40 protein-coding genes and 3 tRNA genes are annotated in these 43,203 nt (G+C 67.3%); 24 read left to right on the plus strand and 19 right to left on the minus strand.

Translation table 11 applies throughout. The annotated features are described in order from the left end of the window. Positions 1–462 precede the first annotated feature (462 nt). Together PV766_RS22255 and PV766_RS22260 are read left to right on the plus strand one after the other, a co-directional pair. Complete coding sequence (locus PV766_RS22255; protein ID WP_129975874.1) at positions 463–1,608, plus strand: DNA cytosine methyltransferase; 1,146 nt, start codon at positions 463–465, stop codon at positions 1,606–1,608. A 23-nt stretch (positions 1,609–1,631) separates the two neighbouring features. Beyond that, on the plus strand, positions 1,632–2,081 hold the full coding sequence (locus PV766_RS22260; RefSeq protein WP_129974828.1) for a very short patch repair endonuclease: 450 nt from the start codon (positions 1,632–1,634) through the stop codon (positions 2,079–2,081). 283 nt (positions 2,082–2,364) lie between these two features. Here the strand turns inward: PV766_RS22260 and PV766_RS22265 are convergent. After that, a tRNA-Arg gene (locus PV766_RS22265) sits at positions 2,365–2,437 on the minus strand. 37 nt (positions 2,438–2,474) lie between these two features. Continuing rightward, positions 2,475–2,566: transfer RNA gene (locus tag PV766_RS22270), tRNA-Ser, on the minus strand. Positions 2,567–2,714: 148 nt separating this feature from the next. Between PV766_RS22270 and hisC the strand changes: the two genes are divergently transcribed. Beyond that, entirely contained in the window at positions 2,715–3,794 is a 1,080-nt protein-coding gene (hisC, locus tag PV766_RS22275; RefSeq protein WP_129974830.1) for a histidinol-phosphate transaminase, read from the plus strand. A gap of 99 nt (positions 3,795–3,893) precedes the next feature. Further along, entirely contained in the window at positions 3,894–5,591 is a 1,698-nt protein-coding gene (locus tag PV766_RS22280; protein ID WP_129974832.1) for a bifunctional metallophosphatase/5'-nucleotidase, read from the plus strand. A gap of 29 nt (positions 5,592–5,620) precedes the next feature. Here the strand turns inward: PV766_RS22280 and PV766_RS22285 are convergent, their stop codons facing one another. Then, positions 5,621–6,589 (minus strand): alpha/beta hydrolase, encoded by a 969-nt coding sequence (locus tag PV766_RS22285; RefSeq protein WP_255162050.1) that lies wholly within the window; start codon positions 6,587–6,589, stop codon positions 5,621–5,623. A gap of 173 nt (positions 6,590–6,762) precedes the next feature. Further along, positions 6,763–8,604, minus strand: coding sequence for an NAD(P)-binding domain-containing protein (locus tag PV766_RS22290; RefSeq protein WP_421097920.1), 1,842 nt, complete (start codon positions 8,602–8,604; stop codon positions 6,763–6,765). A gap of 146 nt (positions 8,605–8,750) precedes the next feature. On the opposite strand from PV766_RS22290, the gene PV766_RS22295 reads away from it, so the two are divergent. From PV766_RS22295 to PV766_RS22305, 3 genes are all read left to right on the plus strand, one after another. Beyond that, entirely contained in the window at positions 8,751–10,013 is a 1,263-nt protein-coding gene (locus PV766_RS22295; RefSeq protein ID WP_421097921.1) for a GAF domain-containing protein, read from the plus strand. Positions 10,014–10,093: 80 nt separating this feature from the next. Then, a complete protein-coding gene (locus PV766_RS22300) occupies positions 10,094–10,492 on the plus strand; it encodes a flavodoxin domain-containing protein (RefSeq protein ID WP_421097922.1) in 399 nt (132 codons plus the stop codon). Between the two features lie 32 nt (positions 10,493–10,524). Then, positions 10,525–11,268 carry an MBL fold metallo-hydrolase gene (locus PV766_RS22305; protein ID WP_016932880.1) on the plus strand — a complete coding sequence of 248 codons (744 nt, stop codon included), beginning with the start codon at positions 10,525–10,527 and terminating at the stop codon, positions 11,266–11,268. A gap of 63 nt (positions 11,269–11,331) precedes the next feature. Here the strand turns inward: PV766_RS22305 and PV766_RS22310 are convergent. Continuing rightward, positions 11,332–11,416 (minus strand) — tRNA-Ser (locus tag PV766_RS22310). A gap of 27 nt (positions 11,417–11,443) precedes the next feature. Continuing rightward, on the minus strand, positions 11,444–11,914 hold the full coding sequence (locus PV766_RS22315) for a MarR family winged helix-turn-helix transcriptional regulator (RefSeq protein WP_016932881.1): 471 nt from the start codon (positions 11,912–11,914) through the stop codon (positions 11,444–11,446). 117 nt (positions 11,915–12,031) lie between these two features. On the opposite strand from PV766_RS22315, the gene PV766_RS22320 reads away from it, so the two are divergent. Further along, complete coding sequence (locus tag PV766_RS22320; RefSeq protein WP_129974842.1) at positions 12,032–13,018, plus strand: NAD(P)H-quinone oxidoreductase; 987 nt, start codon at positions 12,032–12,034, stop codon at positions 13,016–13,018. On the opposite strand, the gene PV766_RS22325 is transcribed toward PV766_RS22320, so the two are convergent. Continuing rightward, positions 13,015–14,214: a cysteine desulfurase-like protein gene (locus tag PV766_RS22325; RefSeq protein WP_129974844.1), complete on the minus strand. Its 1,200-nt coding sequence runs from the start codon at positions 14,212–14,214 to the stop codon at positions 13,015–13,017. The genes PV766_RS22320 and PV766_RS22325 overlap by 4 nt on opposite strands. A gap of 121 nt (positions 14,215–14,335) precedes the next feature. Here PV766_RS22325 and PV766_RS22330 point away from each other — a divergent pair, with 121 nt between their 5' ends. The 3 genes from PV766_RS22330 (at position 14,336) to PV766_RS22340 (ending at position 16,732) form a co-directional block, all read left to right on the plus strand. After that, positions 14,336–14,920, plus strand: coding sequence for a bacterial proteasome activator family protein (locus tag PV766_RS22330; protein WP_129974846.1), 585 nt, complete (start codon positions 14,336–14,338; stop codon positions 14,918–14,920). Positions 14,921–15,000: 80 nt separating this feature from the next. Continuing rightward, positions 15,001–15,849, plus strand: a complete 849-nt coding sequence (locus PV766_RS22335; RefSeq protein WP_026002728.1) for an ABC transporter ATP-binding protein — start codon at positions 15,001–15,003, stop codon at positions 15,847–15,849. Beyond that, positions 15,842–16,732 carry a glycosyltransferase gene (locus tag PV766_RS22340; RefSeq protein WP_016931486.1) on the plus strand — a complete coding sequence of 297 codons (891 nt, stop codon included), beginning with the start codon at positions 15,842–15,844 and terminating at the stop codon, positions 16,730–16,732. Before PV766_RS22335 ends, PV766_RS22340 begins: the two co-directional genes overlap by 8 nt. Here PV766_RS22340 and PV766_RS22345 read toward each other — a convergent pair. After that, entirely contained in the window at positions 16,650–16,982 is a 333-nt protein-coding gene (locus PV766_RS22345) for a hypothetical protein (RefSeq protein ID WP_371053395.1), read from the minus strand. The two genes, PV766_RS22340 and PV766_RS22345, sit on opposite strands and share 83 nt — an antisense overlap. Positions 16,983–17,114: 132 nt before the next feature. Between PV766_RS22345 and PV766_RS22350 the strand changes: the two genes are divergently transcribed. Then, a complete protein-coding gene (locus PV766_RS22350) occupies positions 17,115–18,896 on the plus strand; it encodes an AMP-dependent synthetase/ligase (protein WP_421097923.1) in 1,782 nt (593 codons plus the stop codon). Between the two features lie 102 nt (positions 18,897–18,998). Here PV766_RS22350 and PV766_RS22355 read toward each other — a convergent pair whose 3' ends face one another. Continuing rightward, complete coding sequence (locus PV766_RS22355; RefSeq protein WP_421097924.1) at positions 18,999–21,482, minus strand: response regulator; 2,484 nt, start codon at positions 21,480–21,482, stop codon at positions 18,999–19,001. A 178-nt stretch (positions 21,483–21,660) separates the two neighbouring features. Between PV766_RS22355 and PV766_RS22360 the strand changes: the two genes are divergently transcribed. Further along, entirely contained in the window at positions 21,661–22,005 is a 345-nt protein-coding gene (locus tag PV766_RS22360; RefSeq protein ID WP_129974850.1) for a spore germination protein GerW family protein, read from the plus strand. A 4-nt stretch (positions 22,006–22,009) separates the two neighbouring features. On the opposite strand, the gene PV766_RS22365 is transcribed toward PV766_RS22360, so the two are convergent. After that, positions 22,010–23,299: a TerD family protein gene (locus tag PV766_RS22365; RefSeq protein ID WP_421097925.1), complete on the minus strand. Its 1,290-nt coding sequence runs from the start codon at positions 23,297–23,299 to the stop codon at positions 22,010–22,012. A gap of 104 nt (positions 23,300–23,403) precedes the next feature. Between PV766_RS22365 and PV766_RS22370 the strand changes: the two genes are divergently transcribed. Next, positions 23,404–24,957, plus strand: coding sequence for a hypothetical protein (locus PV766_RS22370; RefSeq protein ID WP_421097926.1), 1,554 nt, complete (start codon positions 23,404–23,406; stop codon positions 24,955–24,957). A 116-nt stretch (positions 24,958–25,073) separates the two neighbouring features. On the opposite strand, the gene PV766_RS22375 is transcribed toward PV766_RS22370, so the two are convergent. Further along, on the minus strand, positions 25,074–25,721 hold the full coding sequence (locus tag PV766_RS22375; protein WP_421097941.1) for a trimeric intracellular cation channel family protein: 648 nt from the start codon (positions 25,719–25,721) through the stop codon (positions 25,074–25,076). A gap of 22 nt (positions 25,722–25,743) precedes the next feature. Further along, complete coding sequence (locus tag PV766_RS22380) at positions 25,744–26,991, minus strand: amidohydrolase (RefSeq protein ID WP_421097927.1); 1,248 nt, start codon at positions 26,989–26,991, stop codon at positions 25,744–25,746. 188 nt (positions 26,992–27,179) lie between these two features. On the opposite strand from PV766_RS22380, the gene PV766_RS22385 reads away from it, so the two are divergent. Next, the gene (locus tag PV766_RS22385; protein ID WP_016931471.1) at positions 27,180–28,028 is read left to right on the plus strand and encodes an ABC transporter permease; all 849 of its coding nucleotides are present in this window, start codon (positions 27,180–27,182) and stop codon (positions 28,026–28,028) included. Here the strand turns inward: PV766_RS22385 and PV766_RS22390 are convergent. The 3 genes from PV766_RS22390 to rfbB all read right to left on the minus strand — a co-directional run bounded on the left by PV766_RS22390 (position 28,016) and on the right by rfbB (position 32,580). After that, positions 28,016–29,521 (minus strand): glycosyltransferase family 39 protein, encoded by a 1,506-nt coding sequence (locus PV766_RS22390; protein WP_421097928.1) that lies wholly within the window; start codon positions 29,519–29,521, stop codon positions 28,016–28,018. The genes PV766_RS22385 and PV766_RS22390 overlap by 13 nt on opposite strands. Before the next feature lie 3 nt (positions 29,522–29,524). Beyond that, positions 29,525–31,429, minus strand: a complete 1,905-nt coding sequence (locus PV766_RS22395) for a glycosyltransferase (protein WP_421097929.1) — start codon at positions 31,427–31,429, stop codon at positions 29,525–29,527. Between the two features lie 143 nt (positions 31,430–31,572). Next, a complete protein-coding gene (gene rfbB / locus PV766_RS22400) occupies positions 31,573–32,580 on the minus strand; it encodes a dTDP-glucose 4,6-dehydratase (RefSeq protein ID WP_064064531.1) in 1,008 nt (335 codons plus the stop codon). Between the two features lie 33 nt (positions 32,581–32,613). On the opposite strand from rfbB, the gene rfbA reads away from it, so the two are divergent. From rfbA to PV766_RS22415, 3 genes are all read left to right on the plus strand, one after another. Next, positions 32,614–33,489 carry a glucose-1-phosphate thymidylyltransferase RfbA gene (gene rfbA / locus PV766_RS22405; protein ID WP_421097930.1) on the plus strand — a complete coding sequence of 292 codons (876 nt, stop codon included), beginning with the start codon at positions 32,614–32,616 and terminating at the stop codon, positions 33,487–33,489. Beyond that, positions 33,490–34,092: a dTDP-4-dehydrorhamnose 3,5-epimerase gene (gene rfbC, locus PV766_RS22410; protein ID WP_421097931.1), complete on the plus strand. Its 603-nt coding sequence runs from the start codon at positions 33,490–33,492 to the stop codon at positions 34,090–34,092. 71 nt (positions 34,093–34,163) lie between these two features. Continuing rightward, the gene (locus PV766_RS22415) at positions 34,164–34,607 is read left to right on the plus strand and encodes a hypothetical protein (RefSeq protein ID WP_421097932.1); all 444 of its coding nucleotides are present in this window, start codon (positions 34,164–34,166) and stop codon (positions 34,605–34,607) included. 49 nt (positions 34,608–34,656) lie between these two features. Here PV766_RS22415 and PV766_RS22420 read toward each other — a convergent pair whose 3' ends face one another. Together PV766_RS22420 and PV766_RS22425 are read right to left on the minus strand one after the other, a co-directional pair. Beyond that, positions 34,657–35,526 carry a DUF559 domain-containing protein gene (locus PV766_RS22420; protein ID WP_421097933.1) on the minus strand — a complete coding sequence of 290 codons (870 nt, stop codon included), beginning with the start codon at positions 35,524–35,526 and terminating at the stop codon, positions 34,657–34,659. Positions 35,527–35,616: 90 nt separating this feature from the next. Then, entirely contained in the window at positions 35,617–36,150 is a 534-nt protein-coding gene (locus tag PV766_RS22425; RefSeq protein WP_006553463.1) for a GtrA family protein, read from the minus strand. A gap of 19 nt (positions 36,151–36,169) precedes the next feature. Between PV766_RS22425 and PV766_RS22430 the strand changes: the two genes are divergently transcribed. Together PV766_RS22430 and PV766_RS22435 are read left to right on the plus strand one after the other, a co-directional pair. Further along, complete coding sequence (locus tag PV766_RS22430; protein WP_421097934.1) at positions 36,170–37,594, plus strand: FAD-binding protein; 1,425 nt, start codon at positions 36,170–36,172, stop codon at positions 37,592–37,594. Further along, positions 37,594–38,355, plus strand: coding sequence for a decaprenylphospho-beta-D-erythro-pentofuranosid-2-ulose 2-reductase (locus PV766_RS22435; protein ID WP_421097935.1), 762 nt, complete (start codon positions 37,594–37,596; stop codon positions 38,353–38,355). Before PV766_RS22430 ends, PV766_RS22435 begins: the two co-directional genes overlap by 1 nt. Before the next feature lie 60 nt (positions 38,356–38,415). Here the strand turns inward: PV766_RS22435 and PV766_RS22440 are convergent, their stop codons facing one another. Continuing rightward, entirely contained in the window at positions 38,416–38,736 is a 321-nt protein-coding gene (locus PV766_RS22440; RefSeq protein ID WP_421097936.1) for a hypothetical protein, read from the minus strand. Between the two features lie 156 nt (positions 38,737–38,892). On the opposite strand from PV766_RS22440, the gene PV766_RS22445 reads away from it, so the two are divergent. Beyond that, positions 38,893–40,839, plus strand: coding sequence for a galactan 5-O-arabinofuranosyltransferase (locus tag PV766_RS22445; RefSeq protein ID WP_421097937.1), 1,947 nt, complete (start codon positions 38,893–38,895; stop codon positions 40,837–40,839). Here PV766_RS22445 and PV766_RS22450 read toward each other — a convergent pair. Then, positions 40,814–41,254, minus strand: coding sequence for a DoxX family protein (locus PV766_RS22450; protein ID WP_006553458.1), 441 nt, complete (start codon positions 41,252–41,254; stop codon positions 40,814–40,816). The two genes, PV766_RS22445 and PV766_RS22450, sit on opposite strands and share 26 nt — an antisense overlap. Positions 41,255–41,382: 128 nt before the next feature. Between PV766_RS22450 and PV766_RS22455 the strand changes: the two genes are divergently transcribed. From PV766_RS22455 to PV766_RS22465, 3 genes are read left to right on the plus strand one after another with little or no spacing between them, the layout of a single operon-like run. Continuing rightward, a complete protein-coding gene (locus PV766_RS22455) occupies positions 41,383–41,685 on the plus strand; it encodes an SAV_915 family protein (RefSeq protein ID WP_421097938.1) in 303 nt (100 codons plus the stop codon). Then, positions 41,682–41,957, plus strand: coding sequence for a hypothetical protein (locus PV766_RS22460; RefSeq protein WP_421097939.1), 276 nt, complete (start codon positions 41,682–41,684; stop codon positions 41,955–41,957). Before PV766_RS22455 ends, PV766_RS22460 begins: the two co-directional genes overlap by 4 nt. Then, positions 41,954–43,114 (plus strand): hypothetical protein, encoded by a 1,161-nt coding sequence (locus tag PV766_RS22465; RefSeq protein ID WP_421097940.1) that lies wholly within the window; start codon positions 41,954–41,956, stop codon positions 43,112–43,114. Before PV766_RS22460 ends, PV766_RS22465 begins: the two co-directional genes overlap by 4 nt. Positions 43,115–43,203: the final 89 nt, after the last annotated feature.

Here is a 43,203-nt window from a genome sequence, read left to right on the forward strand (position 1 = left end):
ACATTCATCGGCACACTGTTGAGTTCTCAAAGAACACGCGCACATCGTCACGTTCCGGACTGTCGTCCGACCCGCTCTGAGGCAACTGTTCCAGCCTACTTCCTCGTGCTCACGGACGCAAGTCCGTGTTGCTTTCGGAACCAGGGGCGACTCGAAACCTTACCAGAAGGTTTCGAACCAGTGAAATCTGCAGGCGCCTTCGTCCAACCTCGTTGTCCCGTTCCTTTCGGCCCGGGTCGGTGTCCGTGTCGCTCTGACCTGGAATAAGTTACGCGAACATCTCCGAGAACACCAAATCGCCTGCTCAAAGCATGTTTCTACCTCCCGTAGTTCCCCACCCGAGCAACAGGACGACCCCTCGACCGTGGTGCTCGTCGCGTCCGCTCACGGATCGTCCTACTTCTCGAGTAACGTTCACCGTTGAGCTGAGCGAGGAAGGGTGCCGTGACGTCGACGGGGAACATGGTGGGGTTGTTCGCCGGTATCGGCGGGCTGGAGCTCGGACTCGGGCGACACGGGTGGAACACCGAACTTCTCTGCGAGATCGAGCCGGGCGCTCAGGCAGTACTGCGCACGCGCTTTCCCGACGTTCCCCTTCATCCGGACGTCACGCGTCTCCGCTCTCTCCCCCGCGATACCGAACTCGTCGCCGCCGGCTTCCCGTGCCAGGACCTCTCCCAGGCGGGCCGTACGGCCGGCATCACGGGATCGAAGTCCGGACTCGTCGACGAAGTGTTCCGTCTCGTCAAGCGTAAGAACGGCCCGCGCTGGCTCGTCGTGGAGAACGTTCCCTTCATGCTGCAGCTCGGTCGCGGTGCAGCGATGCGCCACATCACCGATGCGTTCGAGGAACTCGGTTACATGTGGGCCTATCGCGTGGTCGACGCCCGCGCATTCGGCCTTCCCCAGCGCCGGCACCGCGTCCTGATGGTCGCCTCGCGCACGGACGACCCCCGCACGGTCTTGTTCGGCGAGGACGCCGGGATGCCCCTCGAAGGCAACCCCGATCTGTTCCCGTGCGGTTTCTACTGGACCGAGGGTGTGCGCGGACTCGGATGGGCGGTCAATGCCGTGCCCACGCTCAAGGGTGGCTCGACCCTCGGCATCGCCAGTCCGCCGGCCGTGCGACTGCCGTCCGGCGAGATCGTCACCCCCGGACTGACCGACGCGGAGCGACTCCAGGGGTTCGACGCCGACTGGACCGCCCCCGCCGTCGACGCTCCCGGCGTTCGGTCCGGGCATCGGTGGCGTCTGGTCGGCAATGCGGTCAGCGTCCGGATGGCGTCGTGGGTGGGCCACCGACTGAACAACCCGATCGAGTACAGCTCCGATCACGAGACACCGTTGCGTCCGGGCGACACCTGGCCGACCGCCGCGTGGGGTACGCGTGGACAGGCGTTCCGCGTGCACGAGTCGCAGTGGCCGGTCCAGGCGCCCTATGAGGATCTCGGGGGTTTCCTCCTCGATGCTCGTCTGCTGTCGGCGCGGGCGACGGCAGGTTTCCTCCGCCGCGCACGCTCCGGCAACCTGCGTTTCCTACCGGGATTCCTCGAGGACGTGGAGAACCACCTCGAACGTATGGGTGGCTTCCCGCGAGTGGCAGCCTGAGACACGGAGATGGAGCCGCGGTGATGGCGTCGTCCGATCGGCCCGGGACGGATCCGCGTACCAGTGCGCGGATGAGCCGGCAGCGGCGGCGCGACACCGTTCCCGAAGTGGCGTTGCGCAGAGAACTGCATCGGCGTGGCCGGCGGTTCTTCGTCGACCGTGCTCCACTGCCCGGCCTGCGGCGACGTGCCGACCTGGTCTTTCCTCGTCGTCGGGTGGCGGTCTATGTGGACGGCTGCTTCTGGCACAGTTGCCCGCACCACGCGACCTACCCGAAGAACAACGCCGAATGGTGGGCCGCCAAGCTGGCCGCCAACGTACAGCGCGACCGGGACACCGACGCGCGCCTGCAGGCCGCGGGGTGGACGGTGGTGCGGGTGTGGGAGCACGAAGACCCCGTTGCCGCCGCGACTCGCGTGGAGGACGCTCTGTCGTCGCCCCCGGACACGGATACAGGGCCGGCGCAGGGATGACCTCCCCGCACCGGACCCGAGACCTGTGCGATCAACCCTTCGTGAGCTGCGTGTACCGCGCGACGTGCTGCTCGGCGGTGCCGAGATGAACAGCGGCCAGGACGGCTCGGCGACGAGTGCGTGCCCGAGTGAGTCACATGGCTCCCCTCGCGGAGTGACGACAGGCGCCAGAGGGCGATGAACCCGGTCGGCGAGCCGTGTCGATTCCGTGTCGTGGCGACCCCGTAACCACAGATACGAGGAAGCCCCCACCAAAGTTTTCCTCTGGTGGGGGCTTCGTGTGTGCGCCCGAAGGGATTCGAACCCCTAACCTTCTGATCCGTAGTCAGATGCTCTATCCGTTGAGCTACGGGCGCATGTGTATTCAATTGTCGTCGGTGACGCTACACCAACTGGCGGAGGCGAGAGGATTTGAACCTCCGGTCCCCGGTAAGGGGGACAACTCATTAGCAGTGAGTCCCATTCGGCCGCTCTGGCACGCCTCCTCGGGGATTCGATGCTCTCGAACCGCCGGATCGAAACATTACACATGCCCCGCGGGGAAACGCAAAACGCCTGGTCAGAGAGGCGCAGACCGGCGTTACTCGCCATCCTGCCGACACGGCGCCGAACGTCGGGGCGCATAATCACCACGTGACTCCACGGACCCGCCCCGACCTCGAATCGATCCCCGCCTACGTTCCGGGCCGCTCGTTCCCCGGTGCGGTGAAGCTCGCCAGCAACGAGACGACGATCGGCCCGCTCCCCAGCGTCCGGGAGGCGATCGCAGAAGCCGCCGCCGGCCTCAACCGCTACCCCGACAACGGCGCGACCGAGCTCGTCGCGGCACTGGCGGAGCGGCTCGGTGTCCCGACCGAGCGGATCGCCGTGGGCTGCGGGTCGGTGAGCCTGTGCCAGGAGCTCGTGCAGATCACGTGCGCCGCGGGCGACGAGGTGATCTTCGCGTGGCGCTCGTTCGAGGCGTACCCCATCATCGCGGCCGTGGCCGGCGCGACCGCCGTGCGCGTTCCGAACACCGCGGATCACGGGCACGATCTGAAGGCCATGCTCGCCGCGATCACCGACCGAACGCGCCTGATCTTCGTGTGCAACCCGAACAACCCCACCGGATCGCTGCTGGGCAAGGCGGAGCTCGAGCAGTTCCTCGACGCCGTGCCCGAGCACATCGTCGTCGCCCTGGACGAGGCATACTTCGAGTACGTCCGCCCCGAGCCGGGTGAAGATCTGCCGGACGGCCTCGAACTCGCAGAGAGTCGCAGCAACGTCGTCGTGCTCCGCACCTTCTCCAAGGCCTACGGCCTCGCGGGCATTCGCGTCGGATATGCGGTCGCCGATCCGACGGTCGTGACCGCGCTGAGCAAGGTCCACATCCCGTTCTCCGTCAACTCGCTCGCCCAGACGGCCGCCGTGGCGTCGCTCGGCGCCGCGAACGAGCTGCTCGCCCGCACCGAGGGTGTCGTCGCCGAACGGGAACGGGTCCACGCCGCACTCGTCGACGCCGGCTACGAGGCGCCCGCGAGTGCCGCGAACTTTCTTTGGCTGCCGCTGGGCGAACGCTCCGCCGCGTTTTCCGAGGCAGCGGCGAAGGCGGGTGTGGTGCTGCGCAACTTCACCGGCGAGGGAACCCGGGTGACGATCGGCGACCCGCACGAGAACGACCTGTTCCTCGACTTCGCGACCGGGCAGGGACGGGCACTCGCCGGCATCGGCTGACCCTGTGACGAGACCCAACCGTTATGGCTGGGTATCGGCCGCGTGATCCGGGCCTGCCAGACTCGGGCGGTCGGATCGAGCCGGGGTCGGAGGCACTGTATGGGGGTAGGCACGGTGCGTCGCGCCCTGTCGGCCTGCGCCATCGTGGGCTCGCTGGTCGCCTTCGGCGGTTCGGCGCCCGCCGGCGCTGCACCGGCGAACACCGTGCCGTCGAACACCGTCCCGCTCCGGGTGATCGCGTTCGGCGACCTGCACGGAAATCTCCTGCCCCCGGAGGGACTCCACGGTGAGGTCGTCCGATCGGACGGTGTCTCGGTCCCCGCAGGTGGTGCGGCCTATCTCGCCGCCTACGTCCGGCAGCTCCGGGAACAGGCCGACAACTCCGTGCTCTACGCCGTGGGCGACACCTGGGGATCGTCGCCGCTCGAGTCGGGTCTGTTCCACGACGAGCCGACCATCGCTCTGCTCGGCGAACTCGATCTCACCGCCGCGGCCCTCGGCAACCACGAACTGGACCGCGGTTACGCCGAATTCGAGCGGTTGCGCGACGGCGGTTGCCACCCGAAGGAAGGCTGCCGCTACGCCGAGCCCTTCGAGGGCGCGAACTTCCCGATCCTCGGCGCCAACCTCACCACGACGGACGGAACACCCGCCGCACTCCCCTACAGCATCGACTACGTGGACGGAGTGCCCGTCGGGGTGATCGGCGTCGTGCCGAGCAACACCCCCGACATGATCCGGCCCGACGCGATCGCGGGGCTGCGGTTCGAGGACGAGATCACCTCTGTCAACCGCACCGCCGACATCCTCGGTGCGCTCGGCGTCCGCTCGATCGTGGTGCTCTACAAGGGCGACATCGGCGCAATCGAGGGCGACGATCCGTGTCCGAGCCGAGACGGCGGGGCCGCGGCCATCGCGACATCCGTCTCCGCCGACGTAGACCTCATCATCACTTCCGACGGCGACCGGCATTTCAACTGCACCTACACCGACCCGGCGGGTAGGCCACGCACGGTCGTGCAGGGCGCCTCGCACGGACGCATCCTGTCGGTCGCCGACCTCGCCATCGACCGTCAGAGCCGGGAGGTGCGGCGCGACAGCACCGTCGTCTTCACGCAGGTGGTCACGCACGACATCGCCCCGGATCCGGCCACACTCGAATTCGTGGACCGGGCGGTGGAGACGTCGGCGGAGGTCGCGAACCGGCCGATCGCCCGCGTCGACGCGGACATCACGCGGCGCGAGACTCCGAGCGGGGAATCGGCACTGGGCAATCTGGTGGCCGACGCCCAACTGGCGGCGACGCGGCATCTGGGGGCGCAGATCGCCCTGATGAACCCCGGCGGACTCCGTAGCGACCTGCTCGCCGGAGACGGCACCGTCTCGTACCGGGAGACCTACGCGGTGCAGCCCTTCGGGAACATGCTGCAGGTTCTCGACCTCACAGGAGCCCAACTCGACGCGCTGCTCGAGCAGCAGTTCCAGAAGAGTGCGGTGGGCTCGGACATCGAACGCATCCTGGCCCCGTCGCACAATCTGAACTACACCCTCGACCGACTGGCGCCGCGTGGCGAACGCATCCGGTCGATCACGATCGACGGCGAGCCCGTGGACCCCGAGCGCGTGTACAAGGTGGTGGTGAACAACTTCCTGGCCGGCGGCGGAGACGGTTTCACCGTGTGCACCGAAGCGCACGGACTGGTCGGGGCGGGCAAGAGCCTGGATGCCCTCAACAGCTATCTGGCAACCCGCTCACGTGTGGAACCCCCGGCCGTCGATCGCATCCGCCTGCACTGAGACGGTCTCCGACGATGCGCCGGATGTGCTCAGCGGAGTCCGAGTGCGTCCTCGAGGGTCGGCCACGCGGCCTTGATGTCGTCCTGCCAGTAACTCCACGAATGCGTGCCCCAGGGGCGGTAGACGACGCGCGCGGGAATGCCGAGTTCGCGGAGGCGACGATCGTATGTGACGGTGCACACGAAAGTGCCGAGCTCGAGCGGCGCACCGACGGTGAGCACGTCCTGGCCGGCGCCGAGATCGTGCGGACCGAGCAGGCCGTTGCCGGTGCTCAGGAAGATCTCCTTGCCGCGCAACTTCTCGGCGAGCAGGTAGGAGTCGTGTTCCTCCCACCGACCGTCCTCGGGTGGTCCCCACATGTTGTCGGGGTTACCGCCCTTGTAAGCAACGGTTCCGCGCACCGTGTCGCGGGAGGAGTCGCTGGAGGTGTCGTAGCACCCGCTCAGCGCCGCGACCCCTCGGTAGAGGTCGGGGTTACGGGTGATCAGCGACATCGCTCCGGTGGCTCCCATCGACAGTCCCGCGACCGCGTTGATGCCGTTGCCGCCGAATTCGGCATCGATCAACGGTGGCAGTTCCTCGGTCAGGAAGGTCTCCCACTTGTTGACCCCGAGGACGGGATCGGGAGTGTTCCAGTCGGTGTAGTAACTCGCGGTGCCGCCGACGGGAAGCACGACGTTGGTGTTCTTGTCGGCGAAGAACTCCTCGATGTCGGTGCGCTGCGTCCACGTGCTCTCGCGGAAGTCGGACTCTTCGCCGGCGCTGACACCGTCGAGCAGATACAGGCTGGGGCGTGAACCCTCCCCCGCCGGGTGCAGCACCTGCACCTGCATGATCCTGCCCATGGCGGGCGAATGGACGAACAGCTTCGTCTGCCTGTCGCCGACGCGTTCGACGTGGTCGATCCTGGCCGACGCCGGTTGGGCATGGGCGATCGTGGCACCGGAGATCGGCACCATCAACGCCACGGCGACAGCCGCCGCAAGTCTCTTCACCATCGAACTCCCCGTCCCCCGACGACCTGGAGTGATCTCACAGTCCCTACCTGTACCCGGTCAAGCGGACCTGCACGCGACCCTAATACTCGCCCTCCGATTCGTGACGAATCGGAGGAAGTACGGCCGCGCCGCCCCCGCCGGGTGGGCGAGGGCGACGCGTGGGAGCCGGGTCGTCAGCGGAGGTGGTGCACCTCCTGCAGTCCGTAGACCGGGGTCGGGATGCCTTCGTAGCGCGCCTTCAGCTGCAACGCCAGGTACAGAGAGTAGTGCCGCGACTGGTGCAGATTGCCGCCGTGGAACCACAGGCCGTCCTGCTGCGTGGGCTTCCACATGTTGCGCTGCTCGCCCTCCCACGGACCAGGGTCCTTGGTGGTCTCGGAGCCCAGACCCCAGCACTTGCCCACCTTGTCGGCGACCTCCTGGGAGATCAGGTCGGCGACCCAGCCGTTCATCGAGCCGTAGCCGGTCGCGTAGACGACGAGATCGGCGTCGAGTTCGGTGCCGTCCTCGAGGATCACCGAGGTTTCGGTGAGCTCACGGACGTTGCCGTGGGCCAACGCGATGTCGCCGTTCGCGACGAGCTCCGAGGCACCGACGTCGATGTAGTACCCGGAGGCGCGACGCAGGTACTTCATGAACAGACCCGAGCCGTCGTCGCCCCAGTCGTGCCGGAAGCCCGCCTTCTCGAGCCGGTCGTAGAAGTCGGCGTCGCGCTCGCGGATCTTCTCGTAGATCGGGATCTGGAATTCGTGCATGATCCGGTACGGCAGGGACGCGAAGGTCAGGTCGGCCTTCTGGGTCGTGACGCCGGCGGCGAGGGCCCGCTCGGAGTACAGGTCGCCGAGGCCGAGATCCATGAGCGAATCGGATTTGACGATATGCGTCGACGAGCGCTGCACCATGGTGACGTCCGCGCCGACCTCCCACAGAGCACCGCAGATGTCGTGGGCGCTGTTGTTGGCGCCGATCACGACGACCTTCTTGCCGGCATACGCATCGGGGCCGGGATGGGCGCTGGAGTGGTGCTGTTCGCCGCGGAACAGGTCCATCCCCGGGAAGTCCGGGATGTTCGGCTTACCCGACATGCCGGTCGCGATGACGAGTTGCTTCGGCCGGAGGGTCACCGGTTCGCCGTCGCGCACGACGTGAACCGTCCACTCCCCCGTCTCCTCGTCGTAGCTCGCCGAGGTGCACTCCGACTTCGACCAGTACGGAACCTCCATCACCTTCGTGTACATCTCGAGCCAGTCCGCGATCTTGTCCTTGGGCGCGAAGACCGGCCAGTTGTCGGGGAAGGGCATGTACGGCAGGTGGTCGTACCAGACGGGGTCGTGCAGACACAGCGACTTGTAGCGGCCGCGCCACTGGTCGCCGGGCCGGTCGTACTTGTCGAGCACGATCGCGGGGACTCCGAGTTGACGCATGCGGGCGCCGAGCGCGATCCCACCCTGACCACCACCGATGATCACGACGTACGGCCGGCGCGTGTATCCGAGTTCGCGTTCCTCGATCTCGCGCTGCTCCGACCACGTGACCCGCTGCTTGTCCGCGCCGTGCTTCGTACCGCGCGGACGACGCGTGCCCTTGTTCTCCTCGTATCCCTTCAGTTCCTGCATCGTGGTCAGCAGCGTGAAGGCGCGATCCTCGCCGCTCTCCTCGTCGCGCCTCAGACGCAGATGACCGACTCCGCGGCCGACCGCGGTCTCGAATGCGATCCAGGCGCTGAGTACGCCGTCGTCGTCGGTCGCCGGTTCGGTGGTGCGGAAGCCGCTCGGGTCGGTCTCGGCGAGTCGCGCGTGCAGCATGTCCGAGACGCCCTCGCGTCCCTCGACGGTCTTCAGGTTCCAGGTGAAAGCGACCAGATCGCGCCAGAAGGAGTCGGTGCCGAACAGGCCGGCAGCGGCGTCGACGTCGCGCTGCGCGAGGGCGGTGCCGAACGCCTGCAACCAGGCGTCGACGCGGTCGTCGGGAGTCGCGGTGCCGGAGGTCGCGGGCTTGTCGAGGGTGTCGGTCATGATGAGTCCTTTCCGGTGGTGATGTGATCCAGGACACTCCCCGTGGCCGCGCCCGGCAAGCGTTGCATCACGTTGCACGGGTACCGGATTGTGGCGCATCACACATTTGCGCCCTATGCTCCGAGGACGACGACGAAGAGGAGACCGTGACCACGTTCAGCGCGATCGCGCCCGGCACCGACCTGTCGCGGTACGCGCGCGAGTTGACGCGGATGCACGACGCGGTGATCGGCGGCGCCCGGTCACCGATGCGCCCCCGGCCGCTGGTGTCCCGTTCATGGCAGCGCGTGCTCGACGCCGGCCTCGATCCCACCGGGATCAACGAGCGCAACCGTCTGCCGGCCGCGGAGGTCGAGCGGCGCCGCCGCGCGTCCGCCCTCTCCGCGGTGATCGGCGACCTCGAGCAGGTCATCACGCCCGTCGCCGACGCCTCCCACCTGCTGCTGGTGGTGACCGATGCCGACGGCGTGATTCTCTGGCGCAGCGGTTCCGCACCGATCCGTTCCCGCGCCGACGCGCTCGGTTTCCAGGAGGGAACGGTGTGGACCGAGGCGACGGTCGGCACCAATGCCATCGGCACGGCGCTCGCGGAGGCCGCACCCGTCCAGCTGTTCTCGGGTGAGCACTTCGAGACGACCCAGCACCCCTGGTACTGCACCGCCGCCCCGATCCACGACCCGATCCGCGGCGACCTGCTGGGCATCGTCGACGTCAGCGGCCCTGCACTGACCCTGCATCCGGCCATCGTCGCCCTCGTCGACACCGCCGTCCGGCTCGCCGAATCGCAGTTGTGGCGACGGCACGAGGTGCGCCTCGAAAAGCTCCGTACCGAGGCCGCTCCACTGTTGTCGTCGACCCGGGGCCCGGTACTGCTCGTCGACGAGGACGGCTGGGTCGCGCACGCCTCCGGCATCGCCGCCGAACGGGTCGCGGTTCCGCGACAGGCCCGTCCCCTGACCGTACCGGGGATGGGATTGTGCGTACCCGAACGTCTTTCGCACGGTTGGCTGATACGCGGGGCGGCGGCGGCCTCGAGACTGCGGATGATTCTGCACGTGTCCTCGTCGCCGACCGTGGAGGTCTTCGGGGACGGCGACTCGTGGCGCACTCTCGTCACCGCGCGTCAGGCCGAAATCCTGCTGTTGCTGCACGAGCGCAGCCCGGACGGGATGACGGTCGCGGCGCTCAGCCGGGCCCTCTACGGGGACGACGACCATGCCGTGTCGGTCCGGGCCGAGGTGTCCCGGCTGCGACGCGCGATCGGAGATGTGATCGAGAGCAAGCCCTACCGGCTCGCCGGCACCGTCGACCTGTCGCTGGATCTCGGCGCGGACGAACGGCTCGCCGACTCCGACTTCGTCCGCCGCTCGGGGGCACCCGGAGTACGAGCGCTCGGTGGCGCGCACTGACACGACCGCGCCATGTTTCCTCCTCTCGGCGACCGGGAACGCACCAGTGAACCCGAGTCGTCGAACATGCTGGAGACACAATGACCGTTCTCGTCGTCACGGACAGTCCCGAAGGTCCGCCCCAGAAGATCGCTCAGCTCGTCGCCGATGCGCTCGGTGAGCGGGACATCGACGTCACCGTCGGTGACATCTCGGATCTCGAGAGGTCGGAGGAATTCGAGGGCGTCGTCTTCGGAGGTGAGGTCGACGCCGGTGAATACTCGCCGGACACCCTCGAATTGTTGTCGTCGCGGGCCTCCGCATTGAGTCAGCAGCTCGTGTGGCTGTTCGCAGTGGGCGACGAAAACGGTGAGGACACACCGGATCCGGTGTCCGAACTCGCGGCACTCGACTACCGGTCCTTCTCCCCGTCCCCGGGCGAGGACGAGGTGTGGTCGTGGGCCGCCTTCATCGCCGACGAGATCGACGGACACAGCTGAACCCGCACGTTTCCACGAGCGAAGGGGCCGCCATGCTCCACACGGATGTAGCGCCCGGCGTACATCGTCTCGCGCACGCCGACGTCAACGTCTACCTGATCGAGGACGACGACGGAGTGACCGTCGTCGACACGGGACTGCCGGCGACCGCCCGCCGCATCGAGGATGCGATCTCACGGCTCGGCCGACGCGTCGACGAGGTGCGGGGAGTCGTCCTCACGCACGCCCACTTCGACCACGTCGGGTCCGCGAAGCGACTGCGGGAACGGTGGCGCGTGCCGGTCTGGGCGCATCGCGACGAGAAGTTCCTCGCCGCGCACCCTTACCGCTACCAGCACGAACGCAATCGGCTGCTCTATCCGGTCCGGTATCCCGCCTGCATCCCCGTGCTCACCCGGATGACGGTGGCGGGGGCACTGTGGGTGCGCGGCATCGACGACGTGACGCTCTTCCACGACTCCGAACCGCTCGACCTGCCGGGTCGTCCTGTCCCCCTCCACACCCCCGGACACACCTACGGGCACTGCGCACTGCATCTCCCCGATCGCGACACCGTGATCGTCGGCGACGCGATCGTCACCCTCGACCCGTACACGGGCAGGCACGGTCCGCAGATCGTCTCGGGTGCGGCGACCGCCGACAGCACGACCGCCCTCGCCTCGCTGTCGGCCATCGCCGGTACCGGCGCGAAGAACGTCCTCGTCGGCCACGGCGAAACCTGGCACGACGGGGCGGCCGCGGCCGTGGAACGAGCGGTGCTCGCCGGGCCGAGCTGACGCCGTTCCGAAGACGGAAGAACCGCAGCCCCGGTGAATGTCCACCGGGGCTGCGGTCCTGCGCGGAAGCGGAGGGATTCGAACCCCCGTTGGTGTTACCCAAGCTCGCTTTCAAGGCGAGTGCATTCGGCCGCTCTGCCACGCTTCCGTGGCAGAGCCTAACCGATTCGCAGTGTCAGCGATCGGCCAGAGCGTGCTCGACGCGCGCGAAGATCTGCGCCAGCATGTCGAGTTCGTCCTCCGACAGCAGGTCGATGAGGTGGGTGCGCACGTCGTCGACGTGCGTGGGTGCGGCCTCCCGCAGTCGCCGCCGACCCTCGTCGGTGATGGTGGCGAGCACGCCGCGACCGTCGTCGGGGCACGAGCTGCGCACCACCATCTTCTCTTGTTCCATCCGCCGGATCTGATGGGTGAGACGGCTGCGCGAGGACAGCACCCCGTCGGCGAGATCGCTCATGCGCAGCGCACCGTCGGGGGCTTCGGAGAGCAGCACCAGGATCCGATACTCGGCCAGCGACAAGCCGTGTCGATCGTTGAGAGATCGGCTGAGGGCACTCATGAGACGGTTGTTCCCGTCCACGTAGAGACGCCAGGCCCCCTGCTCCTTCGCGGTCAACCATTTGGGTTCGTCTCGTTCGCTGGTCACGCCGGGGAGTGTAATGCCGATCGTCCGTTGTTACCCCTCGGTAGCTACGAGCAGACGACCGCGTTTCGACCGGAGTGACCGTCCCCTCACTGCGCCGCACGCGATAGCGTCGAACACATGTATGCAATCGTCGCCACCGAACCCGGTGGTCCAGAAGTTCTCCGGTGGACCGAGCGGCCCGACCCGGACCTGCCTCCCGGGCACGTACTTCTCGATGTCGCGGCGACCGCGGTCAACCGTGCCGACCTGCTGCAACGGCGAGGACTGTATCCGCCGCCGCCCGGAGCGAGCGACATCCTGGGCCTCGAATGCTCCGGGGTGATCTCCGAACTCGGCGAGGGGGCGACGGGCTGGAACATCGGCGACCGGGTCTGCGCCCTGCTCACCGGCGGCGGTTACGCCGAGAAGGTCGCAGTGCCCGCCTCCCAGCTGCTGCCGGTGCCGAAGGGCATCGACCTCGCGGTCGCCGCGTCGCTTCCCGAGATCGCGTGCACGGTGTGGTCGAACATCGTGATGACGGCCGGCCTGACGCGCGGCGACGTCCTGCTCGTCCACGGTGGCGGCGGCGGTATCGGTACGCACGCCATCCAGGTGGGTAAGGCGCTCGGCGCGAAGGTCGCGGTGACGGCCTCGGCCGGCAAGCTCGACCGCTGCCGCGAACTCGGCGCCGATCTGGCGATCGACTACCGCGAGCAGGACTTCGTCAGCGAGGTGCGCACTGCCTTCGGCGGCGCCGACGTGGTGCTCGACAACATGGGCGCGAAGTACCTGTCCCGGAACATCGACGTCCTCGCTCCCGACGGACGCCTCGTCGTCATCGGCATGCAGGGCGGTACCAAGGGCGAACTGCACCTCGGCAAGCTTCTCGCCAAGCGCGGTCACGTCATCGCCACCGGCCTGCGCGGCCGTCCGGACTCGGGACCGTCGGGCAAGAGCGCGATCATCGACTCCGTGCGCGCCAACCTGTGGCCGCTCATCGAGGAGGCGAAGGTCCACCCCGTGGTGCACGCCGAGCTGCCGATCACCGACGCCGCGCGTGCACACGAGCTGCTCGACAGTCCCGAGACCGTCGGGAAGGTCGTGCTGCGGATCGAGCGGCACTAGAGGTTGCGGAGCTCGCGGACGAGCTGATCCACCTCGAAACTCGTGGTGTAGGGGGCGAGACCGATGCTCACCGCTCCCCCTTCGTCGCTGACGCCGAGCGAATCGAGGAGCCGGCTCGATCCGCGGGTGCTCGCCACCGTCGCGATGCGACGGTCGGCGAGGTGCGCAGCCACCTTTTCGGCCGGGACCCCGTCGACGGTGAAGCTCAGGGTGGGGACGCGGCTCGACGCGCGGCCGAGCACGATCACGCCGGTGAGGCTGTCGAGTTGCCGCATGAGGCGGTCGAACAGCACGTCCTGGTAGTTCTGCATCGAGCTGATCGAGATGTCGAGACGCTCGCGGCGGGAGCCGGTGGCGTCGTCGTCGAGCGAGGCGATGAAGTCGATGGACGCGGGGATGCCGGCGAGCAGACCGAACTGGTGGCCGCCCACCTCGAGGCGCTCGGCGCCGCGCGCGTGCGGGTTCAGCGACATCGCCGGCACCCGCTCGAGATGGGCCGGGTCGGCGAAGACGAGCGCGCCGATCTGCGGTCCGCCCCACGCGGCCATGTCGACGGTGAGGACGTCGGCGCCGAGGTCGTCGATGTCGATGTGGGCGTAGGGGGCGGCGCCGGCGGCGTCGACGACCATGAGACCACCCACGTCGTGGACGAGATCGGCCACGGCCCGCACGTCGGGTGCGGTGCCGACGATCGACGACGCCGCGGTGAGCGCGACGAGCCGGGTGGTGGGCGTGATGAGTTCCTCGTACTGCCAGGTGGGCAGCTCGCACGTCTCGATCTCGATCTCGGCCCAGCGCACCTGGGCGCCGTAACGGCTCGCGACCCGCAGCCACGGAGCGATGTTCGCTTCGTCGTCGAGTCGCGACAACACCATGCCGGTGCCGAGCCCGAGGCGGGAACTGAGTGCTTCGGCGAGCCAGGCGAGCAACACCGCGTGGCTCGGGCCCAGGACGACGCCGGTCGGATCCGCACCCACGAGTTCCGCGACCGCGACGCGCGCTTCCTCGAGGATCGCGGCACTGCGACGCGACGACAGGTGCCGCCCCGTGGCCGAGGCGGCCGAGTTCCGGAACGCGGTGGACACGGTGCGCGACACCACGTCGGGGATCTGCATACCGGCCCGCGGATCGAGGTGGATCCAACCGTCGCCGAGCGAGGGGATGAGCCCCCGGATCCGGGCAACGTCGTAAGCCATGGCAGACACTCTAGGTCCCGATGTCAATCGGGACGCGCCGTACCTGCACTCGGCGTTGCCCTCTCGGTAGGCTCGGTCGGGCAACCGGGCACCCCCGGGCGGGAAAGGGAAGAATGGAGTCATGACGCATCCGGACAGCGACCAGGTTCTCGTGATCGGCCCCGACGGTCACCCCATCCGTGTCTCCCGTGAGGAGGCCGCTCGTGTCGAGGCCGCCACCGATTCGGAGGCCGGGGCGAACGAGAACGGCGGCGAATCTCTGGCCGACATGGTCGAGCAGCCGGCGAAGGTCATGCGGATCGGCACCATGATCAAGCAGCTCCTCGAGGAGGTGAAGGCCGCGCCGCTCGACGACGCCAGCCGCACCCGCCTCAAGGACATCCATCTGTCCTCCATCCGCGAGCTCGGTCAGGGACTCGCCCCGGACCTGCGTGAGGAACTCGAGCGGCTCGCACTGCCCTTCGGTGAGGACTCGGTGCCCTCCGACGCCGAGTTGCGCATCGCGCAGGCCCAGCTCGTCGGCTGGCTCGAAGGTCTGTTCCACGGCATCCAGACGGCTCTGTTCGCTCAGCAGATGGCGGCCCGCGCCCAGCTCGAGCAGATGCGTCAGGGTGCGCTTCCGCCCGGCGTCGCGCAGGGAGGCCCCGGTCACAACGATCAACAGCTTCCCGGCCAGACCCACCCCGGGACCGGCCAGTACCTCTAGTCACGGCGGGTACGCCCCGGGACTCCGGTATCGCCGCGACGGGTACGCTCGGGTCCCGTGTCAGCGTCTGGAGCAGCATCGTGAGTCGGGTCGGCATCGAAACGCGCGGCGCGTGCGTGGACTTTCCCATCTTCGACGCCAAGACCCGCTCCCTGAAGAAGGCCTTCCTGGGTAAGGCGGGCGGAGCGATCGGCCGCAACAACTCCGACGTGGTGGTCGTCGAGGCTCTCCGCGACATCACGATGTCGCTGAAGGAAGGCGACCGCGTCGGACTCGTCGGCCACAACGGTGCCGGCAAGTCCACCCTGTTGCGCCTGCTCTCGGGGATCTACGAGCCCACGCGCGGCCATGCCCGGGTGACGGGCCGCGTCGCGCCGGTGTTCGATCTCGGTGTCGGCATGGATCCGGAGATCTCCGGCTACGAGAACATCATCATCCGCGGCATGTTCCTCGGAATGAGCCGCAAGCAGATGCTGGCCAAGGTCGACGAGATCGCCGATTTCACCGAGCTCGGCGACTACCTCAACATGCCGCTGCGCACCTACTCGACAGGCATGCGGGTGCGGGTCGCGCTCGGCGTGGTCACCAGCATCGACCCCGAGATCCTGCTCCTCGACGAAGGCATCGGCGCGGTCGACGCGGAGTTCATGAAGAAGGCGCGGGTGCGTCTGCAGGATCTCGTCGCACGTTCGGGCATCCTCGTCTTCGCCAGCCACTCCAACGAGTTCCTCGCGCAGCTGTGCGACCAGGCGATGTGGATCGATCACGGGCAGATCCGTGAGCAGGGCGACATCGAGCACGTGGTGCGGTCCTACGAGGGCGACGAGGCCGGCGACCACGTGCGCACGATCCTCCACGAGCTCGAGCGCGAGCGGATCGCGAAGTCCGCCCACGACGCCGCCGCCTCGACGGGTTCGAACGGTGGCTGACGAACGGATCATCGGCGTCGTCGTCACGCACCGTCGCCGCGAGCTGCTGGCCGACTCCCTGAAAGTTCTTGCCTCGCAGTCCCGTCCGCTCGACCATCTCGTGGTGGTCGACAACGGCGACGAGGACGCGGTGCGCGAACTCGTCGACGCGGTGGACGTGCCCACGAGCTATCTCGGCTCGAAGCACAATCTCGGCGGCGCGGGCGGTTTCGCTCTCGGCATCCTGTACGCGCTGTCGCTGGGAGCCGACCGGGTCTGGCTCGCCGACGACGACGGTCGCCCCGAGGGACCGGACGTGCTCGCGACGCTGCTGGACTGCGCGCAACGCAACGATCTCGCCGAGGTGTCGCCGGTCGTGTGCGACATCGCGCAACCCGACCGCCTGGCCTTCCCGCTGCGCCGCGGCGTCGTGTGGCGACGGTGGCGGCACGAACTCGGCGACGAGGATCTGCTCCCCGGCATCGCCTCGCTGTTCAACGGCGCGCTCTTCACGGCCGCGGCGATCGACGCGGTGGGCGTACCCGACCTGCGGTTGTTCGTCCGTGGCGACGAGGTCGAGGTACATCGGCGTCTCGTCCGTTCGGGACTGCCCTTCGGCACCTGTCTGCAGACGGCCTACCTGCATCCCGACGGTGCAGACGAGTTCAAGCCCATCCTGGGCGGCCGGATGCACACGCAGTATCCGGACAACGACACCAAACGCTTCTTCACCTACCGCAACCGTGGCTACCTGCTCTCGCAGCCGGGATTGCGCCGGTTGCTGCCTCAGGAATGGGTGCGGTTCGGCTGGTACTTCCTCGTCACCCGCCGCGACCCGGCGGGGCTGCGCGAGTGGATCCGGCTGCGCAGGCTCGGGCGCGAGGAGAAGTTCGAGCGTCCCTGACGGTGCCGTCGCTCAGTCGGTGACTGACCGTCTGCGCTGCGATCTCCTCGAGTTTCGCGTTCGCCCAGCGCAGTTGGCGCAGGGTCTGCGGATGGCAGCGTTCGGAGAGGGCGAGCAGTTCGCGGTCGCTCAGGGCCTGCGCCGCCTGGGCGAGGATCTCCCAGTCGAGTGAGACACCCGCCGCCATGCGGTGCACGGTGCGCAGGTCCCGCGGCAGCAGGACACTCGGGGCGTGTCGGCGTCCGAGCATCTCGCTTCCCTTCCGCCGCAGCCCAGCTGTCGGGAAAAGAGTTCGGATCCGGCACAACGATCGGGCAAATCCGACCACGAGCGTTGTCGGCTCGCTTTACGCTGTCGCCACACTCGATCTCGGGAGCCAGTGATGACCCTTCGCACCACCACCCCGTCGACTCTCTGCGAAGCCTTTCGGACCACCGCCGCGGCGTACCCCGACAAGGTCGCGCTGCGCACGCCCGACGATTCGGTCCGCTACACCTGGCGCCAGTACGCGCAGCGCGTCGAACGCCTCGCTGCCGGACTCGCCGGTCTCGGTGTGAAGCGCGGTGACACCGTCGGGCTCATGCTCACCAACCGGCCCGAATTCCACCTTCTCGACACCGCCGCGTTCCACCTCGGAGCGGTGCCGTTCTCGATCTACAACTCGCTGACCGCCGAACAGATCTCGTACGTGCTCGGCAACGCCGGCAACCGCGTGATGATCGCCGAGGAACAGTTCGTCCCCGTTCTGCGGCAGGCGCTCGGCGACACGAAGGTCGAGCACCTCGTGTGCATCGACGGCAGACCCGAGGGCACCATGCCCCTCGACGACCTCGAGGCCGCCGCCGAGCCGTCGTTCGACTTCGACGCCGCATGGAAGGCCGTGCAGCCGTCCGACCTGCTGACCCTCATCTACACCTCGGGCACCACGGGTCCGCCGAAGGGTGTCGAACTCACCCACGCCAACCTGCTCGCCGAACTCGAGGCGACGAGTACGTATCTGCCCACCGGACCGGACGACCGGATCCTCTCGTACCTGCCCGACGCACACATCGCCAACCGCTGGGGTTCGCACTATTCGAGCTTGTACAGCGGCATGCAGATCACCACGCTCGACGATCTCAAGCAGGCCATCACGGTGTTGCCGAGCCTGCGGCCGACGCTCTTCGGCGCCGTCCCCCAGGTCTGGTACAAACTCAAGGCTGCGATCGACAAGACACTCGCCGAGGAGTCGAGCCCGATCAAGAAGAAGCTTGCGCTGTGGGCGATCGACGTCGGGCGCACACGCGCGCGGCTGCAGTCCGACGGCAAGCCGATCCCCCGTACCCTCCAAGTGCAGCACGCGGTGGCCGACAAGCTGGTGCTGTCCGCGATCCGCGGCAAGCTCGGCCTCGACCAGGTCCGCGCCGCCGTCACAGGCGCCGCCGCGATCTCACCGGAAGTCCTCGAGTTCGTTCTGGCCCTGGGCATCCCGTGCTCCGAGGTGTGGGGAATGTCGGAGACCTCGTGTGTGGTCACCATGAACCGGCCGGGCGCCATCCGCATCGGCACCGTCGGCCAGGCCGTGCCCTGCGCGAAGATCAGGATCGCCGAGGACGGCGAGCTGCTCGTCTCCGGTCCGTTGCTCATGAAGGGCTATCGCAACGACCCGGAGAAGACTGCGGACGCAATCGATTCCGACGGTTGGTTGCACACCGGTGATATCGGCGAGATCGACGCGGACGGCTACCTGCGGTTGATCGACCGCAAGAAGGAGATCATCGTCAACGCGGCGGGGAAGAACATGTCTCCCGCCAACATCGAAGGCGTCCTCCGTGCTGCCTGCCCGATGCTCGGTGGTGCTGTGGTCATCGGCAACGACCGCCCCTACAACGTCGCGCTGCTCGCGCTCGACCCGGATGCTCTGACCGTCTTCGCCGGACAACACGGTCTCAGCGGCAGCCACGAGGAACTCGCCCGCCATCCCGTCGTCCTCGAGTCGATCGCGAAATCGGTGGAGGAAGCGAACACCAAGCTGTCGCGGGTCGAGCAGGTCAAGAAGTACACGGTACTGCCGACGATCTGGGAACCCTCGGGCGACGAACTGACTCCGACGATGAAGCTCAAGCGCAAGCCCATCGACGCGAAGTACGCGGAGGAGATCGACAAGCTCTATGCGCAGGCCTGATTCGTCACCGCGCTCACAACGAGTGGGAGATCCGGAAGCAGTGGGACGAGTTCGTGACCGGACGGAACGCCCCGACGGAGTCGTTCGGAGGTCGATCCCGAGCTATGTCGATGAATCGGTGAGCGAGGCGGTGTAGTCGCCGACGATCTGCTCGGCGATCTCCCGCACCTTGACGTTGCGGTGCTGGGAGAAGGCGACGAGCTTCTCGAAAGCGGTATCGGAGTCGCACTCGAACGTGGCCATCATCAACCCGACGGCCTTGCTCAGCGTCGACCGCGTCTCCAACGCCGTCTTCAACTGGTCGGATTCACGTCTCTGCGCGGCAATGAGTTGCTCACGCAGCCAGGACAACTCGAGATTGACACGGACACGGGCGACGAGTTCACCGGGGTCGAACGGTTTGGTGATGTAGTCGTCGGCGCCGGTGCGCAGGCCACCGATCGTGTCCTCCGCGCCGGCCCGGGCGGTCAGGAGGATGACCGGCAGGCGAGACGTTGCCGGGTCCTTGCGAATCTCCTCGAGAAGCGCCACTCCGTCCCGGCCGGGCATCATGATGTCACTCAGGACGAGATGCGGCGGTTGCGACCGGATTCGCTCGAGCGCAGTGTCGCTGTCCCCCACAGCATCCACGTGCCAGTTCTCACGACGCAACAACTGCATCAGGTAATCGCGCATGTCCGCGTTGTCCTCGATCACGAGGATCTGCGGCAGCTCCTCTTCCTGCCCGGAAGATCCGGCCTCGGCGACGGTGTCCCTGTCCCACTGGTGCGCTTCCCCGACGTACAGGGCACTCAGGTCTCCCGGGACGGTTCCGGCCGGGGATTCCGACACCGGACCGAGAACGCGGGGAACGGACACGGTGAAGGTACTGCCGCGCCCGAGCTCGCTGGACACGGTCACACTTCCACCGAGTGCGTGGACCCAGTCCGAGACGAGGGACAGGCCCAGCCCGATGCCCTCCTGACTGCGTCCCCCGGCGTTCTCGACGCGATGGAAGCGCTCGAAGATACGACCGAGTTCCGCCTCCGGAATACCGAGTCCGGTATCGGCGACCGTCAGGACCAACCGGTCGTCCTCGACGTCCAGATCGAGATCGACCGACCCGGCCGGGGTGTACTTGATCGCGTTGGAGAGCAGGTTCAGGACGATGTGAGCCCACAATTGGGGGTCGAGCTGGGTCTGCTCGGCCGCGGCGGCGGCGATCCGACTCCGCAGGTCCAAGCCCGCACGGTGCGCCGCATCGGCGAACAGCTCCACGCATTCGGCGGTGAGTGCCGCAGGGTCGCTCGGTGTCGGGGATGTCCCCGACAGATCGGCTTCGGCACGCGTCACGTCGAGCAACGCGTCGACGAGTCGCCGCAACCGGACCGCAGCGCGCTGGGCGGCTTCCAGTGATTGCCGCTGCGCGTCCGTCAGTGCCGTGGCGTCGTCGAGCACACTCTGCAGCGGACCGAGGAGCAGCGTCAACGGTGTGCGGAACTCGTGGCTGATCGACTCGAGGAACCGCGTCTTGGCGGCGTCCAGCGCCGCGAACGCGTCGGCCCGGCGACGTTCGGCGTCCATCGCCGACGCATCGCGCAGCAGCCCCGAGATCTTGGTGACGACGAGTTCGGCGAACGTGGCGTAGGCCGCGTCGAACACCCGATACGGGCTCAGCCCCACCGCGAGAACACCGAGTGGGGCATCGTGTCCCGAGGTTCTCAGCGGGGCGAGCAGGATGCTGTCGACCGGATGGTCGCCGAGGGCCCGCTGCGGGTCGAGCAGGTCCGGGGAGCGTTCGGTGATGCCGGAGACGACGATCGGTTCGGAGGCCGTGGCGGCCTTCGACAGCAATCGATCCTCGTCCGGACCGAGCAGCGCGCCGGAGAAGCCGGGTTTCGTGCCGATCGAGGCGAACCGCTTCCAGTTCGATCGCGAACCCTCGGGATCGACCACGCGGGTGTCGAGAAAGAGCGCGGCCAGTGGAATGTCCTGCCGGCTAGGAGCGAGCGCGTCGAGCGCGTTCCGGCACATGTCGATCATCGACATGCCCGGATCGGTGATCGCCACCGTACCCAGGCGGCTCAGAGCCTCGAGGCGCCGCTCACCGAGCACCCGTGAGGTCACGTCGGTGGTCGCGACGAAGACGCCCGCGACCTCGCCGGATTCGTCGCGGATCGGGCTGTAGGAGAAGGTCCAGTAGGTCTCCTCCTCGTAGCCGTGGCGCTGCATGAACAACAGTTCTTCCTCGGCGAAGGTGGCGGTGCCCGCCATCGCCCGTTCGACGCGGGCGCCCACCTCGTCCCATACCTCGTGCCAGCATTCCGGCGCCGGTTGTGCGACCGCGCCGGGGTACTTGTCGCCGAGGACCGGAATGATCGCGTCGTTGAAGATCTGCACCAGCTGCGGCCCCCACCACAGGAGCATCGGCACCTCGGAGGGCAGTACCGTCCGCACCGCCATGCGCAATTCCGCCGGCCAGGACTCCACCGGACCCAGCGGGGTCGCCGACCAGTCGGTCTTCCGGAACCGTTCCAGGCTTTCTCCCGGCCCCGCGAACAGGCGTTCCGCCGGCCACGCCTCTCCCGACTCGGCTGTCGCCCTCATGCCCCCGTCACTCCCATCTGCGGTACTTCCCGCCGCCATTCTCCCCCGAGACCGCACAGAACGACGCCACAAGGAGGACATACGTCCTCCTTCCCCCGGTGTGCTCCCTGGTCTCATCCACCGTGGTCGCCGACAATGGGTTCGACCCCGTTGACACGACCGAGCAGGGAGGCCCGGGATGACACTCGCAGAACTCATGAGTATCGCCAGGGACACGGTGACCGTCGAACGAGTGTTCTCGACACCCTTCGAGAAGGACGGGGTCACGGTGATCACCGCCGCGACGATCACCGGCGGCATGGGCGGAGGCGGTGGTTCGTCCGCGGACAGCGAGAACGGCGAAGGTGGCGGCTTCGGCGTCGGGGCCCGACCGGCGGGCGCCTATGTCGTCAAGGACGGGAAGGTGTCGTGGCAACCGGCCGTCGACGTGAACCGGTTGGTGCGGTCGGTCGCCGGAGTGGTGATCACCTTCTTGATCACGCGCGCTGTCGTCGAACGCGGGCGGGCCGGCCGGCGCCGGTGATCGGCTACGTCGGGCACGTCCCGGCGTAGCGATCCAGACCCAGGCCGTTGTTCCGCTTCTTGCTGCGACCGGTCGGGCCGCCCTTCGGGGAGCGCACCCAGTTGCCGGACGAGTCGAGTCCGGGCATGCGTTCGCTCCCGAACCTGCTGTACCGGGTCTCGCCGTCGACGGTCAGCACACCGTCCTGCACGTCGATGTGGGCGACGGTCGCCCAGTACGAGTTCTTCCCGTTGCCGACGTACACGAGGATCTCGTCGGCGTCGGGCCCGGGCAGACCGTCGTGCCCGGCACGACCGTATCGGATTGCCACACGCGGCTTTCCGAACTTGTCGATCGCGCCCGCGCCGTTGTCGATGCTCTGGTAGATGTTGACGAGAAGATCGCCGTTCTCGTTCGGCAGTACCCGAACCTGTTCGACCGCAGGCCTCTTCCCGTTGCCCGGACCCTTGCTGTCGCCGTAGTGGTGGATATGCGGCCACGTGTCGAGACTTCCGCGATGACCGGGATCTCCACTGACGACGATGTAGTCGTTCGTGTGCTCGTTGCGGCAGTAGAAGTAGACGTCGAGATCTCCGGTGCCGTACTTCTTCACGTTGCCGTTCCGGTCGTATGTCGCGCCGCGACCGTCCCATTCGAGTCCGACGGTGAGCACCCAGTTCGGATCGCCCTGCGACTTGCGCAGATCGATCCGGGCGGTCTGCATGGGCGAATCCTTCGTGAGCGAGATCTGCACCTTCTCGAACGAGATCGGGCTCGCGGCAGGAGGCACCTTCGGAGCGGAAACGGCCGGTTCGGATTCGTCGTCCGCATCGTCGACGACGATCCCGTGATCGGTCGCGAATGCCGCGAGTCCGTCCTGGTAACCCTGGCCCACCGCGTCGAGGCGCCACCCACCTCCACGCCGGTACAGCGCGACCACCTGCAGGACGATTTCGGTGGCCGGCCCGGGCGGAAAGAACTCCAGCACCTGGCCCGGCCCACGGATCTCGACGCGCACACCCGGAACGTCACCGAAGGTGCGTCCCTGCGCTTCGGTGCTCGCGGCGACGAGCACCCGCTGCACATCCGACGGCACCGCGGACAGATCGACCGTGACGGAGGTATCGGAGGTGAGGTGGACCCCCGGCGCCTTCGGATTGTTGAAGAACACGAAGTCGTCGTCGTTGCGCACGCAGCCGTCGTCGGCGAGGAGGACGGCCATCAGGTCGACAGCTCCGTCCACTGCGGCGCCGAGCGTCACCTCGTATCGAAGATCGGTGAGATCGGTCTTCGACCCCTTCGCCACCTCGGCCATACGGTCCTCCTGTCCGTGCGGGCGTCCACAAGGAGTTTTCCTCGTTCGCTCGTCCACCATCGCATCCCTTACATTCGAGGCAGTCGGCAACAGGAGTCCCGCGGATGCGACAGGGACAGTGGACGCGGTGGTGGCCGCTCGCGGCCGGAGCGGCGTTCGTCGTGCTGCTCGCCGCGACGAATGTGATCCCGACCTGGCCCGGACTGATCCACCTGGTCGCCCTGCCGCCCCTGGACCAGTTCACCGACCTGCGGGTCCTGATGTCGCGGGCACCGTCGTGGCCGGCCTTCCTGATCCTGTTCGCTCTGGTCGCCGTAGCCCGAGTCGTGCTCATGGCGTGGTTCCTGGGCGGCCTCGACGTCCGGCGTCTGCGCTGTGCGGCTCTGTTCTATGCGGTCGCATTCGGTCCGGTGCTGGTGGCAACGTGCGCCGACGCCACTGCATACGCGGTGCTCTATGCCCGGGTGTTCTGGCCCGCCCTCGCCCTGATCACAGTGTCGATGTTCGTCCTCGGCCCGGTCCCCTGGCAGGGCCGATTCCGATTGCGGGAAGCGGGGGCACCGACATGGCGTCGTGGGCTACGGATCGAAGCGATGGCGCCGTATTGCGCCGTGATCGTCACGCTCGGCGCCGTGGCAGACCGGCTTCCCGTCCTCACGGTGCCGCTCGTACCGGTCTCCGCCCTCGCGACCGGCCTGACGATCGCAATGATGGAGCGTTCTCCGCTGCGTAGACCGAGGTCGGTCCTGGCCGCGTTCGTCGCGGTGCTCGTCGCCGTGTCGATCGCGTTCGTCACGACGCGAGGGCCCGACGAGCCCGAACCCGGTCCGCCGCAGACGGGTTCGTTGCTGATCCTGTCCGGGATCAACTCGGCATCGGGGCAGGGCAGGATCCATGCGATGGACGTGCACCGTCTCGGTTACCGATGCGAGCAGGTGTACTACTTCTCCTATGCCGGGCCGGGCGACGGACAGCCGCAACACAACGCGACCTGCCCGATCCGCACGGGTGCGCCCTACGGGCCGAGCGACACCCAACGTCCGTTCGAAGAGCAGGTCGACCTGTTCGCCCAACAGGCGTCGGCGCTACCTCGCCCACTGGTGGTCGCGGCGCATTCGCACGCCGTCTGGGTGGTGTGGGAAGCAGTCGCCACCGGGCGGGTCGCCGTCGACACTCTTCTGCTGATCGGCCCGTTTCCGAGCACCCCCACCGGCTACCCGCCACCACATGTGAACGAACCGGGGCGGGTCGTGGGCGACATGATGCGCGCCGCCGTCCCCGTCACCGACCTTGTCCACCTCCACTTCGATCCCGAGACCCCCGCGGCCCGGGAACTGCTCGGCACGGTGGGAGCAGCAGAATCCATTCTGGACCGACCACTTCCCGCGACAGTGCGAGCGATGACTCTTCCGTCTGTCACCGATCTACCCCTGGCGAGCAACTGGCACTTCGACGTCGAACGAAACGGATGCCCGGCCCGGACCGCCCACCCCGACCTTCCGCTGTCACCTGCCTTCGAGGACGCGGCCATCCGCTTCCTGAACGGTCGTCCTCCCCCACCCTGCCCGCCGTGGCGGGAGTGGGTCGCGGTGGCCGCGCGGCCGTTCGGGATGCCGAGGGCAGCGGCCACCATGGACCGGTTCTCGTACAACCCCTGACACCAGCGCCGAAGCGCGTAGGGCAGAACCGAATCGAGCAGTCGGAGCGATCCGACGTCGAGTACGGCGTTGTGTGCGAGAACATCCGCGAGGGTCGACGACCACGTCGGTGTCGATCACACCCGTTCGGGCGGGTCGGGGTCGTCGAACCTGCGCGGCCCAGGAGCGTCGAGGTCGTAGCGAACTCCCACCATCCGGATCGCGAAGCACAGCGCCGCGGCTCCGACCGCGGCGGGCAGGGTCGGCACCCCGAGACTCTCGCAGACGACGATGACGGTCGCCGCGACCAGCGCAGGAATCGCGTAGAGCTCGCTGTTCAACACGACCGGCACCCGGCGGATCAGCACGTCGCGCAGCGTGCCGCCGCCGACCCCGGTGATCGTGCCGAGGATGATCGCCTGCACCGGGCCGAGGCCGAAGTCGAGTGCCTTGCCGGCTCCGGTGACGGCGAACAGGCTCAGGCCGGCGGCGTCGAACATCGTGATGGGAGTGGACAGTCGCTCCAGTTTTCGCGCGAAGAAGGCAAGGAGGCTGCCGGCTGCGGCGACCGCCAAGTAACGCCAGTCGCTGAACGTCGCGGGCGGCAGGTCGTCGATGAGGATGTCGCGGATGATGCCGCCGCCCAGCGCGGTGATCATTCCGAGCGTCACGACGCCGACGATGTCGACGCGGGTGACGCGGACGGCGGTGAGCGCTCCGTTGAGGGCGAACGCGAACGTGCCGAGCAGATCGAGCACGAGCAGCACCGTGCTCTGCGTGTTCACGTCCACGCGACGCCTCCGCTCGTCACGTGTCTTCCAGGAACGTTCGCGCAGCGACGACCAGCGCTGCCGTCCCGGTGTCGAGGGTGGGCTGGATCGACGGGGCGAACGACGCCGAGTGGTTGACCGGCACCTCGTCGGCGATGCGTCCTTCGGTTTCGGCCTGCCGGTAGAGATCGGGATCGACGCCACCGATCCTCCAGTACGTGTAAGGAACGCCGAGGGCACGCGGGATGTCGCTGAAGTCCTCACTCGCCGTCTGCAGTGGAAGTTCGCCGGCGGCGTCCCCGAAGTGGGCGGCGAAGGCCGCGGCGACCTGCTCGGTGACCGCGGCGTCGTTGTCGGTCAGCGGGTACTGGTCGAACAGTTCGAACCCGGGAGGTCGTGGCGAACGGGACGCGTCGCACTCGGCGACGACGATCCGCTTCACGGCGGCCAGGATCGCACGGCGGGTGTCCTCGTCATAGGTGCGGATGTTGAGCAGGATCGTCGCCTCGTCCGGGATGACGTTGCTCTTCGCCCCCGCCTGCACGCTGCCGACGGTGAGCACCACCGGCTCCCCCGGTTGTGTCTCGCGGGCGACGATCGTCTGCAGCCTGACGACGATCATGGCGGCGAGCACCACCGGGTCGACGGAAGCCTGCGGCATCGACCCGTGTGCGCCCCGACCGTGGACGGTGATGCGCATGCTGTCGGCGGCCGAGAGGGTGGGACCGCTACGCGTACCGACCAGACCGGCGGGAAAGGCGAGCACGTGCTGGCACAACGCCACGTCGACCTTCCCGGCGATCCGGGCGAGCCCGTCGTCCACCATCCGCCGGGCGCCGTCCGCGACCTCCTCCCCGGGCTGGAACACCGCGACGAGCCTGCCCCGCCACTGCCCGGTCGACCGGGCCAGCAGTTCCACCGCGCCGACCAGGCACGCGACGTGCATGTCGTGTCCGCACGCGTGCATGACAGGAGTCTCGTTTCCGTCCGTGTCCGTCGCCGTCGCCGCGCTGGCGTAGTCCAGACCTGTCTTCTCCCGGACGGGCAGTGCGTCCATATCGGCGCGCAACAGCACACCGGGGCCGTCCCCGTTCTGCAGGACGCCCACCACGCCCGTGCCGCCCACATCGGTGTGCACCTCGCACCCCGCGGCCCGCAATCGTTCGGCTACCCCGGCCGCGGTGCGCGTCTCCTGATGCGACAGTTCCGGATGGGCGTGCAGGTCGCGGTAGAAGTTCTCCTGGTCCGCGCGGATCTCGTCCAAACCCTGCAGAGCAAGCGTCATGATGTCTCCCCGCTGGTCGGATCGGTGCTGTCACCGTCCGGATACCGCACCGGACCGCGATCGACACAGGCGTCCACTTCTCGTCGTGAAAACCGCGCAAGATCGACAGGACCTGCACATCCGTCGGGAGTCCCGCTCACCCCGCGCCCCCACAGGTCACATTTGCGCCGCGGGTAGGCTCGGGACCCGTGTCTGATGCCCTCACCGTCGACGACGAACCCATCGAGTCGTCCTCACGCTCGTTCCGGCGCGCGTTCCAGGATCTGCGCGAAGGCTTCAACCACCGCGAACTGTGGTTGCTGCTCGGCTGGCAGGACATCAAGCAGCGCTACCGCCGGTCGGTGCTCGGCCCGTTCTGGATCACGATCGCCACGGGTGTGTCGGCGATCGCGATGGGTGTGCTCTACGGCACGCTGTTCAATCTCGACGTCCCGGAGTTCCTGCCGTACGTCGCGCTCGGCTTCATCATCTGGAACCTGATCAGCGGTTCGATCCTCGAGGGCTCGGACGTGTTCATGTCGAACGAGGGCCTGATCAAACAGCTGCCGACGCCGTTGAGTGTGCACGTCTACCGGCTGGTGTGGCGGCAGATGATCCTGTTCGCGCACAACATCGTCATCTACATCGGCATCCTCATCGTCTTCCCCCGTCAGCTGTACTGGACGGCATTCCTCGCCATCCCGGCGCTGGCGTTGATCGCGATCAACGCGGTGTGGGTGTCGCTGGTGTTCGGCATCCTCGCCACGCGCTACCGCGACATCGCGCCGCTGCTCGGCAGCATCGTCCAGCTGCTGTTCTTCATGACGCCGATCATCTGGACGGAGAAGACGCTCGAGGGCACCGGCAACGAGGGCCGGGCGCGGATCGCCGAGCTCAACCCGCTGTACCACTTCCTCGACATCGTGCGGACCCCGCTGCTCGGCGGCGACCAGCAGCTCTACCACTGGGTGATCGTCCTGATCATCACCGTCGTCGGCTGGGGTGTGGCCCTGCTCGCCATGCGCAACTACCGCTCGCGTGTCGCCTACTGGGTCTGAGCCGGTTCGAGCCGGATCAACTGTGAGCGGTTGATCGGCTCTCGGTCGGTGATCCGGAAACCGACGGCTCCGAGCTCCCGGTAGGTGTCCGTCTCGGTGAACCGGTGAGGATCGAACCGCCACCACACGTTGTTCGGGTGCCACACCCGGAAACCGGTCTCGCGCTCGCCGTCGGCGATCACCCACAGCACCTCGCATCGGGCGGCCGCGCGTCGGGCGAGTTCCGAAGGTGGGGCGTCGGTCGACCACAGGTTGACGCGGTCGACGGCGTCGTCTCCCAGCCCCACATCGTCGAGGCCCTCCACCGCGTCGGGCCGGGCGTCGACGACGGCGCGCAACGACGTCGGCGCCCACGAGACGCGCGGTTCGAAGGCCACACAGTCGCCGGGTTCGGAGCGTTCGACGAGCCGGTCGGCGATCACGCTGTAGTCCATCCCGCCAGGCTTGCCGAACGGCTGTCGCTGCTGCACGTAAGCCGGCGCGACACTGACGGCGACCGCGGTCAGCACGATCAGCATCGACCACCAGCGGGTCGCGACACGGGTGGCGGCCCAGCCCACCAGCAGCACCATCGCGGGGACGGTGAAGGACAGATAACGCTCGAGGTACATATTGTCCTCGAGCAGCGAGTAGCCGAGCAGCAGCACCATCGGCACGGCGAAGCCCGGTACCGCGAGCCACAGCAGAGTGCGCTCCCCCGCGTCCACGCCACGACGACGCGCGGCGACCACTGCGGCGACGGTGAGCGCGACGAACAGCACAGCCGTCCACGGGGCCTGCGGGAACCACTGGTCCAGGACGATCGTGCGGACGATCGTCGAATCGAGCGGAGGAATCCACGCGACCTGCTCGGCCTGCGAGTAGGCGAGCAGGACGAACGGCGTCGACAAGGCCGCGCCAACCCCTGCGGACAACAGGAACGCGCCGCGCCCACGACCACGGACCAGTACGGTGACGGCATGCGCGACGACGACCGTCGCGGAGTACACGAACATCACCGTCGCGATCGGCAGAACGACGGCGTACAGCGCCCACCACCGTCTACGGCCGGTCGTGCACCCGAGCGTGACCAGCAGCGACAACACCGCGACCAGCGCCGCCGCGAAGGCATAGGACCGCGCTTCGGTTGCCGCCCAGGTCACCCGCGGCGACAGCGCGAACAGCACCCCGGCGGCGATCCCCACGCGACGACCCGCCAGCACCTGGCCGGTCGCCGTGACGGCTGCGGCACCCACCCCGAGCGCGAGCACACCGGGCAGGCGGGCGGTGAACTCGTCGACGCCCACGAGGGAGAACCAGTAGTGCAGCAGCAGATTGTGCAGGCCGTGGACGGCGTCGATCCGGGTGTGGACGCGGAGCATCCCCTCGACCGACCGGTCGGCACTCGAGATGGTGGCGGCCTCGTCCCACCACAGCGAGGGGACCCACGAGAACGCCCCTGCGACGAGCACGGTCGCAACCCCGATCAGCAGGGGAAGCGACCATGCCCTCACGGTCTACCCGTCGATGCCGTACAGGCGCGCCCAGTTCTCGCGGCTCGTGAGCTTGGGGAGCGCTTCCTGCCAGACCGTCTTCATCCGGGGCGCTTCCTTGCGGAGCTGCCAGCACACCTTCGCGGCCTGCTTCGCGAGGTCGACGGCGGTGTCCTTGTCGCGGTGACGCACCCGCACGGCGTTCTGCGAGGCGTCGGTGACGACGGCCTTGTCGAACAACGACACGTGCCACCACGATGCGAAGTGAGCGGGAACGGTGACCGTCCGGCGGTCGACCTTGCCGGCGAACTGCTGCACGGCACGCTTGAGCAGCACCAGGCCCTCGCGCTTCTTGTCGGGCTCGAACTGCCAGACCGACATCTGCGTGTGCGGGTCGGATTCCTTGCCCACCTGCGCGGCCGGAAGCGGCTTCGTCTCGGGATAGCGGTCGCGCAGTTCGCGCAGTTCCTTCAGCACGGACTGGCCGCCGTCGTAGAGGAAGTCCGGTCCGGCGAGGAAGTCCTCCGCGGCCTTGATGAAGGTCGCGGCGAGACCGTACTGCATCGAGACGATGAGTTCGCTGATCTTGCGGAACAGGTACTTCGACATGTCGTTACCGTCGAAGCGCCCGTAGATGGACGAGACGATCAGACCGTTGCGGATGCTGAAATAGCGCGCCCAGTCGTCGTAGTCCTTCAGATAGAAGTCGGCATGCCACACACCCGCATTGGGCAGGGTGACCGTGGGGTGACCGGCGTACCGGGCACGGATGCCGTATTCGATGTCGTCCCACTGGAAGAACAGCGGGATGGGCAGACCGCAGTCGGCGATGATCTCGGCGGGCAGCAGGCAGGTCCACCAGCCGTTCCAGCCGGCGTCGAAACGCATGTCCTGCTTCTTCTTCACGAGGTCGATACCCATGCGTGCACCCGGAGTCAGTGCGCCGGCGGTGATCTCGTCGAGCACCTCACGCTCGGCCGAGACGTGCAGGACCTGGGGATTGCTCAGCGACAGCATCTGGGCGCCGACGATCGTCGGCTGCACCGTCATGTTCGCGAAAGCGTTGAGACGCAACACCGATTCGGGTTCGCACAGGATGTCGTCGTCCATGACGATGACGTTGGCGTGCTCGGCCTTGGCGGAACCGGTGATCTCGTACATGCCGCGCGAGAAACCACCCGCGCCACCGAGATTCGGCTGGGTCAGGTAGATGAGCTTGTCGCCGAGCTTGTCGGCGACCTCCGCGAACGCCGAGCGCGAGCGCACCTGATCGGTGCCCTGGTCGACGATGCACACCGCTTCGATGTCGGCCATCGCCCCGTCGTCCGAGGCAAGGGTGCCGACGGTGACGGTGCAGTCGTCGGCGCGGTTGAACGTGCAGATGACCACGGCCGCGGGACGCAGGTGCTCGGGAGCGGCGACCGTCCAGCGTGCATCGGAGACGAGTACCGACCCGTTGCCGGCATCGACGGCGAACCACATCGCACCGCCGTCGACGAACCGTTCGATCGGCAGCTCGAGATCGAGCTCGCCCGAACCCGACACCGTCTCGACCGTCACGATCCGCTCGCGTCCGCGTGCATCGGACGCCCACACGGTGAACTCAGCCGTACCGGAGCAGCCGTAGGTGAGCTGCAGGTTCACGGTCTTCACGTCGGTCCAGCGCTGCCAGAACGTCGCGGGAAAGCGGCCGAAATAGGTGTTGGTGTGGGCGGTCGCGCCGTCGGCGAGCTGCAGCCCGTAGCGGTCGGACGCCGCGCCACCCTTCGTGTGGACGTACATCTTCTCCGGCACGCGCGGCGACAGAGATGCGAAGACGCCGCGCTGGACGATCAGCCGGTCGCGGCGCACCGGTTCGGTGAGGACTTCGTCCAGCGCGTCCGCGTCGTGTCCGATCGTTGTGGTGTCGCCGGCAGCTGCCTGCTCCATCGGGCTACTCCCCGCTCGTGGTCGATCCGCTGTAGTCGATGCGACAGTAGCAGCGGGAACAGGAGCGTCCTGGTTGCGCACACCTTGCAGAAGCGTTTCGACCCATTCGCGAATTGTGCCCGGAACGCCCTCTGCGGCGCAGGTTATCCGCCCAGAACGCGTTCGATGCGGCTGTAGGCGGCCTCGGTGGTGCGTTTCTGTGACGTCCACCACTGTTCGTTGCTGCGATACCAGTCGATGGTGGCCGCCAGGCCTTCCCGGAAGTCACGGTAGCGGGGCTGCCAGCCCAGTTCGGTGCGCAGGCGGGTCGCGTCGATGGCGTAGCGCAGGTCGTGGCCGGGGCGGTCGGTGACGAAATCGAACTCGCTGCGGTCCCGGCCGCACAGCTCGAGGACGGTTTCGACGACGGTGCGGTTGTCGGTCTCCCCGTCGGCGCCGATCAGGTAGGTCTCGCCGAGGGCCCCCTCGTCGATGATCGTCCACACCGCGCTGTTGTGGTCGTCGACGTGGATCCAGTCGCGCACGTTGGTGCCGGTGCCGTAGAGCTTCGGCCGCACGCCGGTGAGCACGTTGGTGATCTGGCGGGGGATGAACTTCTCCACGTGCTGGTAGGGGCCGTAGTTGTTCGAGCAGTTCGAGATGGTCGCGCGGACGCCGAACGAACGCACCCAGGCGCGCACCAGCAGATCCGAGCCGGCCTTCGTCGACGAATAGGGGCTCGACGGGTTGTAGGCGGTGGTCTCGGTGAACTTGATCGGATCGTTCAGCGGCAGGTCGCCGTAGACCTCGTCGGTGGAGATGTGGTGATAACGCACGTCGTACCTGCGGACGGCCTCGAGCAGGGTGAAGGTGCCCACCAGATTCGTCTGCACGAACGGTGCGGGATTCGCCAGCGAGTTGTCGTTGTGGGATTCGGCGGCGAAGTGCACCACCAGATCGGTCTCGGCGACGAGCCGGTGCACGAGGTCGGCGTCGGCGATGTCGCCCTGGACGAAGGTGATCTTCTCGGCGACAGGGTCGAGGGAGGCGCGGTTGCCGGCGTAGGTGAGCTTGTCGAGCACGGTGACCTGCACGTCCGGTCGTTCCGCGACGGTCTGGTGGACGAAGTTCGCGCCGATGAAACCGGCACCACCGGTGACGAGCAGCCTCATTGGCGCAAGCCTACTCATGCGAGACTGTCCGGCATGCGCGGAATCATCCTCGCGGGTGGGACGGGCTCGCGTCTGCATCCGATCACCCAGGGCGTGAGCAAGCAGCTCGTGCCCGTCTACGACAAGCCGATGGTCTACTACCCGCTGTCGACGCTCATGCTCGCCGGGATCCGCGACATCCTCCTGATCACCACCCCGCACGACGCCGAGCAGTTCCGCTGGTTGCTCGGCGACGGCTCGCAGTTCGGGGTGAACATCACCTACACGATTCAGCAGTCGCCCGACGGACTGGCGCAGGCCTTCGTGCTCGGCGCCGGCCACATCGGCACCGAGCCGGTCGCATTGATCCTCGGCGACAACATCTTCTACGGCCCCGGCCTCGGCACCCAGCTCACACGGTTCGCTCACATCGACGGTGGTGCGGTGTTCGCGTACCGGGTATCCGATCCGTCGGCCTACGGGGTGATCGAATTCGACTCCACCGGCCGCGCCCTGTCGCTCGAGGAGAAACCCGACGACCCGAAGTCGAACTTCGCGGTGCCGGGGCTGTACTTCTACGACAACGACGTCGTCGAGATCGCCCGGTCGCTGAAGCCGTCGGCGCGCGGCGAACTGGAGATCACCGACGTCAACCGCACCTACCTCGAAGCGGGGAAACTGCAGGTCGAGGTGCTGCCGCGCGGTACCGCCTGGCTCGACACCGGCACCTTCGACTCGCTGCTCGACGCGTCGAACTTCGTGCGCACCATCGAACAACGTCAGGGATTGAAGATCGGTGCGCCCGAGGAGGTCGCGTGGCGCCTCGGGTTCATCGACGACGAGCAACTGCGCGCCGCGGCCGAGCCGCTGGTGAAGTCGGGCTACGGCAGCTACCTGCTCGATCTGCTCGAACGAGGAAAGGACCGCTAGGTGCACTACCGCGAACTGAAGGTCGCCGGGGCGTGGGAGATCACGCCGAAACAGTTCGGCGACGACCGAGGTGTGTTCCTCGAGTGGTTCAAGCAGGACAGTTTCACCGACGCGTCCGGCCGCCCCTTGGAGCTGGCGCAGGGGAACTGCTCGGTGTCCGCCGCCGGGGTACTGCGCGGCATCCATTACGCGGATGTGCCTCCGGGACAGGCGAAGTACGTCACGTGCGTGTCGGGGTCGGTGCTCGACGTCGTCGTCGACCTGCGGGTGGGGTCGCCGACCTTCGGGCAGTGGGATTCGGTGCTGCTCGACACCAAGGACCGACGCGCGATCTTCCTCTCCGAGGGCCTCGGTCACGGTTTCCTTGCCCTCGAGGACAACTCGACCGTCGTCTACCTGTGCTCGACGGGCTACAACCCCGACCGCGAGCACGAAGTGCACCCCCTCGATCCGGAGATCGGGATCGAGTGGCCGACAACGGGACCTGACGGCAGGTCGCTGACCTACGAACTGTCGGCGAAGGACCGGGCGGCACCCACCCTCGCCGACGCCCGCGAAGCGGGTCGTCTCCCGCACGCACAAGACTCAGCCACCGATCCGTAACATCTTGGGACTCTTGCCGATAGCCAGGGCAGTGCTTCCGCACCGACATACCGAAGAGACAGGATCCGACCGTGAACTTGAAGACCACCCTCGGACGGGTAGCGAGCGTCGGCGTCGCAGCCGCCGTTACCGCCGGCCTCGCTGTCACCGGCGCTTCCACCGCCTCCGCAGACCCGGGCTGGACGTCGTTCACCAATACGGTGGGTATGTACCTCGATACGGGCTCGAGCGGATACGCCGGTAATGCAACACCTTTCATCGACGCGCCGATTGTGCTCCGAACCGACCCCGCCTCCCCCGAACTGCCGCTGTGGGTCGGTGGTATCGGCTCCCCGTTCTGCCCGTGCACCGTGCACTGGCACAACGAGACCACGGGTGAGCGCGGGAAGGTGCCGGCGAACAGCAACCTGCTTCCTTCGGAGACCGGAGCCGGGAAGATCTCCGCATACGTCACCATCGACGGCAATGTCAGCTTCACGCTCGTGCGTGGCGTCGCCGGCTGGACCGCTCGATAGCCCCGATCCGGTTGCTTCGACGGCGGTCGGCGCGGTCGAAGCAACCGGATCACCGAGCGAGTGCCGCACGAATCTGTCCGACCACCCCGTCCGGGTCCTGCGTCAGCATGTGCCAGGTGAATCGCAGAACATGCCAACCCGCGTTGATCAGGACGTTCTGTCGTGCGGTGTCGTGACGATGACGCTCCGCGTCGCGATGCCACACCCAGCCGTCGATCTCTATCGCCACCCGTTCGGCCTCGAACGCCACGTCGATCTCGTATCCACAGCTCATGACGTGCGCGCGCCAACCGGTGAAACCCGCCTGTCGTAGCAACCGGTGGAAGATCCGTTCGGCTCCGGAGTGGCCACCATCACGAGCCGCACAGAGCAACTTCTCGGCGGCACGAGAGCCTCGTCGTCCCGGATTCCTCAGGTGGGACCGCTCCAGCAGAGGCAACGACGTATGGCGTTGCAACGCCCTGTCCATGAGGACCGAGCCCTCCCGCAACTCCACTGCCGCCTCCAACACGGTGAGCGGAACTCCGGTGACCTGCAGGCCGCGGACGATCCTGACGTCGTCGGCGGGGAGGTCCCTGCGACGCAGTTGCACGCTGCGGTTCCTCACGATCGCTCGGCAATGCGGGACGGTGACGAAATGACGCGCCGGCGGTCGGTCGAGGATTCCGTGCCACCACGCGGCGCTCGGACCCCATGCCGTCGCCGCACGTCCCGCACCGTAGACAGCGGCGCGAAGGTGCACCGAAGGGGTCCGCTCCCGATCGGCACGGAGATACACACCGGGAACCAGTGAGACCCATTCACCCGACCGCACGTAGTGATCGATGATTGCGATGCTCAGACCGCACCGCACCGCCTGATCGCGGGTGACGACACCGTCCTGCCTGGCCATGATCGCGTGTGCTCGGGAGCGTGACATATCCGGTTCGACGCCACAGGAGCCGGACCGGTTCCACACAGCTCGGATCTGGTTGGTCCGACCGTGTATGTCGCCGTCGAACCAACCAGATCAGCGCAGGCGGAAGATCACGACCCGCTGGACGACGAAGTTGATCACCGTCGCGACACCTTGGGCGACGACGAAGGCGAAGGGCGTGACCCACCACTCGTCGCCGAGGGCTTCGTTGAGTACACGGTTGATGCCGACCTGTGCGGCGAACGTCACTGCGTAGAGGACCACCACGGCTGCGAAACGAACGCGGCTCGGCGGGGCCTTGAAGGTCCAGCGGCGGTTGATCAGGTAGGCGGTGGTGGTGCCGGCCACGAACGACAGGGCCTTCGCGACGTCGCGCGTGACGCCCAGTGCCATGAGCAGGACGTACAGGCCGTAGTCGACGATCGCCGAGAACCCACCGGTCAGGACGAACCGTGTGAGCTGCGTCTTCAGGTCCAGCGCTTCGTCGGCCGTCGAATCGGTCAACGGCAGTTCGGGAGCCAGTGGGGCGTGATGCTCCGGCAGCGGCTGCACATGGTCGTGGGATTCCGGCACGCAGACGAGGGTAACGCCCGTGAGGAACAGCATCTTGCCGGGTGACCAGGACACACGGGTAGCCTTTATCCCGATGTCCACGACAGCTACGGAGCAGGCGAGCGAGCCGCTCCCCACCCAGACCCGCACCCTGACCGGCTGGGGGCGCACTGCGCCGACCACCGCAGAGGTGCTGTCCACCCCCGACGTCGAAGTGATCGCCAAGGCGGTCGCGCGGGTCGCGGAAGACAACGAGTCGAAGCCGTCGCACCTGCGGCGCGGCGTGATCGCACGCGGGCTCGGACGCTCCTACGGCGACCCCGCGCAGAACGCGGGCGGGCTCGTCGTCGATATGACGGCGCTGAACAAGATCCACAGCATCGACCGTGACTCCCGCAAGGTCGTGGTGGACGGTGGTGTGAGCCTCGACCAGCTCATGCGCGCCGCGCTGCCGTTCGGTCTGTGGGTGCCCGTCCTGCCGGGCACGCGCCAGGTCACCATCGGTGGTGCGATCGGTGCCGACATCCACGGCAAGAACCACCACAGCGCGGGCAGCTTCGGCAACCACGTCAAGTCCATCGACCTGCTCACCGCCGACGGCCAGGTCCGCACGTGCACCCCCACCGGGCGCAACGCCAAGCTGTTCTGGGCGACCGTGGGCGGAATGGGTCTGACAGGCATCATCCTGCGCGCGACCATCGAGATGACCCCCACGGAGACGGCGTACTTCATCGCCGACAGCCGCCGCACCGAGTCGCTCGACGAGACGATCGCCCTGCACAGCGACGGTTCGGAAGCGAACTACGACTACTCCAGCGCATGGTTCGACGCCATCTCGCCGGAGCCGAAGCTCGGCCGCGCCGCAGTCTCCCGAGGCAACCTCGCGAAGCTCGACCAGCTGCCGAAGAAGCTGCAGAAGGACCCGCTCAAGTTCGACGCGCCGACCCTGCTGACCCTGCCCGACGTATTCCCGAACGGGCTGGCCAACAAGTTCAACTTCTCGGTGATCGGTGAGCTGTACTACCGGAAGACGAAGAACGCCGACAACCAGGTCCAGAATCTGACGGCGTTCTACCACCCCCTCGACCTGTTCGGGGAGTGGAACCGCGGCTACGGACCCAACGGCTTCCTGCAGTACCAGTTCGTGGTGCCGCCGGAAGCGGTCGAGGAGTTCAAGAAGATCATCCGCGACATCCAGGCGTCGGGACATCACTCGTTCCTCAACGTGTTCAAGCTGTTCGGTGAAGGGAACAAGGCTCCGCTCAGCTTCCCCATCCCCGGCTGGAACATCTGCGTCGACTTCCGGATCAAGCCGGGCCTGAACGAGTTCGTGCGCGAGCTCGACAAGCGGGTCCTCGAGTTCGGTGGTCGCCTCTACACCGCGAAGGATTCGCGGATCGACGCGGAGACCTTCCACGCCATGTACCCGCGGATCGACGAGTGGCTGAAGGTGCGCCGCTCCGTCGACCCCACGAACGTCTTCGCCTCCGATATGTCCAGAAGGTTGGAACTCCACTGATGATCAACGCCGTCGGCAATCCCCAGACCCTGCTGCTGCTCGGTGGCACCTCCGAGATCGGCCTGGCCATCGTCGAGGAGTACCTCCGCAAGGCACCAGCCCGCGTGATCCTCGCGGCCCTGCCCGGCGACCCGCGTCGTGAGGACGCCGTCGCCCAGGCGAAGTCCGCGGGTGCGACGCAGGTCGACCTGATCGACTTCGACGCGCTCGACACGGCGAGCCACCCGGCCGTCATCGACCAGGCGTGGAAGCACGGCGACGTCGACATCGCGATCGTCGCCTTCGGTCTGGACGCCGACGCCGAGGAGCTGTGGCAGAACCAGAGCAAGGCCGTGCGGGTCGCGGAGGTCAACTACACCGCCGCTGTCTCCGTGGGTGTGCTGGTGGGCGAGAAGATGAAGGCGCAGGGCTTCGGCCGCATCATCGCGATGTCGTCCGTCGCGGGCGAACGCGTGAAGCGCGCCAACTTCGTCTACGGTTCCACCAAGGCCGGCCTCGACGGTTTCTATCTCGGACTCGGTGAGGCGTTGCGTCCGTTCGGGCCGCGCGTGACCGTCGTGCGCCCCGGTCAGGTGCGCACGCAGTTCAGCGCGCACGTCGACGAGGCCCCGCTCACCGTGAACAAGGAAGATGTCGCGAAGCTCGCTGTCGCGGCCTCCGATCGCGGCAAGGAGATCGTCTGGGCGCCGGGCACCTTCCGGTTCGTGATGATCGTGCTGCGTCACCTGCCGCGCGCGATCTTCCGCAAGCTGCCGATCTGACAGACGTGCACCCTCTGCCCCGCCGGACCCGTTTCGGCGGGGCAGTCGTCTTTTCGGGGTCTACCGGACGTAGCCGGTTCCGCTGTGGATCATCCCGGGCGGCCCGTAGCACCAGTGGTTGATCGACCCTTCGTTCACGAAGACACCGTTCACGATGCCGTCCTGCCCCGCCTCGTTCGTCGCGTAGCCGACACCCGACGCCCCGACGACGATGCACTGGTAGGGATCGACGCCGTGGTGGTCGTACAACCGGCCGTCGATGGGACCGCCGGGCGCACCCGGTTCGATCACCGGATACGCCGAGGCCTGCGCCGCCCCGAAGACGAGGAGAGGTGCCGTCGCGAGCGTTGCAAGGGCCGCACGAACCGCTTTACCTGTCATGATCTGAGCCTTCCGTTCGGATTCCCCGGGCGGTACCGACAGCCCGGTTTCCCGACGCAACTTCCAGGATGAAGGTCCCGACCGGTGGACGGCGGCGTTTTTGCGGCGCGGATCGGGCCACCACTCGTCTCGCGGACGCATCTCTATGCTCGTGGGGTGCTCGCCGACACTCCTGTAGCAGTAGCCCCGTTACGCCGTGCCGTCTCGACGCTCGTGCAGTTCGTCTGCGCAGCGCTCGTCGCAGCACTCGTCGCGGCGGTGGGGCTGTTCGCCTTCGACCGTGTGCAGTGGCCGGCGTTCAATTCGTCGAACGTGACGCAGGCCGTCACCACCGTGATGCAGTTCGCGGCACTCGCCGTGCTCGGCCTGTCGATCTATCTGTTGCGTCGCCGTAGATGGGTGACGGGGGCGCGGGTGCTGTCGTGGGCGGCGTTGTCGGGTCTGGTCACCGCGACCCTCGGGATGCCGCTCGCCGCGACCCGCCTCTACCTGCACGGCATCTCCGTCGACCAGGAGTTCCGCACCCAGTTCCTCACACGACTGACGGACAGCGCGGCGTTGCGCGACATGAACTACGCCGACCTGCCGTCGTTCTATCCGGCCGGGTGGTTCTGGGTCGGCGGTCGCGTCGCGAATCTGCTGGGCATGGACGGCTGGGAAGCGTTCAAGCCGTATGCGATCGGCTCGCTGGCGGTCGCAGCGGTCGTCGCGCTGGTGCTGTGGTCCGAACTGGTCCGCTCCGATCTGGCGGTGCTCGCTGCTACCGCGACGACGCTGGTCGTGCTGGCCTACGGTTCGCCGGAGCCCTACGGAGCGGTGATCGCCGTGCTGGTCGCGCCGGCGTTGGTGCTGGCCTGGGGTGCGTTCGCACCCGTGCGTGTTTCCGGTAGTTCCGACTACCGGAAACACGCACGGCAGGGTTGGGGCGCCGTGGTGGGGACGGGCCTGTTCCTCGGTCTCGCCGCGACTTTCTACACCCTCTATCTCGGCATCGCGGCGTTCGCGGTGACGGTGATGGCCGTCGTCGCGGCATACCTCGCGCGTCGAGCCGGTGGATCGTGGCGCGCGGCTCTTCCCGTCCTCACGCGTTTCGTGGTGATGGCGGCGATCGCGGTCCTCGTCGCTCTGATCGTCTGGGCGCCGTTCGTGTTCGACGTGCTCGGCGGCAACACACCGTCCGAGTCCGGTACCGCGACGCACTATCTCCCCGACGCCGGTGCGCGACTGCCGTTGCCGATGTTCCACATGTCCCTGATCGGACTGCTGTCTCTGCTGGGCACCGTGTGGCTCGTGGGCCGCGCGTCGTCGTCGCATCGGGCGCAGGCGCTCGGCCTCGGCGTGATCGCGGTCTACCTCTGGTACCTCGCGTCGATGGCGTCGACCGCCGTGGGCAACACCCTGCTCGCGTTCCGGCTCGAGGTGATCCTGCTCGTACTGCTCGCTGCCGCAGGCACATTCGCCTTCGTCGATTTCTCGCGGTGGATCAGCCTGGCCACCAGCGAGAACCCGCGCGTGCGCCGGGTGCTCGTGGCAGTGGGGGCTCTGGGTGCGCTGGCGTTCGCGCAGAACATTCCGCAGGTACTCGCCGGCGAGATCACCGTCGCCTACACCGATACCGACGGGGCAGGCGAACGCGCCGATCAGCGACCCGCCGGGGCCGCGTCCTATTACGCCGAGGTGGACGACGTCCTGCTGTCGCAGTTGGGCGGCGAGCGTGACGACCACGTGGTCCTCACGGCCGACACGTCTTTCCTCGCCTACTACCCGTACTTCGGTTTCCAGGCCCTGACCTCGCACTACGCCAACCCGCTGGCGGAGTTCTCTGCGCGGGCCGCAGCTATCGAGGAGTGGTCGGAGCTCTCCTCCCCCGGCGAACTGCTCGCCGCGTGGGAGGAGCTGCCGTGGAGAGCCCCCGACGCCGTCGTCTTCCGACAGGGCGCCGAGGGCTACACGCTGCGTCTGGCCGAGGACGTCTACCCGAACGATCCCAATGTGCGGCGGTACACGGTGACCTTCCCCAAGGAACTGTTCGACGATCCCCGATTCACCGTGACCGAGGTGGGGCCGTTCGTCGTCGTCACCGCGACGGGCGAACCGGCATGATGCGACGAACTCCGATGTCGCGCAACCACAATCCACCCCATACCAGAATTCCGGTGTAGATCGGGAAGAGAGTCGTGCTGACGATGGGCTGTTCGGTGAGCAGATTCGTCGCGACAGCACCGCCGAGATAGCCGGTGAGGAGTACGGCGCCGAGGATTGCGGTAGGCGGCAGGACGTAGGCGATCAGGCAGACGAGTAGGACGACGCCGAACACCCGGTTGAGGCTCGGGTCGAACCCGAGATCGGCCATCGCTTCCTGCACCTGCGAAACGTTGGCGATGTGGATGATCGAGTCCCACAGCAGAAACAGGACGACGAGACCGCTGACTATCAGGCCTGCGATGCGGGCGGCGCGTGAGGGTGCCGCGGCGATGTCGTCGCGGGTGCCGGTGGTGGATGCGGTGAAGGTGTTCATGACGGCCTCCTGGTAGGTGGGCAGCGGTGCTGTCGCAGATACCGACCGGGCAGGAGCCGGAAACTCATCGCCGCTGCGGTAAGGTCGCGGCGAGTCGTACGGGGGGTACGACGGAATCGGGGGATTCGATGAGCGACGTTCTGTATGTGCCGATCCGACGCCGCGACAGTTCCGGGCAGGTTCGGCTCGAGATGCGCACACTGCCCGACGGCCGGCTGGCGTTGCCCGCCTACACCTCACCGAAGGAACTGGCCCGCTGCTGCGGACCGCAGCAGCCGTGGATGGACGTCGACAGCACAGGGCTGCAGGAGATCCACCGGACCACCGGGTACGACGTGGTCCTGCTCGACGGCCGACAACCACCGCCACCCCCGGTCGGGGACGACGACCGTCCGTTCGAGGACCCACTCGGCAGGAGAGAGACCCGGTGAGCATCGACATCCGCGACCTCGACGCGGTCGCGAAGCACCTGGCGACCGGAGCGATGGGAATCGACGAACTCGGATCCGATCCAGCACCGATTCCCGACGCAGGTGCCGCCACCGCACTGCTCGTCGACACTCTCGGGTCGATTGCTTCCGCGCTGGACGCGGCGGTCCGGTCGCTGGCCGATGCAGCAGACGCCACCCAGGACAGTCTGCGCGCCTACCAGGACGCCGAGTCGCACACTGCTCAGGAGATGGCGAAGGCCGGTGAGGGATGAGCCTCGACACCCGAGTCTTCGGCGACCCCACCTCCTGCTACGCATGCGCGGATTCGCTCACTGCCCTCGCCACGGGTGTGCACGACCGACTGAAGGCGGCGCGCGACGGACGCACCGAGTCCGAGTACGAATTCAGAAGCCCTACGGGAGATGCGTTCCGCACGACGCTCGACCGCATCATCACGGGGACGACCGAGGCCGCAGACCAGATCGACGTGATCGCCGCTGCCCTGCGCGCATTCGCCGACGGACTCGTCACCGTCCGGTCACGCATGTCACAGGCCGAGGCGACAGCGGCGGAAGCCGGTATTCCCGTGGAGTTCGGCGTCGGGATCGGTGAGCCACTCAACGTCGATCCGAACTCGTATGACATTGCACCCCAGGTAATTCGGGCGAAACAGATCGCGGCCTACGAGGCGGCTGCGGGGTTCGTTACGGAAGGTCGCGCGGCCGAAACTGCAGCGCACAGCGCGCTCGCGGAAGCCTTGCGCGGGCCAACGACGATCCTGAAGGACGCAGAAGCCCAGTGGGAATGGCTCTTGGCGCATACCGTGGGCGGATACATAGCGACGACAGTCTCCGAGCTGTCGAAATGGGGCAACGAAGCCGCTACGCGAGGTGCGGCCCTCGCCCGGCTGCGTGAGCTTGCTGCCGAAGCGGCGCGGTTGGGTGATCCGTACCCAGAAGCTACTGCGGCCAGGGCTGTTCGGGCCTTCCAAGGGGGTGCGGACGATGCTGCACGATTCGCTGCGGAGAACTCTCGACTGCTTGCCGGGCTCGGTGACAACAAGGTCATCCGATTTCTTGGCAGCAGTTTCGGCGAACATATCCCTAAAGGGACCGGACTGGCGCATTTCGGGTCGAAAGTTCCTGTCGTGGGTGGAATTTTGACCGCCGCCCAGACATATGACGACGTCATGAATGCCGAAACAACGGGAGATGCCGTAAAGGCGGTCGCAAAGGATGTGGGTGGATTCGTCGCTGGAACGGTTGCAACCGAGTTGATTCTTGCAAGTGCGGCCGGTGGTCCCGTCACTTTGCTTGCGGTCGGCGCCGGGGTCGGTGTCGCGTTTGGTGTGGGCGAAGTAATCGAACACTGGGACGACATATCCGGTGCCGTCGGTTCGGCGGCGCGCTGGGCTGGAAACCTGTTCTGAGGACGAGAATGAACTGGACCGTTCCCGTCTTGGTGGACACTCCGAGATGAGCGGTGAGTTCCCCCGAGATGGAGGGAGCGGATTATGGG

The organism is Rhodococcus sp. As11, assembly GCF_048957735.1.
GTDB lineage: Bacteria > Actinomycetota > Actinomycetes > Mycobacteriales > Mycobacteriaceae > Rhodococcus > Rhodococcus gordoniae.

What these genes read in the sequence shown, in the direction of transcription:
- PV766_RS22350 (WP_421097923.1), top strand. Translation starts at nt 17,115, where the DNA reads ATGACCCTTCGCACCACCACCCCGTCGACTCTCTGCGAAGCCTTTCGG.
- PV766_RS22455 (WP_421097938.1), top strand. Translation starts at nt 41,383, where the DNA reads ATGAGCGACGTTCTGTATGTGCCGATCCGACGCCGCGACAGTTCCGGG.
- PV766_RS22260 (WP_129974828.1), top strand. Translation starts at nt 1,632, where the DNA reads ATGGCGTCGTCCGATCGGCCCGGGACGGATCCGCGTACCAGTGCGCGG.
- PV766_RS22280 (WP_129974832.1), top strand. Translation starts at nt 3,894, where the DNA reads ATGGGGGTAGGCACGGTGCGTCGCGCCCTGTCGGCCTGCGCCATCGTG.
- PV766_RS22430 (WP_421097934.1), top strand. Translation starts at nt 36,170, where the DNA reads ATGTCCACGACAGCTACGGAGCAGGCGAGCGAGCCGCTCCCCACCCAG.
- PV766_RS22320 (WP_129974842.1), top strand. Translation starts at nt 12,032, where the DNA reads ATGTATGCAATCGTCGCCACCGAACCCGGTGGTCCAGAAGTTCTCCGG.
- PV766_RS22300 (WP_421097922.1), top strand. Translation starts at nt 10,094, where the DNA reads ATGACCGTTCTCGTCGTCACGGACAGTCCCGAAGGTCCGCCCCAGAAG.
- PV766_RS22365 (WP_421097925.1), bottom strand. Translation starts at nt 23,299, where the DNA reads ATGGCCGAGGTGGCGAAGGGGTCGAAGACCGATCTCACCGATCTTCGA.
- PV766_RS22395 (WP_421097929.1), bottom strand. Translation starts at nt 31,429, where the DNA reads ATGGAGCAGGCAGCTGCCGGCGACACCACAACGATCGGACACGACGCG.
- PV766_RS22435 (WP_421097935.1), top strand. Translation starts at nt 37,594, where the DNA reads ATGATCAACGCCGTCGGCAATCCCCAGACCCTGCTGCTGCTCGGTGGC.
- PV766_RS22345 (WP_371053395.1), bottom strand. Translation starts at nt 16,982, where the DNA reads ATGCTCGGACGCCGACACGCCCCGAGTGTCCTGCTGCCGCGGGACCTG.
- PV766_RS22380 (WP_421097927.1), bottom strand. Translation starts at nt 26,991, where the DNA reads ATGACGCTTGCTCTGCAGGGTTTGGACGAGATCCGCGCGGACCAGGAG.
- PV766_RS22325 (WP_129974844.1), bottom strand. Translation starts at nt 14,214, where the DNA reads ATGGCTTACGACGTTGCCCGGATCCGGGGGCTCATCCCCTCGCTCGGC.
- PV766_RS22355 (WP_421097924.1), bottom strand. Translation starts at nt 21,482, where the DNA reads ATGAGGGCGACAGCCGAGTCGGGAGAGGCGTGGCCGGCGGAACGCCTG.
- PV766_RS22420 (WP_421097933.1), bottom strand. Translation starts at nt 35,526, where the DNA reads ATGTCACGCTCCCGAGCACACGCGATCATGGCCAGGCAGGACGGTGTC.
- rfbA (WP_421097930.1), top strand. Translation starts at nt 32,614, where the DNA reads ATGCGCGGAATCATCCTCGCGGGTGGGACGGGCTCGCGTCTGCATCCG.
- PV766_RS22440 (WP_421097936.1), bottom strand. Translation starts at nt 38,736, where the DNA reads ATGACAGGTAAAGCGGTTCGTGCGGCCCTTGCAACGCTCGCGACGGCA.
- PV766_RS22330 (WP_129974846.1), top strand. Translation starts at nt 14,336, where the DNA reads ATGACGCATCCGGACAGCGACCAGGTTCTCGTGATCGGCCCCGACGGT.
- PV766_RS22450 (WP_006553458.1), bottom strand. Translation starts at nt 41,254, where the DNA reads ATGAACACCTTCACCGCATCCACCACCGGCACCCGCGACGACATCGCC.
- rfbB (WP_064064531.1), bottom strand. Translation starts at nt 32,580, where the DNA reads ATGAGGCTGCTCGTCACCGGTGGTGCCGGTTTCATCGGCGCGAACTTC.
- PV766_RS22305 (WP_016932880.1), top strand. Translation starts at nt 10,525, where the DNA reads ATGCTCCACACGGATGTAGCGCCCGGCGTACATCGTCTCGCGCACGCC.
- PV766_RS22255 (WP_129975874.1), top strand. Translation starts at nt 463, where the DNA reads ATGGTGGGGTTGTTCGCCGGTATCGGCGGGCTGGAGCTCGGACTCGGG.
- PV766_RS22360 (WP_129974850.1), top strand. Translation starts at nt 21,661, where the DNA reads ATGACACTCGCAGAACTCATGAGTATCGCCAGGGACACGGTGACCGTC.
- PV766_RS22370 (WP_421097926.1), top strand. Translation starts at nt 23,404, where the DNA reads ATGCGACAGGGACAGTGGACGCGGTGGTGGCCGCTCGCGGCCGGAGCG.
- PV766_RS22465 (WP_421097940.1), top strand. Translation starts at nt 41,954, where the DNA reads ATGAGCCTCGACACCCGAGTCTTCGGCGACCCCACCTCCTGCTACGCA.
- PV766_RS22285 (WP_255162050.1), bottom strand. Translation starts at nt 6,589, where the DNA reads ATGGTGAAGAGACTTGCGGCGGCTGTCGCCGTGGCGTTGATGGTGCCG.
- PV766_RS22290 (WP_421097920.1), bottom strand. Translation starts at nt 8,604, where the DNA reads ATGACCGACACCCTCGACAAGCCCGCGACCTCCGGCACCGCGACTCCC.